The organism is Sphingomonas sp. Leaf62 (assembly GCF_001421915.1).
Classification (GTDB): domain Bacteria; phylum Pseudomonadota; class Alphaproteobacteria; order Sphingomonadales; family Sphingomonadaceae; genus Sphingomonas.
In genome coordinates this window covers 188,234-245,904 of record NZ_LMLN01000030.1, presented here as the reverse complement: position 1 = coordinate 245,904, position 57,671 = coordinate 188,234, and the positions used below count along the sequence as shown (strand labels likewise).

The following is a 57,671-nucleotide window of genomic DNA, read 5'->3' as shown; positions in this document are numbered from 1 at the left end:
CACAGCATCTGGAACGCGTCGAGCGCATCGACATCGGTCGCGCTGTCATATTCGACCCGCCCGATATCGCGCAGCCACGCATGTTCCGGCCCGATGCCCGGATAGTCGAGGCCCGCCGAGATCGAATGCCCCTCGGCGATCTGCCCGTCCTCGTCCTGCAACAGATAGGTTTTGTTGCCATGCAGGATGCCGGGGAAGCCGCCCGCCAGCGACGCGGCATGGTCCTTGTCCAGACCGTGCCCCGCCGCCTCGACGCCCAGCATCCGAACGTCCGCATCGTCGAGGAACGGGTGGAACAGCCCGATCGCATTCGATCCGCCCCCGATCGCCGCGACCAGCAGGTCGGGCAGGCGTCCGGTCCGCTCCAGCATCTGCGCGCGCGCCTCGCGGCCGATGATGCTCTGGAAATCGCGGACCAGTTCCGGATACGGATGCGGGCCGGCGGCGGTACCGATGATGTAGAAGGTATCGTGGACGTTGGCGACCCAGTCGCGCAGCCCTTCGTTCATCGCGTCGGACAGCGTCGCCGCGCCGCTGGTCACCGGACGAACCTCGGCCCCCAGCAGCTTCATGCGGAACACGTTCGGCTGCTGCCGTTCGATATCGCGCGCGCCCATATAGATGACGCAGGGCAGGCCGAAGCGCGCACACACCGCCGCCGTCGCCACGCCATGCTGGCCGGCACCCGTCTCGGCGATGATCCGGGTCTTGCCCATGCGGATCGCCAGCAGGATCTGCCCGATGCAGTTGTTGATCTTGTGCGCGCCGGTATGGTTCAGTTCGTCGCGCTTGAACCACACCTGCGCGCCCATGCCCGGCTCGGCCGACGCGCGCAGCGTCTCCGACAGCCGTTCCGCATGATAGAGCGGGCTGGGCCGGCCGACATAATGCGTCATCAGGTCGTCGAACTGCGCGGCAAAGGCGGGATCGGCCTTTGCCGCCTTATATTCGCGGTCGAGGTCGAGGATCAGCGGCATCAGCGTCTCGGCGACATAGCGGCCGCCAAAGGCGCCGAAATGACCACGATCGTCGGGCTGGGCACGATAGCTGTTGGGTGCGTTCATAGGCCGCTCGTTACGCCCGGCGGCGGGCGCTGTCGAGTATCAGCGGCCCGTCACGCTACGCACGAACGCCGCGATCTGCCCGGCGTCCTTCACCCCCGGCACCGTCTCGACTCCCGACGACACATCGACCAGCGGCGCGCGCGTCGCCCGGATCGCCTCGGCGACGTTCCCGGCATCCAGCCCGCCCGACAACGCCCATGGCAGCGGGTGGACGAAGCCGTCGAGCAGGCCCCAGTCGAACCGCAATCCCATGCCACCCGGCAGCGCCGCCCCCGACGGCGTCTTCGCGTCATACAGCACCCGGTCGGCGGCACCGACCAGCGTCCTCGCCTCGTTCAGGTCGGCCTGCGTTTTGACCGCGACCGCGCCCCAAACTTCCTTGCCGGTTCGCGCGCGGATCGCCGCGATACGATCCGGCGCGGTCTTGTGCAGCTGGATCACGTCCAGCTGTCCCGCCGCCATCGCCGCGTCGATCAACGCATTGTCGGGATCGACGAACACGCCGACCTTCGCGACCTGTCCCGGCACCTGCCGCGCCAGCCCCGCCGCCGCATCGAACGCCAGATTGCGGGGGGAGGGGGCAAAGAACACGAACCCGACATGGCTCGCCCCGGCGGTCAGCGCGGCGGCCAGCGTTTCAGGCGTCGACAGGCCGCAGATCTTGATGAGCGTCATGCCGTGCGGCTTAGCGGGCGATCGGCCATGACGATAGGGCATGTGATCCGCCCAATGTCCATCTGGAGCGTCAGCCGACTTTCCCCTACAGCGCGGCCATGCATTTCGATCTGATCCAGTCGCTCGGCCTGTGCGGGGACACCCATGTTCCGAACGACGATCGTGCCGGGGTGCGGGCGCGTCATGCATGGGTGATCGACGGTGCGACCGACCTGTCCCCGCCGGGCCTGCTGGGGGCGCAGGGCGGGGCGGCATGGCTCGCCGCGACCGCCGATGCCGCCTTCGCCACGATCGAGGGTGCCGACCTTCGCGACACCTGCCATCAGGTATTCGCCACGGTCGAGGCCGCCTATGACCGACAGCGGCAACGGGACCCGCAGGGGCCATGGGAATTGCCCCGCGCCTCCTTCGCCGCCGTCCAACTGGTCGATGCCAGTCTGGACGTGGCATGGGCCAGCGACTGTTCGATCCTTCATGCTTCGGGCGATAGGGTGGCGTGGCGCACCCCGGCCCCCAGCCGAACCCGCGAAAGCGCACAGGCCGCCGCCCTCGGTCCCGGCATCGGCGCGGTAAAGCTGCGCAGTGCGGTCGTGCTGGAAGACCGTCGCGCCGCGCGCTCGCGCGCCGGCCAGCGGGTGCTAGGGGTCGATGCCGCCACCAGCGCGTCGGCGATGACGACTGCCCGGTTCGAAATCGCGATCGCCGACGAATTGCTGCTGATGACCGACGGCTTTGTTGCGCTGGTCGATTCCTACGGCGTCCATGACGCGGACAGCCTGTTCGCCGCAGTGCGAACCCGTGGCCTCGCGGCACTCGGCGTCGACCTGCGCCGGATCGAACAGGAGGACGCCGCCTGCCTGCGCTTCGCCCGGTTCAAGATCAGCGACGACGCGACCGCGCTGTGGGTGCGCGTCGGCAGCTGATCGGTTTCCTACGCGGCGCGGCAGTGTCAAGGTTCGCGCCGGGCCGATCGGCGGCCCCTGCTCCTTGAATCGTCCGAACCCTTTGAAACGTTCGTGCGCTTGTCGGCCCCGCATGTGGCAATCCCGACAAACTTTCACCGCCGAAGTTTACACCGAGACTGACGCAAGTATCTGTAAATGATAGGCTATTTTTAAACGCCGCCCCGCCTCGACGACTGGATACGTGTCAACTTCGCAAACTTCGGGCGTGCCGCGGACGGAGCCCGCGCTGTCGGCTTCACCGGCTGGACAGGCCTCGTGCGGGCGGTCGTGCTGCGCTCGACCTTGCCCGGCGCGTCTACAGTGTCGCTTCGATCGCTCTTGCTGCCTGATCGGGATCTTCCGCCTGCGTGATCGGCCGTCCGATCACCAGCACCGATGCCCCGGCATCCAGCGCGGCACGCGGCGTCACCACGCGTTTCTGGTCGCCCACCGGGCCATCGACCGGCCGCACCCCCGGCACGACGAAGAACCCTTGCGGCCACGCCTTCTTCGCGGCCGCCACCTCGGCCCCCGAACAGACGACACCGTCGACCCCGGCGCTTTTCGCCAGTTCGGTCAGCCGCACCACCTGCTCATGCGGATCGGGGGCGAGGCCGATCGACGACAGGTCGTGCGCGTCGAGGCTGGTCAGCATCGTCACCGCCACCACCTTGGTACCCAGCGGCGCGGCGGCTTTCGCATCCTCCAGCATCGCCCGCCCCCCCGCGGCATGGACGGTCAGGATCGCAGGGTCGAGCGGCCCCAGCGCCTGGATCGCCTTGGCCACCGTGTTCGGAATGTCGTGGAATTTCAGGTCGAGAAAGATCGGCAGGCCCAGATCGGCCATCGTCCGAACGCCCGCCCGGCCATTCGCCATGAAGAATTCGAGACCCAGCTTCAGCCCGCCGACATGGCCGCGCACCGCCTGCGCCAGCGCCTTGGCCCGGTCCAGATCGGGCGTGTCGATCGCGACATAGATCGGCGAACGGCTCATACGATACCTCCCGGCGTGATGGTCGGCACGGGATCGACGACATGTGTCGGTGTCGCCTCGACGCGGTGCAGGTCGGCCAGCGTCCGGTCGGTCGCGGCGATCCGCTGCCGCAACCGCCAGCGCGTCAGGTGGAGCGCGACGAAGGTCGGCAGGAACCCGGCCAGAAACGTGACGATCAGCAGCAGCGGCAGGTTCACATCGGCGTACAGCGTGCCCCACAGCTTCAGCGGGACCATCGTCATGTTGTTGAGCGCAAAGGCGACGATCACCCCCACCAGCAATGCCCAGAACAGGGTTTTCAGGAACTGCATCGCTCAGGGAGCCTTCGTCGTTGTCGTCGCTCCTTCCTTACGCCCGTCGCGCCGGCTTTTCCAATAGGCGACAGGGTCAGCCGATTTCGGCGCGCAATTCGTCGAACAGCGGCTGGATCGCCTGCAACCGTGGCTCTTCTTCGTCCAGAATGGCGAGGAACGCGGCGCGCTTGTGCCGGGTGAGCCACCCCGGCGGCAGATGAACCTCGGGCGGCAGGGTCGACAGCGCGATGTCGATCATCCGCTCGGCCCCGTGCAGCCGCCCCCATAGATAGTCGTTCTCGCGGTAGGACCGGCTGAAGAACGCGCCGAAATTGTTGAAGCGAATCCCCTTCAGTGTCGCTTCCGCACCGCCCGCGCGGATCGACGGCGCGTCGTCGGGCGCGATGCGATCGACCCGCACCGGATCGAATTCGTCCAGCCCCTCGCCGCCGAGCAACGGCAGCGTCGCGATGTCGAAGAACGGAAAGCCGAGATAGGCGAGCAGGATCGGCCGCCGGATGTCGCGCGGGGCGGCGGCCAGCGCCTCCGACAGGCGCGCATCGGTCCGCGCGTCGAGCGTGGTCAGGTCCATCGCCTCCGCCATCGCCGCCAGCAATGCCTCGGGATCGGTGCGCTTGTCCCCGACCAGCGTCCGGACTTCGGCGAAATGGTCGGCATTCTCGCACGCCAGATACGGCGTCAGGCTGGCGAAGATCGCCTCGCGCACCGGGGCCAGCGCCGCCGCATCCTGCTCGGGCTCCATCGCGGAGAGGGTCCGCACCAGCAACCGCAACCGCCGGATGCGAAAGGCGAGGTCGTGCGATCGCAGAAAGGCGATGGCGGCTTCCGATGCGCCGTCGCCGTCGAACCGGCCGGCATCGCTGTCAGCGACGACCTGCGCGAATCCTTCGCGCAGCCGCCGGACCCGGTCGGGCGACGCATCCTCGACCAATGTCGCGACCCGGTCGGCCAGCCGGTCTAGCACCTGATCGACTTTCAGCAGCCCATAGGCGGCATGGCCGTATCCGGCACGCTTCGCCGCCTGCACCTGCGCGCGCTGCCGCCAGCCGACCAGCCTCGCCGGGGTCGGCCAGTCGAGGAACAGCGTATAGCCGAACAGTTGCTCGACCTCCGCCTCGACCCCGACGCGCAGCTTGTCCACGATCGCCAGCATCCGTTCGATCCGTTCGGACCGCCGTTGGATCGCGTCCAGATTGTCGCGGATCGGCTGTTTGCGCGGCAGTTCGGACAGCGCGCCGAGGATTGTCTGGAAAAAACCGGGTGGTCCTTCGGCGGCGGTACCGATGCCGAATTTATGGTTGGGTGCCGGATCGAGATAGACAAAGCGCCGGTCGATCTGCCGCCGCGCCGGCCGTTCGCGCAGCGCATCGATGGCGGGCGCGAACGGCGCGTTGGCCAGCACCGACCCGTCGATCAGCGTCGCCTGATCCGCCATTCCCACCGCCGACTGGCGCGGCAGCACCCGGCGCAGAAACGCATCGCGTCCCGGCCAGTCGACCGCGCGATCGGCCAGTGCCGCATCCAGTTCCCCCACGCGGAATGGCGGGAACGCGCCGGGAAAGCTCGACGTCGCGCGCGCCGCGAACACCAGTTCGGCGGCGTCGGCCAGCCGGTCGCCGCCATGGTCGTGGAAACCGATGACCAGCCGATGTTCGGTCTCGACCACTTCCTTCGGCGAATTGAGCCGCAACACCTCGGGGTGACCGGCGAAGTCGGTGACGGTCACGAACAGGTCGAGCGGCTGGCCCGGCGGCAACAGCCTCGGCCCGGTGGGTGCTGCCGCCATCGCGGCAAAGGCGTCGAGCAGCATGTCGACGATCGCCCGCCCGCCAAAGGGCGGCTGGAACCAGCGCGCCCGGACGAACCGATCGAGCTTCTGGCGCAACTCGTCGCGCGCCGCGATATCGACGCTCGACGCATCCTCGCCCTCGCGGCCCAGCGCCATCCACGCGATCGGCCGTGCCCATGGTCGCGACAATGCGCTGGCCGGGCTCTGCGCCGGATCGATCAGTGCCTCGATATCCGCACCGTTCAGCCACAGGTCGGTCAGCGGATCGAGCGACTGACCGGTCGACACCGCCTGCGCCAGAAACACACCATTGATTCCCCCCGCGCTGGCCCCCGCGACGATATCGACCAGCACGCGCAGCCGGATGCCGGTCAACGCTGCCAGATCGGTCAGCATCGCCTGATACACGCCCGCGCTGCCCGTTAGCGGCTCGCCATCATCCTGCACCGCCCGGCTGGCGCGGGCGATGTGCCAGATTTCCTTGACCAGCCCATGCATATAGACGGCAAGGCTGATCCCCCCATAGCAGACCAGCGCGAGGCGCAGTTCGCGTTCGTGCAGCGGGGCATCGCTCATGCCGGCGCGAGCGTCGCCCAGATCGGCAGATGGTCGGACGCCTTGCGCGCGGCCGCACTGTGATGGACGCCGGCGTCGAGAATCTTCAACCCGCCCGAAACCATGATCCGGTCGAGGCGCCCGACCGGATGGCGCGCGTGAAAGCTGGGGCCGGTCTCTGCAAAGCAATGCGTCCGTCCGAAGTCGCGCAGACACCCCGAACGCGGCGTCCATTCGTTCAGGTCGCCCATCAGCACGCTAGGCAGTTTCGGCGTACAGTCCTCGACCTCGCTCAGGATCGCATGGGCCTGCTTGCGCCGCCACAGGCCCGACAGGTCGAGATGCATGCCGACCACCCGCAGCGTTACGCCATGGGTGGTCACATCGGCGCGCACCGCCCCGCGCGGTTCGAGTGCGGGGATATCGATCCGTCGCGGGCCGCTGACCGTCGCGTCCTTGCGGACCAGCAGGGCGTTGCCATGCCATCCCATCGACTGGGCCCGGATCGCCAGCGGCACCGCGACCCATGGGCTGTGTTCGTCCAGCAGATGGGCCGAAATCACGCCGGCGCGCTCGCCCAGCCGGCGGTCGCACTCCTGCAACGCGATGATGTCGGCATCGATCTCGCGCAGCACCTCCAGCGTCCGTTCGGGCATCCGGCGACGATCGGTGCCGATCGCCTTGCGCATGTTGTAGCTGGCTACTTTGATCATCGTTCAGCGCACAACGTCGCGGTACCGTATTTCGTTTCTCGGGCGGTCAGCGCGGCAACCGGATCGTCGCGTTCAATCCGCCGCCGTCGCGGTTGGCAAGTGCGATCTCGCCACCGGCATCCCGAACGATCGCCCGCGCCAACGCCAGCCCCAGACCGATCCCGCCGGTATCGCGGTTGCGCGACGTTTCCAGCCGGATGAACGGATCGAACACGGCGTCCAGCCGGTCGACCGGGATGCCCGGCCCCCGATCGGCGACGACGATCGTCACGGCTTGCGCGCCCGTTTCGACCCGCACTTCCGCCGCCCCGGCATATTTGATGGCATTCTCGATCAGGTTGCGCACCGCCCGCCGCATCAGATTGGGGCGCAGATGCAGCGGCACGCGCGCCGCTTCGACAAAATCGACGTCATGGCCGAGGTCACGGAAATCGTCGACCACCGCATCGACCAGCGCCGCCACGTCGACATCGGTCGCGGCCTCGCTCGGTCGGCCCAGCCGTGCCAGCGACAGGATATCGTCGAGCGTCGCGTTCATCTCGTCGATCGTTTCCGCCATGCGCGTGCGGTCGGTATCGTCCTCTACCGACTCGATCCGGACGCGAAGCGCGGCGAGCGGCGTGCGCAGATCATGGCCGATCGCGCCCAGCATCCGGTCCTTCTCATCGACCATCGCATTCACCCGCTGCCCCAGGTCGATAAAGGCGGAGATCAGCAGCCGCACGTCCTGCGGCCCCGACGGCGCGATCGCGGGCAGGGGGCGGCCGGGATGAAACGCCCGCGCCGCCACCGCCAGTTGTCGTAGCGGCTTGGCGATCCGGCGTCCGATCCACAACACCGGCAGCAGGACGATGACGTAGAGGATGAAGGTCTGCGCGAGCAGCTGCCACAACAGCCCGCGCTCGGCCATCGGCCACGGCGTATGCGACACCAGCCAGCCGCGCCCGGGCAGTTCGACCGCCGCGTCGAGCACCGCGCCCATCCGCCGCAACCGCTCGGCCCGCCGTCCGGCAATACCGCGCTCGCGAATCTCGGCCTCGTCGATCGGGCGGATGCGCGCCGCAATGCGTCCGACGCGGATACCGGCATCGGCAAAGCCGCCCCGGATCGCCTGCTCGACATCGGTTTCGGCTTCACCGCGTAGCGGCGGCACCCGGTTGGTCACCAGCCGGACGCCGCGCATCCGGTCCTCGCCGGCCATCCGGCGCGGCGCGGTCGTCCGCTCGGCCGCGTCGATCAAACGGGTGACCGCAGGCAAGGTGATCTCGGCAAAGCGAAATGCACGCCGCTCGCGCAGCAGCAGCGCAAAATTGAGTGCCTGCGCAACGAACAGCGCGACCGCGACCAGCAGCGCGATCTGGCCGGGCAGGCTCGTCGGCCATAGCCGCCTCACAGGCGCGTCACCTCGGCTGACAGCGTGTAACCACCGCCCCACACGGTCTTGATGATCTCCGGGTTGCGGACGTCGGTCTCGATCTTCTTGCGCAGGCGGCTGACCTGATTGTCGATCGCCCGGTCGAAGGCGGCGGCCTCCCGCCCCTGGGTCAGGTCGAGCAACTGGTCGCGGGTCAGCACCTGCCTCGGGCGCGTCACCAGCGCATGAAGCAGGTTATACTCCCCGGTCGACAGCGGCACCGACACGCCCTCGCGATCGACCAGCGCCCGTTCGCCGGTCTTCAGCACCCAACCGGCAAAGGCGAACGATCCCGCCTCCGGGGCATGTTGCCGGACCGTACCGCCGGCGGTCCGCCGCAACACCACCTTGACCCGCGCCGCCAGTTCGCGCGGGGAAAAGGGCTTCACGACATAATCGTCGGCTCCCATTTCCAGCCCGACGATCCGGTCGGTCTCCTCCGTGCGCGCGGTCAGCAGGATGACCGGCGTCTCGCTGGTCTCGCGGATATGGCGGCACAGCGACAGCCCGTCCTCGCCCGGCATCATGATGTCGAGGATGGCGAGGTCGATGGCATAGGCATTGAGCCGCGCCCGCGCGCCCTCGGCATCACCCGCCTGGGTCACGCGGAACCCCTGTTTCGTCAGATATTGGGCAAGCGGTTCGCGGATCGATCGTTCGTCGTCGACCAGCAGGAGGTGCGGGATATCGGCCATGTCGGACATGCTAGGCGCGGAGGCTCCTGAAAGGAACGCCGGACGGCGGGCGACACCCGCCGTCCGGCGTGGGATCAGCCGGCGATATGCGGCGCGCGGCGCTGCATCCGCTTTTCACGCGCCATGAAGCGTTCGGCGGGATCGATTTGCCCGTCCTTGTTCACGTCCATGCGTTCGAACCGGGCGAGCGCGCGCGCCTGAAACGCGGCGCGGGTGATGGTGCCGCCCTGCTGTCCCTGCCGGCTCATCCGCTGTTCGCGCCCCTGACGGCGTTCGGTCGCATCGACCTTGCCGTCGCGGTTGACGTCCTGCCGGTCGAAGCCCGCAGCGGCCATCGCGCGGAACTCGCCGCGGGTGACGACGCCGTCGCGGTTCGCATCGGCCCGTTCGAGCATCCGGCCGCCGCCACGACGGCGTGCCCCGTCCTCGCCGGCTGGACCTGCCGCGACGGCACGTTCGGTCGCGCTGATCTTGCCGTCGCGGTCGGTGTCCAGCGCGTCGAAGCGCTGGTCGGCGCGGGCCATTGCATCGGCGCGGGTGACGACGCGGTCGGGACCGGGCGGTGGGGTCTGTGCGGCGAACGCCATGCCGGGCAGGGCGATGGCGGCCAAAGAAGCGGCAATGATGAACGATCGCATGACGAACCTTTCGAAAACGGGAGCAACCCCGGTAAATGATGCCCCCGTATCGCCGCGACTTGTCGTCAGCCTATGTCGCCGCCGCACCTTTTTGTCGCAGTTTGTCGCAACGCTCGCTCAGCTTGCGGCCGGCGTACCGAACAGCACGCGACGCTGCTCGTCGGTCATCGGCTGCTCGCGGTAGCCGACCGCCTTGCCCTTCTCATAGGCGGCAACGGTCGCCGGACGCGCGGCGATCGTATCGAACCAGCGCTTCAGATGGGGAAAGTCGTCCAGCTTTTGCCCCTGCGCTTCGTGCGGCACGATCCATGGATAGGCGGCCATGTCGGCGATCGAATAGTCGCCCGCGACGAACGGTCGGTCGGCCAGCCGCTTGTCGAGCACCCCGTACAGCCGCGCCGTCTCACGGATATAGCGATCCTGCGCGTAGGGAATCTTTTCGGGCGCGTAGACGTTGAAATGCAGGTTCTGCCCGGCCATCGGCCCCAGCCCGCCCATCTGCCACATCAGCCACTGGATCGCGTCATACCGCCCCGGCAGGTCGGCGGGCAGGAACCGGCCGGTCTTTTCCGCCAGATACAGCAGAATCGCACCCGATTCGAAGATCGCCAATGGGCCGCCGCCGCCCGCCGGTTCGTGATCGACGATCGCCGGCATCCGGTTATTGGGTGCGATGGCCAGGAACTCCGGGCGGAACTGCTCGCCATTGGCGATGTCGACCGGGTGAATGGTGTAGGGCAGCCCCGCTTCCTCAAGGAACAGCGTGATCTTGTGGCCATTGGGCGTCGGCCAGTAATGCAGGTCGATCATGAAGCAGGCTCCGATTGGTTCGCGCCGCACATGGGGCGCGCTCCCGCTTGCGCCAAGGGTCAGACGCCCAGCCACGCCAATCCGCCGGGAAGCGGCTGCGCGGCGAAATCGACCTGCAACACCCGCCGTCGGGCCGGACGCATGGCGGCGTCGGACGCATGCAGGATCGGCGTCGCATAGAGCTAGATATCGCCACGTCGTGCCAGACAGGCAAGGATCCTGCTGGCACCGACGACCCCCTCCACCGCGCTCTCGGCGATGCGCCCGAGCTTGTGCGACCCGAGCGCGACCAGCAGCGGTGCGTTATCGACCGGAACCGGATCGAGATGAACCCGCAACGTCACCATGGTTTCGAGCAGCGCGAAGGGTGGGGCGACATGTTGCAGCCCCTGTTTGACGGTCCACGGACCGAAACCCGCCACGTCGCGCCGTTCGCGCACCACGATCGTCCGGTCCTGATGCCAGCCGAGCGCCCAGTTGGTCGCCGCCGACTTGTCGAACAGCAGCGCGCGGACGGGCCGGGTTTCAGGCCCGAGCACGTCGCCTGCGACCGCACCGATCGCGCCGCCCGGTGCCAACAGGTCGCGCAGCGCCGCAACGCCGTGCAGTTGCACCCCCGCACGTTCGATCGGCACCGTGTCCAGCGCCGCCTCGATCGCCGGCAGGACGCTCGCCGCCGCGCGCGACGGCAGCATCGCCCCGTCCCGCTCGAGCGTCGGTGTCACCTCGCGAACAATCCCAGCGGGACGGCATCAGCCATCGCCTGATACCCCGCCGTCGACGGATGCAGATGGTCGCCCAGGTCATATGCCGGCAACAGCCGGTCGGGCCGGGTGGGATCGCGAACGATGCGGTCGAAATCGATCACCGCGTCGAAATTGCCCGGCGTACGGATCCACGCATTGATCGCTTGCCGCGAACCCTCGGCCGCCGCATCGGGATGGTAATATTCGTTGCCCATGAACGGCATTACCGTGCCGCCGATGACCTTCAGCCCCTTGGCACGGGCGCGGGCGACGACCTGCGCGTAGCCGGCGATCATCCGGTCGACATGCGCGCGTCGCTCGTCGGCACTGGCCGGCTTTTCGCGCGCCAAGCCGCCCAGATCGTTGATCCCTTCGAGCAGGATCAGGTAGCGCGCGCCGGGCTGGCTCAGCACGTCGCTGTCGAACCGCGACAACGCGTTGGGGCCGAGACATTCGATCAGCAGGCAATTGCCGCCGATCCCATGGTTCAGCACCGCCACCTCACGCGTCGCCCGGTTCGCCGCGAGTCGTCTGGCAAGGCCATCGGTCCAGCGCTGGTTACCACCGTCCTTCACGCCGTACCCGTCGGTGATCGAATCGCCCAGCGCGACGATGGCCCGCGCGGTCGGCGCGGCATCGATTTCGACCGCTGCGATCTGGAACCACCGCTCGATCGGCACCGCACCGGCAAAGGCGACATCGGACAGCCGTTCGCCTTGCGCGATCCAGCTGCGGGTCCGCGCGCCCGGATGGCCGGTCTGTTGTAGCGGCAGGTCGGCGAAGCGAGTGCTGATCGCCAGATCGGCGAGTGCCGTTACCGGCAACGCGACCGGATCGGACCAGAAGTCGGCCCCCGGCGGGATTTCGACCATCGCCCTGCCACCGAACGTCAACGCCCGGTCGCTACCGTCACGGATCGACGCGGCAGCCGGACCGGTCGCCAGCGCAATGCTGGCACCGGCGATGCGCAACGGCGTCGCGCCGAACCGGTTCGAGAATCGCACCCGCACCGCCCGTCCAGCGATCGTCACCCGGACCACCTGCCGCACCGTCGCGCCGCGATATTGCGCGTCGATCAGGCCCTGTTCGGCACTCCGTTTGATCGGCGACGTCGTCCAACCCGCGACCCACGGTGCGGCATGCACCGGCATCGCCACCGTCGCCAGTGCAACGGCCGCGCCCAGTAACTTGCACATCCTCATTTCCAGTTCCCCAACCCAATTCCCGACACTGTTATCACAATCGGCCCGACGGTTTCACGTACCCCTGTTGATTTGGTCCCATATCGAAAAGCATCGAATGGATGGCGAATTGATATTGGATTATCAGTACGTTGCTATCGTTTATTCTGCGGTTCCGGCCCAACCGGGATGTACTGGATATGCCGGACCGGGGCGTTGCGCGATTGGGAAATAGCCGATCGGACGGTTTGCGTAGATCCGACGGCGTCGTCGGTCGACGTCGACCGAACACCCATTAACGGTTGGCCTAGTATAGCGCATGCCGCTTTCCGACCCGCTGCAAACCAGCACTAGCCATGGATTTCGCCGCGCATTCATCGGTTCTTTTCGACCAACGCACTATTCCCCGCCGTCGTCCAGCTAGTCTCTGCGACGATCAATCGCCCGGTCTGCCGGTTGGGTCGCGCTGGGTCGGCTTGCCGGGATTTGCGGGACGGGGTACGCGCATCGCATCACCCGCGCGCTGCGATGCGCGCCTATTTCTTACCTGAACGAGTATCGAACGTGACTGCTGTCTCTCGCGCGACGGATTCCAGACTGTGGTGGCTGGGGGACCGGATGGCGGTCCTCGTCCTTGGTCTGATCGCGGGGTTCGTGGTCGGGCTGTCCTTCGCCGGGCAGGGGCGGATCGAGTTGCCCGACGCGCCCGCACCGACGACCTCACCGACGCCGCCACTGGCCCCCGGCGCATCCTCTACCGGGCGCGATACCGTCGCGCCGGCGGCAATACCGCCTTCGGCAAACGCCCGCACCGTCGACAGCCCGCTCGACCCGCGCGTGATAGACCGGATGCGGCGGGACGGCGTGCTGCGGGTCGGCGTGTTCGGCGACAGTTTCGGCAATGGCATCTGGGATGCGCTGTACCGGCAGTTACCAAAGAGCGACGGGTTCGAGGTTCTGAAGTTCGCCAAGGAAGCCACTGGTTTCACCCGCTATCGCACCCTCGACCTCGAACAGCGTGCCCGTGAACAGTTGCGACAGCAACCGGTCGACGCGGCGGTCATCAGCTTCGGCGCGAACGACAATCAGGCGGTGTTCGCCGACGGGCATCTCCATCCGTTGATGAGCGATGGCTGGAAACAGGTCATCGGCGATCGCGTCGACAAGTTCGTGGCGGCGGTGCGTTCGTCCGGCGCAGTCGTCTACTGGGTGGGGTTGCCGGTGATGCGGGATGCGCAACTGGATGCGGATATGCAAGCGATGGACGCGTTCTATGAGGAGCATATGCGTCGTCTGGGCGTGCCGTTCATCGATTCGCGGCCGCTGACGCTGGATGCGGAGGGCAAGTACAACGCCTATCTGCCCGACCTGAAAACCGGCAAGCCCGCCCTGATGCGGACCGGCGACGGGCTGCACATGATCGGTGTCGGGTATCAGCGGCTGACCAACGGCGTCGCTGCCGACCTGCGGCGCTATGCCGAGCGGGTGCGACAGGCCGCCGGCCGCCCTGCGCTCGCGGCGAAGCCGACCGGGAGCGGCAACTAATGCCCGCGCTGCTCGCTTGGGCCATGGCGCAGGCCATGGCGACATCGACCTGTCATGGCGCGTTGTGCGACGCCGACCGTATCCGCCCCTTTCTCGAAAAGCTGGCGACGGCCCGCAGCAGTTTGGCACCAGTCCGCATCCTCCAGATTGGCGACAGCCATACCGCGGGTGACCAGATCACGGGAAGCTGGCGAACGCTGTTGCAGACCCGTTATGGCCGTGGAGGGCGCGGAACGCTCGCAGCTGGAAGGCCTTACGCCGGTTATCTCACACGCGATGTCACTGCGACCCAATCAGCCGGGTGGAGCGTCAACGGTATTTTCGGATCGGCCTATCAGTCGGCCGGCAGCGTGCGGATGGGCGTCAGCGCGTACAGCCTCTCCAGCGACACGCCGGGTGCAACGATTACCCTTGGTGCCGATGACGGGCGTACGTTCGACCGCTTGACCGTCTGTGCGCTGACCGGGCCGGGGGCAGGGACGGTACAACTCGGCATCGGTGCCGCGGTCGTCGAATGGCCGCTGGCGGCGCTCGAACCCGGCAGCCGCTGCCGTACGCTCGACGCCGGTGCCGATGCTGCGATCGCATCGGCCACCGTCGTCACAGGACCGGTGACGCTGACGTCGTGGAGCACCGAACGCAGCGTGGGCGGCGGGGTGATCCTGTCGAACCTCGGCACCGTCGGTGCGCAATTCACCCATTTCGATCGTACCGACGACCGCGTCGTCGCGACCGAACTCGCCACCTATCGCCCCGACCTGATCGTCGTCGCGTTCGGCACCAACGAGGCGTTTCGGCCCGGATTTTCCGCCGCAGCCTATGAAACGACGCTGCGGTCGGACCTGACCCGGTTGCGGCGACTGGCCCCCGGCGTCCCGATGCTGTTGTTCGGTGCGCCCGATTCCGCGACCCGCATCCCCAGCCTCCAGATTGGCGAAAGCGGTGCCAGCCTGCCCTGCGCATCCTCCGCGTTGTGGCGACCGACGGCGGCACTGGCATCGGTACAGGCGATCCAGCGGCGGCAGGCAAGGGCGTTCGGCATCGCCTATTGGGATTGGGCGCAGGCCATGGGCGGACGCTGTGTCGCCGATAGCTGGACGCAGGGGGCGACACCGCTGATGCGCGGCGACCATGTGCACTTCACCAGCCGTGGCGGGGCCGAGATCGCGCGGCTGCTGCAAGCCGATCTCGACCTTGCCATGACCAGCCTGACGGCACCCACGGTTCCTGCGCTGACGGTTCGCTAAATGCTGTTTCCCACGCTCAGCTTCGGGCTGTTCTTCCTTGTCGTCTACGCCATCACCTGGTCGCTCGGGCGGTCGAACGAGTGGCGCAAGATCGCGCTGCTGCTGGCAAGCTGGTTCTTCTACGGGGCATGGGATGCGCGGTTCGTCGCGCTGCTGTTCGTATCAGCGTTCGTCAACTGGGCGCTGGCGGCAGCGATCGTGCGCAGCGCGGATCGGCGCGGCCGGGCGCTGGTGACGCTCGGCGTCGCCGCCAATCTGGGCGTGCTCGGCTATTTCAAATATGCCGGCTTCTTCCTCGAACAACTGACGGCGCTGTTGCAGCCGCTGGGCTTCGGCCGCGACCTGCCGCTGTTGCAGGTGGTGCTGCCGGTCGGCGTGTCCTTCTTCACCTTTCAGGCGATCTCGTATCTGGTCGACGTCCATCGCCGCCGGGTGCCCGCCGCGAGCCTGCTCGACCTTACGTTGTTGATGTCGTTCTTTCCGCATCTGGTCGCCGGGCCGATCGTGCGCGGTGCCGACCTGTTGCCGCAGTTTCGCCGCGTGCCGACGATCGATCGCGGCACCGCCGCCGCCGCCCTGCTGCTGATCCTGTGGGGCCTGTTCAAGAAGGCGGTGATCGCGTCGCAGCTGGCCGGGGCGCTGGTCGATCCGGCGTTCTTCGATCCCGCAAGCCGGTCGAGCCTCGACCTGCTGATGGGGGCCTATGGCTATGCGGTGCAGATCTATTGCGATTTCTCCGCCTATTCGGACATGGCGATCGGGCTGGCGGCGCTGCTCGGCTATACTTTTCCGCGCAATTTCGATCAGCCCTATCGTGCCGCCTCGCTGCAGGATTTCTGGCGGCGCTGGCATATCAGCCTGTCGAGCTGGCTGCGCGACTATCTCTACATCCCGCTCGGCGGCAGTCGGAAGGGGCCGGTGCGCACCTATCTGAACCTGTTCCTGACCATGTTGCTCGGCGGGCTGTGGCATGGTGCCAGCTGGAGCTTCGTGATCTGGGGCGCGCTGCATGGCGGCTGGCTGGCGATCGAACGGTTCTGGTCGCGGCATCGCCCGGCCGGGCTGCCGATGGCGCCGCGCTGGGCCGGCATCCTGCTGACCTTCCACATCGTCGTGCTTGGTTGGATATTCTTCCGTGCGCAGGGGGAGGGGGAGGCATTCGCCTATCTCCGCCAGCTGTTCGCCGGCGATTGGCGCAACACGCTGGTGACTCCGCTGTCGCTGGGGCTGGTCGCACTGGGGCTTGCAATCCATGCCGTGCCGGTCGGCATCCTGCCGGGCATCGCGACGCGCGTGCGGACGCATGCCGCGCCGGTCATCGGGCTGGCGCTGGCTGCCCTGATCCTGATCGTCGACGCGATGCGGCCCGAAGGGGTCGCGCCGTTCATCTATTACCAGTTCTGACGGAGCGCGAGGATGACCACCGGTGCCGAACAGGGAGAGATCGCCGAGGTCGGATCGCCGGTGCTGGTGCCGGCGGCCCCGATCGACACGGTGCGGCCGTGGCGCTGGATGACCGGCGTCATCGCGACGGCAGCGCTGCTACTGAGCGTCTTCAACGCACACGCGATCGGGTCGTGGTTCGACGAATTGCCGCCGTCGCCGCTCACCGAGCCGCTCCGCGCGCCGATCGCGTCTTGGGTGGCGTTGACGGGGAAGCTGGGGTTCGACGCGCCGCGCGCGGCGGTGCGCAGGCGCTGGGAAGCGGCGCAGGCGGCACGGTTCGGCGACGAGCAGCCGGGCGAGGATGGCAGCGCGCGCTGAGAACGGGCGGGGGGATGTCCGTTTCTTTTCCAGAGTCGCTTTCGATCAAGGCTGATCGCCCTCACCCTTCCGCGGCTGCGCCGCTCCCTCCCTCTCCCGCAGGGAGAGGGAGGGATGCCGAGGCTGCGAACGGTGAAGGCAATGAAAGGCGGTAGAGTCACCGCGCTACCCCACAAACAGCAACGCCCGCGCGAGCCTTGCTCAGCGCGGGCGTTGCGGAAACGCGATCCTGCCGGGGCAGGCGGCGTCGATCAGCGGTAGAAGGTGTGGTCGGCGATCTGGGTAACGCGGGTGCGCCTGGGCATCGACGCGCCGGCCGAATGGAAGAACAGTGCGCCGGGGGCGACGTCTTCGCCCTTGCCGCTCAACGTGCGCTTGGCGATGTCGACCGCGTTTTCCCAGCGGCCATTGTTGCGCGGGGGGTCATAGGCGTCGACGTTGAAGAATTGGCCGCGCTGCTTGACGACGCCACAGGCGCTGTCGGCGAAGCGGCCGCTGTTGACGCGGGCGCGGATGACCTGCGCCACGGCGACCTGTCCACGATGCGGCTGATTGCCGGCTTCGTGCACGACGACCTTGGCGATGCACTCGACTTCACGCTTGTCGAGGCGGGTCGTTTCGGTTTCGGAGAGGGCCGGTTCGGCTTCGGGAAGGGCCTGCACCACCGGGGCGGGTGCGGCAAAAGCGACGGGGGCAGGGACGTCGGCAACTGGTGTCGATTGCAGGGCAACCTCTGGTTCGGAATCCGTGCTCATCGCGACATGGGCACTCGCGACGCCGCTTACTGCGGTCAGGCTCCACAAAACCAATACGGACCAGCGCTTATTCATTCCCACTCACTGCTTGTGCGCAAGGGTGCCCGCCATCGGCCGCAGAAACGCGGACAAAATAGAGCGGCCGTCAGGAACCCCCACGTCTCGCCGTCCGTTACCTGCTTCTCGAAAGCGCAGATCGCCGGACCGGCTAAACTCGGACCGGCTCTTCGCCGTGATGCGGTGAAGTGTCAACGCAACCGCCGTTCATCGGCGATGAACCGTTCGCGGTATCCGATCAATCCATGGCCGAAACGATGAACTCGGCAGGTGTTAATCGGTTTAAACCATGACCGGCGTCGCGCGATTGTCGCGAATCGACTTTAGTCATGCCCGATCAACCTTCCGTTCAGCTTCGGCGGTATCGGGATCGTCGGGCACACGGTAGGGTGCCGATCATGGTCCCGCCCGTTTTTCCTGAACCGATGAAGCGCCGGATACGGCTGGTGCGGTTCGGCTGGATCGTGCTTGGTTGGTGCTTCGTCCTGTTGGGGGTGGTCGGTGCGCTGTTGCCGGTGATGCCGACGACGATCTTCCTGATCCTGGCCGCCGCCTGTTTCGCGCGCGGGTCGCCACGGCTGGAGCGGTGGCTGCTCGATCATCCGCGCTTCGGCCCGACGCTGACCGCATGGCGGCAGGACGGGGCGATCGGCCGCCGAGCAAAGGCGATGGCGTGTGGCGGCATCGCGGTCGGATATGGGTTGTTCGTGTGGAGCGCAGGGCCGGGTCTGCTGCTCGGCGGCGGCGTGGCGGTGCTGATGGCGGGCTGTGCCGCCTACATCCTCTCGCGCCCGACACGATAGCCTTCACCGGCCGCAGGGTCATGGTCGTCCTTCGCCGAACCGTCCCCTTGCGAACCGGCACTGGGTTGCGCGCTGGATCAGGTTAGTTCGAGGACCTCGATCACGTCCTCGCTTGCCGCGGCGGTGGCGGCCAGCGCCGTCAGGCTGGTCTGCAATTCGTCGTTGCGGAACGGTTTGGTAAGGCGCGGGATATCCGAATCGATGCCGGCTTCCTCGGCGTAGCCCGATACGATCAATACCGGCAGCAACGGATGGCTGGCCTTCAGCATCCGGGCCAGTTGCGCGCCGCTGATACCCGGCATCAGATGGTCGGTAACGACGATATCGGGGCGCAGCCCGTCGTCCATCATCCGCAGCGCGTCCTCGGCGCTGGCGGCCTCGACCACGTGGTATTCGAGATCGGCCAGCATGTGCGCCGTGCTCATGCGGACCAGTTCCTCGTCGTCGATCAGCAGGGCGGTGCCGCGCCGTGCCGATAGCGGCTGAACGTCGACGACCGGTTCGTCGGCGCAGATCGCCGTCTCGCTGACCGGCAGCCACAGGCTGACCACCGTGCCATGGCCGGGCGTGCTGTCGATCGTCAGCCCGCCACCCAGCTGCGCGGTCAGGCCATGGACCATCGACAGTCCCAGTCCGGTGCCCTTGCCGACGCCCTTGGTCGAAAAGAACGGCTCGATCGCGCGGCGACGGGTTGCATCGTCCATGCCGATGCCGCTGTCGCCGACGCTCAGCCGGACATATCGTCCCGGCGCAAAGTCGCCTCTGTTCGCGGATAGGACGGTTTCGTGTCGCGCGCTGATCGTCAGCGTGCCGCCTTCGGACATCGCATCGCGCGCGTTCACGGCCAGGTTCAGCAACGCCATTTCGAGCTGGTTCAGGTCGGCGCGCGCCGGGGGCAGGTCGGTCAGGTCGACGCGCATCGCGATCGTCGGTCCCAGCGTCGATCCGATCAGCCCGGCCATGCTGTCGATCACCCGCGCGACATCGACGGCGGTCGGTTGCAGCGGTTGGCGGCGGGCAAAGGCCAGCAGGCGCTGGACCAGCGTCTTGGCACGCTCGGCCGATTGCAGGGCACCGCCGATCAGCCGCCGCTCGCGATCGCTGCCCACCCCCTTGCGGACCAGCATGTCGAGCGAGCCGATGATCGGAGTCAGCAGATTGTTGAAATCATGCGCCACGCCGCCGGTCAGGCTGCCCATCGCCTCCATCTTCTGACTCTGGCGCAGGGCGTCGCGCGCCACTTCCAGATCGGCCTCGCGTGCCTTGGCATTGCTCAGGTCGCGGCCGACCGCGACGAAATTCATGCCGTCGGCCTCGGGGGCGACGGTCCATTCGATATGCTTCCAGTCGCCCTCGCGGGTCTGGATCCGGTTTTCGAACCGGGTCGGCTGCCGCCGCTGGGCCATGCCCGCGATCGCCGCCAACGTGTGGGCGGTATCCTCGGGATGCATGAAGCTGGCGTACCCACGCGACAGCAGTTCGGCTTCGCTCCAGCCCAGTATCTGCGTCCATGCCGGGCTGACCGCCGACATCATGCCGGCGAAATCGGCACGCGCCAGCATGTCCTGCGACAGGTTCCACAGCCGGTCGCGTTCGGCGGAGCGGATCGCGACCTGTTCCTCCAGCGTCTCGTTCAGCCGGCGCAGGCCCTCTTCGGCACGGGCGCGTTCGACCGCATTCTTGACGCGTTCGCCGACCTCCTGGACCAGATGTTCCTCCGCCGCCGTCCATGCGCGGGGATGGGCGGACTGGACCGCCAGCACGCCGACGCGATCGGTCTTGTCGAACAGCATCATGTCGACGAATGCCCCGACATGCCGTTCGGCCAGACCGGCGCGGGCTGCGTCGTTCAGGTGCATGTCGCCCGCCACGTCGGCGACGACCAGCGGCACGCCGCTGCGATAGGCGTCGAGCAGGCCGGGGCCGAACGCTTCGAGCGAATGGACCCCGGCAAGCGACGGCACCCCCCGACAATAGTCGCGTTCGACGACCATCCGCCCGTCGGTGCCGATCTCGGCATAGAATACCCGCGATGCATCGAGCCAATCGGCGATGCGTTCGCAGGCGACGGTCGTGATCTCCCGGCGCGTCGCGAGCGGCCGGAGCGCATCGGACAGCGACAGCAGGAACCGGCTGTGGCGGACGCTGGCAAACCGTTCGGTCGTGTCGGCGAGGATGCAGATGACGCCCGCCGGCACCCCCCCTTCGTCGAGCACCGGTGAATAATCGAGGTCCATCCATACCCGTTCGGGCCAGCCGCTGCGCGCGAGCGTCATTTCCTGATCGCGGTAGCGCAGCGTTCCGCCGGCCAGTACGACCTGCATGACATGGTCGTTGAAAGCGGCGACTTCCGGCCAGCCCTCACGGACGTTCGACCCCAGCAGCCACGGATGCCGCGCATCGGCGAAGACCGAATAGGCGTCGTTGTACAACATCACCCCGTCCGCGCCCCACAACAGCACGATCGGCACCGGCGAGCGGAGCGTCATGGCGAGCGTCGTGCGCAAACACTGCGGCCAGCCATCGATCGGTCCGAGCGGCGTCAGCGCCCAGTCATGCGCTGCAATCATCGCGGCGCAGTCCCCGCCACCGGCAAGGAAACCCGGCAGGGCTCGCGAGGCTTTTGCAAGAGCGGCAGGAATGTCCAACATGCGGGTAAATAGTCCTGATCTGGGCATGGCCCGCCGAATAGGTCGGAAGTACCGCAGTGATCTACAGTGTTCCTGCCGGAAATACGATCCGGATTGCATTATCGTTCAAGGGGGTGGCTGCAATGGCATGTCGATCGGCGTCGCCGTTCGTTCCCCGTCCGCAACCGGGTTGTTATCTTCCCGGATTTGCGGGTAATCCGGAATTGAAGAGGAGTGCGCGTGCAACAGGAACTGCCAAGGTCGCTCGTCGACTATCTACGACAGTCGCGCGTCGCCCTGGCCGTCGCTTCCGCGCATGACGACAATCATCTGTTGATGGTGAACGACCCCTTCTCCGCGCTGACCGGTTATACCGCCGACGATGTGGTGGGTCGCAACTGCCGCATGCTTCAACGCGACGCTCCGAACGTTCAGCCGCGTGCGAAGCTGCGCGATTTCCTGGTGCAGTCCGACCAGACCAACGTGCGGACGCCGATCGTTAATTTCCGCAAGGACGGGAGGCCGTTCGTCAACCTGCTGTATATGTCGCGGCTGCGCGGGATCGACGGGCGATGCGATTTCGTCTTCGCGTCGCAGTTCGACGTCAGCCGGTCGCAGCCCGAATTGCTGGCCGAATATGACGAGCAACTGCGCGCGACGCTGGGCAAGCTGGTCCCGATCGCGGGCGATGCCGGGATCGTGGTCGAGGGTACGTTGCTGACCATCGCCAACAGCGCCGCGATCGTGGCACAGGCGAAGATGATGCTCGCCGATCTGGAGTCCGCCCCCGGTGCATGATGGAACGACGTCGCGGCCCGATGCCGCGCCGCAGACGACGGCGGTGCCGATCGTCGGCATCGGTGCGTCGGCCGGCGGGCTGGAGGCCCTGCGCGAGATGCTGGCCCCGGCGACGCTGCCGACCGGGCTGGCGTTCGTCATCGTCCAGCATCTCGACCCCAATCACGAAAGCATGCTGGCGCAACTGCTCGACCGCACCACCGCACTGCCGGTGCTGCAAAGTGCGGGCGGCGAGCGGGTCGAGGCCGACACCGTCTACATCATCCCGCCCGGCCGGGGCCTTGCCGTACGCGACGGCGTGCTGGAGCTGACCGAATTCCAGCAGCCGCGCGGGCTTCGCCGTCCGATCGACGATTTCTTCCTGTCGCTGGCCAGTGACCAGCAGTCGAACGCCGCCTGCGTGATCCTGTCGGGTACCGGCGCCGATGGCACCACCGGGCTGCGCGCGATCAAGGAAAATGGCGGCGTCTGCGTCGTGCAACAGCCCGAAAGCGCGCGGTACGACGGAATGCCGCTGTCGGCGGTCGGCACCGGCATGACCGATTTCGTCCGGCCGCCGGGCGAAATCCTCGAATGCCTGCAACGTTTTTTCGCGCGGCGGCGCAGCGATCCGGCCGAGCGCGAGGCCGATGTCGTCGCCGATCACGTCGACGAACTGTGCCGGGTGTTGCGATCGGCGATCGGCCATGATTTTTCGGGCTATAAGCGATCGACCTTCGTCCGCCGGGTCGAACGGCGGATGCATGTGCTGGGCATCGATACCGGCCGGGCGTATCTGTCGCGGGTACGCGGCGATGCCGGCGAATGCGAGGCGCTGTTCCGCGATCTGCTGATCAACGTCACGCGCTTTTTTCGCGATCCCGAAGCGTTCGAGCAATTGCGGGTGCGCGTCATCGAACCGTTGATGGCGCTGCGTCCGGGTGACGAGGATCTGCGCGTCTGGGTGCCCGGCTGTTCGAGCGGCGAGGAAGCCTATACCATCGCGATGCTGTTCGCCGAGGCCGCGCGCGCGAGCGGCCAGCCGCTGGCGGTGCAGATCTTCGCGACCGATATCGACGAGCAGATGCTGGGCATCGCCCGTGCTGGCAGTTATCCGATCTCGGCGCTGGTCGACCTGCCCCCGGCGCTCCGCGAACGCTATACGGTGCCACATACCGACCGGTTTTCGATCACGCCGGAGATCCGCGACATGATCCGGTTTTCCAGCCACAGCCTGGTCAAGGATCCGCCCTTTTCCCGGATCGACTTGGTGTCGTGTCGCAACCTGCTGATCTATTTCGACGATCGGTTGCAGCAATCGGTCGTGCCGCTGTTCCACTTCGCGCTGCGCGAGGGGGGCTATCTGTTCCTCGGGCCGTCGGAAAGCGTCGGCCGGTTCGAACACCTGTTCCAGCCGGTCGATCCATCGGCGCGGGTGTTCGTCCGTACGGCCGGTGCGACCAGCTATCCCGTCGACCTGCCGGCCAACACCTATCCGCCGGTCGTCCGGCGCGAGCGCGGCGACCGGACCGACAGCCGGTCGCTGGGCAGCGAGGCGACGGCGATCCGGCGCGTGGTCGAACGCTATGCACCGCCCAGCCTGATCGTCGATCAGGACGGAGGCATCGTGTCGGCCTATGGCAAGCTCAGCCGCTATTTCGAATTTCCGGTGACGCGGACCGGGGGCAGCAGCGCCGTCAATCTGGCGCGTCCGGGATTACGCACCGTCATCGGCCCGCTGTTGCGGCAGGCACGCGACGAAAAGCGGCGCACGGTCGCGCGCGACGTGACCGTCGAGACCGATTACGGGACGCAACCGATCGAGGTGATCTGCGACCCGTTGGGCGACGGCACGCTGCTGTTCGTGTTCCGCGAAACGGGTCCGTTCCAGCCCGTCGATGGCGACGACATGCGCGATCTGGAAGCGGGGCAGGACCATATGGAGGCGTTGGAGGACGATCTGCGCCTCACCCGTCACCGCCTGCGCTCGGCGATCGAGGAGCTGGAGACTGCGAACGAGGAGCTGAAAAGCTCCAACGAAGAAATGATGTCGATGAACGAGGAGCTTCAATCGACGAACGAGGAATTGACGACCGTCAACGACGAATTGAAAAGCAAGGTCGACCAGCTGACCGTCGCCAATTCCGACCTGCGCAACTTCTATGCATCGACCGAACTCGCGGTGGTCGTCCTCGACGCCGAGATGAAGGTGCGCAGCTATACCGACGCGGCGACGACGATCTTCCCGCTCAAGCCCGCCGATCGCGGCCGGCCGTTGACCGATGTCGCCAGCCGGTTGCAGGGGTCCGACCATCTCGACGATGCCCGTGCGGTCGTGAGCGGTGCCGCGCCCCGCCAGCGTCGGGTCCATACCCATGACGGCCAGCGCATCTTTTCGATGCGCGCCTTGCCCTATCGCAAGCAGAGCGGCGCCGTCGATGGCGCGACGCTGGTGCTGACCGACATTACCGAGGCGCTGGCGCTGGAACGGCAGCTGGCGGCCGAGCGTGAGCGGCTCGACATCGCGATCAAGGCCGCGGGCATCGGCGTGTGGGAATATGCGCCCGAGTCCGGTGAACTGGTCCTTGATCCGGTCGAGCGCGCATTGTTCTCGCTCGAAACCGACGATGCCGACAATATCACGACGTTGCTCGACCGGATCCATGCGGAAGACCGGATCAGTGTCGAGGCGGCGCTGCGTCGCGCCATCGAACGCAGCGGCGATTACGAGGCCACCTTCCGCGTCGATCGGCCCGATGGGGAAACGCGCTGGGTAAAGGGATTCGGGCGGATCGTCGCGGGCAGCGCGCCGAAGCGGCTGGTCGGGGTGTCGATCGACGTGACGCCCGAATATGCCGTCGCCGAAACCCGCGAGCTGATGTTGCGCGAGATGAACCACCGGGTGAAGAACCTGTTCGCGGTGATCGCGGGCATGATTACGATCGCGTCGCGCAGCTACGACGACGTTTCGGGGTTTGCTGACGATATCCGCCGCCGAATCGCCGCGCTGGGCTCGGCGCATTCACTGGCATCGCCGGCGGGTCAGCCACAGGCGGTCGGGCTGGACGACATCGTCGAAACGACGCTCGCGCCCTATCGCGACCATGCACGGATCGAAATCGATGGTCCGGTCGTTGCACTCAACCGAAACTGCCTGTCACCGCTGTCGCTCATTCTACACGAATGGGCAACCAATTCGGTGAAATATGGGGCGTTGGGCAGTGACGGCCAACGCGACTTGCAAGTCCGGTGGCAGGTCGGGGACGGGGGAATAGAACTGACATGGACCGAGGAAACGGACGACACCCAGCAACCGGCATCGGGCCAGCGCGGCTTCGGATCGGTGCTGGTCGAAACCAGCGTGCGACAGCTGCGCGGCACGACGCGCCATGTGGTCGAGGACGGGGTGTTCCGTCTGGAAATCCGGTTGCCTGCCGCCGTGCTGCGGCATGACTGATCCGGTTCTGCTCGTCGAGGACGAGCTGTTCATCGCACTGGACGTACAGGCGACCATCGAAGCGGCGGGCTTCGCGGTCGAAGGGCCATGCATGACGCTGGTCGAGGCGCAGGAGGCTGTCGATCGCTTCAACGCCGCATTTGCCGCAGCGGTGCTCGATGTCCGTCTGGCCGATGGCACGGTGTTCGAGGCGGCCGACCGGCTCCACGCCGCCGGGGTGCCGCTGATCTTCCATTCGGGCCATGCCGACGATGCCGACTTACGGCGACGCTATCCGAAGGCGATGGTCTGTCCCAAGCCGAGCGCACCCGACACGCTGGCAGCTGCGATCCGCAGCGCGGCGATGCGGGATGGGGAAACGTCGCACCGCTCTGCAACCGGCTGATCGTTCCGGACCAGCCGGACGGAGGCGGGCACGTGCTGCGTCCCGCTTTGCCGACAGCGCGCTATTTCGCCCAGAGCGAGCGGATCAGCCGACCATTTTCGGTGTCCCAGCTCTTCGTGCGGTCGCCGATGCTCTCGCCCCGGAACAGATAGGTTTTCGACCAGCGCGGACCCCAGCCCCATGCCGCGCCGCCGACCACTTCCGGCGTGGTGCGGAAGAAGGCGACGATGTCGTCGACCATCGCCTGACACGTCTTCGGCACCGTCTTGGCCCGGCCGAACGCGAATTCGCCGACATAGAGCCGCATGCCGAGCTTGCGCGCCGCCTTCACCGAATTGCCGAGCGGCCCGGTCGCCGGATAGGGGCGGCATTCCGGCGTCGCGCCGGAGCCGCCACGATTGAAGTAGCGGTGCGGCGACAGCCAGGTACGCTTCAGCGGGTCGAGATCGGCCAGCGTGGAGATACCGCCGCGGTTCAGGCTGCACAGTGCGCTTTCGCAGGCCCGTTTCGGCGGCTCGCCGCGATCGGCCCGACCGAACCCCGACCATCCGCGCCATTCGAGGATCAGCTGGTTGTCGACCCCGGCCTTGCGCAGCGCATGGATCAGGTCGCGGGCGTCGGGCCCCCAGCTTACCCACGTCCCGCCCTTCGGCTCGTTCTGCAGGTCGAACGCGACCAGCGGCTGGCCGCGATACCGGCGTCCCATCCGCAGCCAGAAGTCGCGGATGTCCGGGTCGCCGATATTGCCATAGCTGTGTTCGTCGATGACCATCAGCATGCCGCGCGCCGTCCCGCGCTGGATCAGCGCATCGAGCGCCGCCAGCTTCTCCGGCGTGTCGAGCCGGGTGCGCTTGATGGGCAGGCGGATGCTTTTCGCACCGGCATCGGCGTAGAAATCAATGTCCTGCGGTCGGATCGGCAGCGCTTCCTTGAACTCCAGACCGCTGACGTTCACGCCCCACCATCGGTCCTGTTCCAGAAACGCATGGCTGTCGCGGCGCGGTGCCGCGGCGGCCGGCATGGCCGATACCGACAGGGCGAGGAGGAGCGGGGCGATCTTCATGGTCCGGGTCCTTGGGGTTCGGTGGGCGGTTACTTCACCGCGAACCGTCGCAGGCCGGTGAGGGTCACGATCTTGCCCAGCCCGATCGCGTCGAACAGATCGATCAGCGCGACGCGCGTCGGCCGGACGATCAGACCGAATGCCAGCGTGCAGACGCCGCCGACCGCAAAGCCGACGATCGACGTGACCGCATCGGACCACATGAACTGATAGGACAGCAGCAGGCCGAGCCCCGCGCCGGTCGCGGCGACGATGCCGAGCAACAGGCCCGGCAGGCCGGAGCGAAGCTGATCTCGTCCGCCGACCGGCCCGGTACGGCCCGATGCGAAGACGCGGACGAACGCCATGAAGATCGATGCCGCGCTAAACCCGACCGCCGCGCCGGCGATGCCGAACTGCACGCCGATCAGGATGGCGACGATCCGCACGATCATGTCGACGACGCCCAGCGTCCGAAGCTCGCTCGACCGGTTCTGGGACACGAACAGGTCGCCGGCGGCATAGCCGAACCCGACCGCCGCCAGCGACGGGGCGAGCAGCGCCAGCACCAGCCCGGCATCATGCCACCGGTCGCCGAGCAGCGTGCGGACCAGCGGCACCGCGACGATGCACAATGCCGCCGATGCCGGGATCAGGAAGGTGCACAGCCGCCGGACGAGCCCCAGATAGGCGCTGCGATATTCGTCGGGATGCGGGCGCATCCGGGCGAGGAAGGGCAGGGTGGCCTGTGCGATCGGCTGCACGATGTTGAGCGTGGGAATCTGGAACAGCGCCTGCGCCCGGTTGAACTGGCCGAGCGGTGCCGCCCCCAGAAACCGGCCGATGATGATCGGCGCGGCGTTGCCGGCGGCGAACAGCGCCAGCGAATAGATCGAGGTGTTGGCACCGAATGCCAGCAATTCGCGCAGGTTTTCGGGCCTCGCCGGACGGTCGGGCTTCCACCGGTTGCTGCCGACATACATGATCGCGCCGCTGACCAGCTGGGCGACGTTGCCCAGCACGATGGCCCAGACGTTGCGGTAGAGATAGGCGAGCACCAGCGTCGACAGGAACCCGATGAACAGCGACGCGGAATCGATCAGCGCGAGGCGTTTGAATTGCAGGTTGCGCGACAGCATCGCCTTGTACTGCGAGGCGATGCCGCTGAACAGGAACCCGACGAGCGACGCCAGGATGGTCCAGACGATGATCGGCTGACCGTAGAAGTCGGCGATCCACGGCGACGCGATCCCGATCGCGACGGTCAGCAGCACCGTCGTCGTCGAATTGAACCAGAAGACGAAGCTCATTTCCGCCTGGCTGATGCTGCCCTTGCGCATCAACGCGTTGGTCATGCCGAAATCGCGCAGCGTCACCGCAAAGGCGAGCATGATCAGCGACATGTTCGCCAGACCATAATCGGTCGGCGACACCAGCCGGGCGATGGTGAAGGTCGATACCAGCGAGATCGTCAGTGTGAAGGCACGCCGCGCCAGCAGGGCTTTCGGCCCGACCTGCGCCCGCCGTTTGGCTTCAGCGATATCCACCAGTCTGTCTCACTTTCATCGTAATCCTGGCCGGCGAACCGATCGTCGGTCGTCCGGCACCATGCGTCAGCGGTGCAGGATGCGCTTCAGATAGCGCACCGGCCCGTGCGCGCGCACCAGCTGCGCGCTGAGTATCAATTTTTCGAACCTGCTCTTCGTATGGATGCGACGGATGCCGAGCATCGTCGTTTCCAGATCGCGCCACACCTGTTTCGACATGCGCTTGCCATGCCGGTCGAGGAAGAAGCCGATGCCCGCCGCCCGGCGCAGCGACGGCGTGGCGATGCGATCGCCCGGATGGAAGCGCCATTCGGCAAGCGGCTCGGGATCAACCGCATAGGTGACGCCCGCGTCGAGAACGCGGACGAAAAAATCCCAGTCGTTGAACACGGTCACCGCCGGATCGAACCCGCCGACCCGGTGATAGGCGGCCCGATCGATCACGAAATTGCTGCCCGTCATCGACCCGTTCTGCAGCAGGGCGGTGTCGGCGGTCAGGCCGGTCAGCTGCGCGCGCGGCTTGACGCTATGTTCGTCCTCGTGGTGCAACAGGCCGCTGATCACGAGGCCGACCCGCTTCTGCCCGGCCAGTCCGACCAGCCGTTCGAGGAATGGCGGATGCCACAGATCGTCATCGTCGAGAAAGCCGACCCACTGGCCCGTAGCCGCCTGCGCGCCCTTGTTACGCGAATGACAGACGCCGCCCGCGTCGTTCGCGATATACCGCACTGCAAAAGGGAGCCGTGCGTCGGCTTCGGCAACCACCGCCTGCGTCGCCGGATCGTTCGCATCGTCCACGATCAGCAGTTCGGCCGGCTGCAACGTCTGGGCCGCAACACTGGCGATCGATTCGCGCAACAGATGGGAACGCAAGTGCGTAGGTATCACGACGGAAACAGCTTGCATGGCCGTTCGCCTAGCCTACCACGCACCGCAGCGAAAGGGTTTTACGGCGCGCGCCCCGATAGTTTCCCGATCCGCCGGTGCCTTGGCTGCATTTCGCTATATTCCTGCGCGCGTCTTGCCTGTACCAGCAGGGGGCTGGAAACGGCTTGGCATCGGTTTGCGGTTGCTCCATTGGTTCGCACTTGCAGCATGACATTCGGTTCGATCCGTACCGTGCCGGGGGCTGGTTTCGATCGGATCTAAACAGGGAGGTGTTCGACCATGAGTGTGGCTGGATCGAACGAGCGGCTTGCCATTTTGATGATCGCGATCGGCGCACGGCCATGGTCGCGCGTCACGTCCGAGCTGTTCCGCGACTATGCGAAGCGGTGCGGGGCAACCTTCATCCTCCAGACCGAAGAACCGTCGGACGAGGACTTTCCGCTGCCGGCACTGCCCGACAGTCCCGGGCGCGCCCATAAGCGCGTGTATGCGCTGAAGGCGTTCCTGCCATGGCGCCTGTTGGCGATGGAGGGGTATGACCGGGTTCTGGTCGTCGACGATTCCTGCTGCGTGAAGCACGACGCGCCCAACGTGTTCGACTTCATCGAACCGGGCGCGGTCGGCCTGACCGAAACCAGCCATGCCCATGCCGAGCTCAGCTTCAAGGAAATCCGCAAATATCTGAAGGCACGCGGCGAGCCGGAAATTCCCTATAACCCCGAGCATTACATGAACTCGGGCGTCATGCTCTACACGCGGGGGATGGCCGACGCGATCTCGCCCGAACGCATCCTTGCGGCACGGGAGATGCTGTTCGCGGCATATCCGCACCAGACGCTGACCTATTATTTGCTCAACAGTGCCAAAGTGCCGCTGACGATCCTGCCCAAGGCGTTCAACCGGCTGCCGGCGTCGACGCTGCCGGCTGGCGAATGGGCCGACATGACCGATGCGACGCCGTATCTGAGCGACGACGACGATACCTATATCTATCACGTCACCGGCGCGTTCAAACGGCGCGACGTGCTGATCCCGTCGCTGGCATTGCATCTGCTGGCGAAGACCGATCCGGAGCGCGCGCGGGCATTGGCCGCAACCATGCCGATGCCGACGACCTCCGCGCCGGCACCGGTCGAACGGCCGGGTATCGGACGGCGGATCGCCCGCAAGCTGCGGTCGCTGGTCGGCTGACCATGGCCCAGCCGATGCGTATCGCTTTCTTCCTCGCCGCCTATCCGGTGCTGTCCGAAACCTTCGTGATCCGCCAGATCCGCGGCATGATCGACCTCGGCCACGAAGTGACCGTCGTGACCGGAAAATATCATCCCGACGTGGCCGATCCGCTGGCGGGGAAGGTGCAGTTGCGCGCCATCCGCACCGCGCGCGATCCGCATCGCTCGATAATGGGACGGATCGGGCGCGGCGCGACGGCGATCCTCGGCAGCCGTTTCCGCAACACGCTGATCCGCGCGATCAAGGCGGCGAAGGGCGGCTATCATGCGCCGCTCGCCGATCTGGCGGGGACGATCGGGCGGCATCTGGGCAGCTATGACGCGATCATCGCACATTTCGGCCCGCCGGGCGTTCGCGCCGAGTTCCTGCGGTCGGCAGGCGTCATCGACGGGCCGATCGCCACGATCTTCCACGGGCTGGACATTACCGAGATCGCGCTCATCCAGCAGATGAAGCCGTTCTACCAGCAATTGTTCGCGCGGACCGAACGGCTGCTGCCGATCAGCAATTTGTGGCGTGAGCGGCTGATGGGCTGGGGTGCCGACGATGCGCGGATCACCGTGCTGCGAATGGGGGTCGATATCGACGAGGCGGCGGTGCCGTCGTTCGACGCGCCGATCCAGTCGCCGTTGCGGGTGCTGAGCGTCGCGCGGCTGGTCGAGAAGAAGGGCATCGCCTATGCGATCGACGGCGTCGCCAGGGCGAAGGCCGACATTCGCTATCAGGTGATCGGCACCGGTCCGCTGGAACAGGAACTGCAGGCGGCGGCACGACCGTCGGGCGATGCGATCGCGTTCCTCGGACCGCAGCCACACGGGCGGGTGTTCGCCGAACTGGAACGGTCGGACGTGTTCCTGCTGCCGTCGGTCACCGCCGCCAATGGCGATATGGAGGGCATTCCGGTGTCGCTGATGGAGGCGATGGCCAAGGGCGTCCTCGTCCTCGCCACGCGGCATAGCGGCATTCCCGAACTGATCGAGGATGGTGTCTGCGGGCTGCTGGTCGACGAGCGCGACGGCGATGGCATCGCCGCGACGCTCGACCGGATCGCGCGAGGGGAGGTCGATGTGGTGGCGCTGCGTCGTGCCGCGTTCGCCAAGGTTGTGAACGACTATAACAACCGCAAGCTCGACCGGCAGCTCGAAGCCGTCGTCGCGGCGATGAAGGCGGGGCGCTGAGTCAGACCGGGGCGAAGTTCAGGCTGCACCCTTCGAGAAACGCGCCGATCTTTCGGGCGGCGTAGAAGTCCATATCGTCGCGTCGCGCCTCGCTGACCGATGGGAACGCGCCATAGCCGGCGAGCAGGCAATGCCATGACAGGGTGCCGAAATGGCTGCGCTGTCCCTGACGTGCCAGTTCCTCGGCGATGTCGCCACGCCGGAACCAGCGGTCGAGGATGTGGAGCAGCGGATCGGACAGCGCCTCGTTCGCGGCATTGGCACGCCAATAGTCGGTGCCAGTGCGGGTGTTCAGCTTGTAATGCGCGACGATATAGTCGCGCACGCCGTCCATCCGCTCGGCCGCTACCGTATTGAACGCGGCGCGATGCCGGTCGGTACAGCCGCCGTCGCGATAATGGCGGATGAACTGTTCGACGGTGCCGAGCACCAGATGCAGCGCGGTTGCCTCCAGCGGTTCGATGAACCCCTGCGACAGGCCGACCGCGACGCAATTGCGTTCCCAATGGCGCGCGACCTGTCCGACGCGGAAGGTCAGATGGCGGGCCTCTACCGCGTCACTGACCCCGAGCGTCCGGCGCAGTTCGCTCTCGGCGGCGTCGGGCGACTGGAAATCGCGGGCATAGACATAGCCGTTGCCGACGCGATGCCGCAGCGGGATCGACCAGCACCAGCCGTTCGACAGGGCGGTGGCAACGGTTTCGACCGGCGGCCGGCCGGTCATCTCGGTTGGCACGACCACGGCGGCGTCGTTGAACAGATGGTCCTTGAAGCTGTGGAACGGCACGCCGAGCGTGCGTTCGATCAACAGGCCGTTGAAGCCGCTGCAATCGAGAAAGATGTCGCCGGCGATCGTTTCTTCCCGGTCGGTCACCAGCGCGGCGATGTCGCCATTTCCGGCGCGTCGGACCTCGGTCACCGTGGCAGGGCGATGGACGACACCGCGCGCGATCGCCAGTTCGCGCAGGTACTGGCCGAGCAGGCCGGCATCGAAATGATAGCCATATTCGATGCGGAACGGGAAGTTCGGTGGGGCGACGGGGGCCAGCCCCTTTGCCGACAGCACCCCGTTCAGCAGGAAGTCGTCGGGCCGGACCGGTACGTCATGGCCGAGGCGTCGGTTGCGGCAATTCAGGATGAACGCGTCCTCGGTATGGACGTCGATCTGGGTCGTGAACGGGTGACGATAGTCGCGCCACGGTGCGGCGGGGCTCCAGTCGACGAAGCGGATGCCGGCCTTGTAGGTCGCGCCACAGCGCGGCATCCAGTCGGCCTCCGCCGCGCCGATGATCTCGAAGAAGCGCTTGAGCGACGGCGTCGACCCTTCGCCGACGCCGATCGTGCCGATCTCGGGCGATTCGACGACGGTGATCGTCGCGTCGGGCCACGCGCGTTCGAGCAGATGCGCGGTGATCCATCCCGCCGTGCCGCCGCCCAGGATGACGAAGCTTGGGCTCACCCGGCCGTCCCGCCGAACCCGCGCAGCCAGCGATCATGGGCGGGCATATTGGGCACCGGCTCGCGCTTCATCGCCGCCAGTTGCCGCAGCTGCTCGGCCAGCTCCGCATCGGTCGGTCCGTCGGCCAGCGGGTGATAGTCGGCCGGCTCGATACCTTGCCCCATCAGCACCTGTACCCAGGACGCCTCCATGAAGATGTCGAGCGGGTCCTGCGTCAACGTGCCGGTCGCGCGGAACAGCGCGATCTTGTCGGCCAGCCGGTCGGGCAAGGCCATCGTGCGGACATGCCGCCAGAAGTCGGAATCGTCGCGGCGGGTCGCGTGGTAGTGGAGGATGATGAAGTCGCGCACCGTTTCGAACTCGGTGCGCGATTGCCGGTTATATTCGGCGATCTGGCGGTCGTCGAACCCGGCATGGGGGAATAGGTGCAGCAGCCGGACGATCGCCGACTGGATCAGATAGATGCTGGTCGACTCCAGCGGTTCAAGGAACCCGCTCGACAGCCCGATTGCGACGACATTATGGTGCCATTGCCGCCGGGCGCGGCCGGTGCGGAACGGGATGATGCGCGGGTCGGCCAGCACGTCGCCATCGAGATTGCCGAGCAGCAGGTCCGCCGCCTGATCGTCGGTCAGGTGGCGGCTGCTATACACCAGCCCGTTGCCGACCCGGTGCTGCAACGGAATCCGCCATTGCCAACCGGCGCTGCGAGCGGTCGACCGGGTATAGGGCGGCGTGTCGTCGTGACGCGTGGTCGGCACCGCCATGGCGCGGTCGCAGGGCAGCCAGTGGCCCCAATCCTCATAACCGACGTTCAACTGCCGCTGGATCAGCAGCCCGCGCCCGCCCGAACAGTCGATGAAGAGATCGCCGTTCACCCCGCGCCCGTCTCGCAGCGTGAGTGCAGTGACGTGGCCGGTCTTGCCATCCCGCGCGACCTGTTCGACCAGCCCCTCGACCCGCTCGACGCCGCGCGCTTCGCTGTAGCGGCGCAGATACTGCCCATAGAGCGCGGAATCGAAATGATAGGCATAGGGCAGGTGCCAAAGCGGATCGTCGACCTGAATCTTCGCGAACTTGCCCTCGCGCGCGCACAGATAGTTGAGGTCGTAGTCCCAGTAATCGGCGGCGATGCCGGCACGCTTCGCCCGGTTCCAGTAATGGTGGAACGAGCAGAAGGCGGTGTTGCGGCCCGCCGCGCCGAAGCTGTGGTAATAGGATTGGCCGATCGCGCCCCAATCGTCGAAGCGGATGGCGAGTTTGATCGTCGCGCGGGTCTCGCGGAGGAATTCGGCTTCGTCGATGCCCAGCACCGCGTTGACGTGCTGGATCGGCGGAATCGTCGCCTCACCCACGCCGATGATGCCGATCTCGTCCGATTCGATCAGCGTGATGCGGACCTGCGGGCCGATGACCTTGGCGATCAGCGCCGCCGTCATCCAGCCCGCCGTCCCGCCGCCGACGATGACGACCCGCTTGATCGCAGCGGCCATGCGCGTCTCTCCTTCGTGCCGGTACGACCTATCCCCGCCGGACGCTGCCGGCGAGGATATTGTCGTGAACCGTGCTTAAAAGATGGCGTAGGTCAGGTTCGCCATGAAGTTGCGCCCGAACTGTTCGTTGCGCAGGAACAGACCGGTCCCCGAGTCCCGATAGGTGTCGCGTTCGTTGGTCAGGTTCATCGCCTGCAGCGAAATCCGCAGCCCTTCGAGATAGCGGACGCCCGACCCGGCAAAGTCGTAGCCGATCTGTGCATCGACCAGCGTCTGCCCGGCGCGGTTGAGTGGCCCCAGCGTGTTGCTGCCGCCGCGATCCTCCGACAGCCAGCTCGACCGGTTGTTCGCCGATACCCGCGCCGAGAAGCCGTATTTCTCGAAATAGGCCGTGCCCTGGAACACCCGCGCCGACAGGCCCGGAATGTCGCTGCCATTGTCGAGCTGACCGTCGGTCAGCGCCGCCGACCCGGTCAGGCCGAACCCGTCGAGCGCGCCGGTCAGCAACCGCAGCGGGACCGATCCCTGGACCTCGACGCCCTTCACATCGCCCTTCAGCCCGCCGGTATAGGTCGTATCCACGCCGAGGAAGGTGGCGGGGGTGAAAACCGTCTGACCGTCGCTGCTGACCGCGCGGTGGTACCCGGGAATGTAGAATTCGGTATAGTCGCGGATCGTGCTGTTCTGGACGTTCCAGTTCGTCAACTTCTTGTAGAAGGTCGATACCGACACGAAGCCGTCGCTGGCGAAATAATATTCGTAGGACAGATCGGCCTGATTGGCCTCGTATGGGCGCAGCCGGGCATTGCCGCCGGTCGACAGCCATGGCCCGCGTTCGGGATCGGTGCTGGTCACTTCGGCGACGTTGTTGCGGAATTTGACCGATGAGCCGGGGTTGAGAAAGTCGATGCGCGGCCGGCTGACGACCTTCGACGCGGCGAAGCGGAGGGTGTGGCCGCTGCCCAGATCGAAGTTCACGTTCATGCTGGGCAGGATGCGGGTATATTTCGCACCGTCGGAGATCGGCGTCGCCTGCACCCGCAGGTTCGATGCGATCAGCGAGGTGAAGCCGGTGCCGCGCTGGTCGGTGATCAGGCCCTGCACGCCGATATTGCCGAACACGCGCGCAAAGTCGGTCTGGACCTCGAAATCGGCCTTGATCGAGGGCTGCCACACTTTTTCGCGGATCGAATAGGTGTCGCCCAGACGATCGGGTTCGAGCGAACCGGCATCCCAACGGCGATAGAAGTCGCTGTTGATGAGGCCGAGCGCATCATAGGCCACGACGTTGCCGAGCCCCGCCCAGCCGAGGTCGGCGACGCCGCGACGGGCGTCCTCGGGGATCGGGCCGTCGGACGGATAGGTTTCGGCCGTCAGGAAGAAGCCCTGATTGGTCTTCGACTTTTCATGATCCGAATAGCGCAGCGCGATGTTGATCGACTTCAGGAAGCTGTCGTCGAAGCGATAGGTCGCATCGATCCGCGCCGAGTTCAGATATTCGTCGAACAGCGCCGAGTTGACGAAGCCGTCCTGCGCCTGGGCAAAGCCGATCCCGGCGGCGCGGGCGGCGGGGGTATCGAGTTCGGTGATCGGCGCAAGGCTGCCGCCCCATGACTGCGGCCCGGCCAGCTTCACCGCGGCATAATTGTCGAACGACTGGCTGTTGTTCGCGAACATCAGCCCGCGATCGGTATAGGTCCATTCACGGATCGTGCTCGGCCCCTGCGAACGCAGGCCGGCACGACCGAGGCTCGAATAGCTTTCGCCACGCGTATCGTTCTTGCTGCTGGTCGAGCGCGACACATCGAACTTCAGGTCGAGATTGTCGGTCGCGGCATAGTCGAAATTACCGCCGATGACGAACAGATTGCCCTGCTTGTCGAGCGGATCGCTGCGCAGCACCGAATTATAGCCGGTGGTCCGGGCCGAGGTGACCAGATCGCCATCGGCGCTCAACACACCGCTGCCGTCGGCGGCGACCGGCAGCTGTTCGATGAAGCCGCGCGAGATGCCGGTGTCGGCGAAATCGATGTACAGCGCGTCGACCGTGGCGGTGAACTTTTCGTCGGGGCGCCACTGCACGACGCCGGCCACGGTGTTGCGCTTCAGGACGCGCGAGCGCGCCGCCGCTTCGTACCCCGACACGACCTGCTTGCCGGCATTCGGACCGGACGTGATCGCGCCATCGTCATAGCCCCAGACGCTGGAGAATTCATTCTGCACCGGCGACGAGGTGGTCGCGGCGGTCAGCGCGACGCCGATCGTGTCGTTAGCGAACTTGTCGCTGTACGAAAGGGCGAAGCGATAGCCACGGTTGCTGAAATCGGGGTTGCGCGATGGCTGACCATTCTGTTCGAAGCTGCCGTTCGCGATCAGCGCGCGCTTGCGCTCCAGCGGACGGACGGTGCGGATGTCGACGGTGCCGCCGACCCCCATCGCGGTCAGCGCGGCGTCGGGCGTCTTGTAGACGACGGCGGCGCTGACGATTTCGGCGGGGTACAGGTCGTATTCGACGCCGCGATTGTCGCCGATGCCGATCAGCTCGCGGCCGTTCAGCGTGGTGCCGACAAAGTCTTCGCGGAAGCCACGGACCGAAATGCCGCTGATGCGACCCGACCGGCGTTCACCCGCCAGACCGGCGAGGCGGCCGAGCGAGTCGGCGACGCTCGACTGCGGCAGCTTGCCGATATCCTCGGCCGAGATCGCTTCGACGACCGAACTGTTGTTGCGCTTGAGCGACTGCGCGCGTTCGAGGCTGGCACGCAGGCCGGTGACGACGATGTCTTCGGACGGGGCTTCCCCGGCGGCGGGTGCGGTGTCGCTCTGGTCTCCGACCGGAGGCTGCGTCGCCGGTGCGGCGGGATCGACCGGCGGTACCACCGTGGTGCCGGCGGTCTGCGCCAGCGCGGGCGTCGCCGCCAGCAGCGCCAACGCGGCGGTCGAGCACGCGAGCATATGCCGTGAATGCATGTGTATTCCCCTCCTGAAGCTTCTTTTTACGCGGTCTTGTGCCGTAGCGACTTCCCGCTTTCCGGATTGGATATGCAATACCACAATCGTTTGCAACTGCCGACTTATGCATACGTATTCGTAACGTTGTCAGGCTGTTGCAAATACGACACGCCAAAACCAAAGTTGCGACAATCGATTGCACATTGTACCCGTCGAGTAACGAGGAGAGGAATCGATATGCGCAACAGCATATGCATCGCGGCGTTGCTTGGAGCGGCCATTTTGCCGTCGACCGGAGCGTCGGCACAGGACCAGCCGGCCGTATCCGGTCCGGCCAAGGCGACCTCGCCGACCGCGGAGCCGTGGTGGCGGCACGCGACGATCTACGAAATCTATCCGCGCAGTTTGCAGGACAGCAACGGCGACGGCATCGGCGATCTGCGCGGGATCACGTCGCGGCTCGATTATCTGCAGTCGCTGGGACTCGATGCGATCTGGATCACACCGTTCTTCAAATCGCCGAACGCCGATTTCGGCTATGACGTGTCCGATTACACCGCGATTGATCCGCAATATGGGACGATGGCCGACTGGGACACGTTGGTCGCCGAAGCCCGCAAGCGTGGCATCCGCGTGCTGGTCGATCTGGTCGTCAACCACAGTTCGGCCGAACATACGTGGTTCAAGGAATCGCGCAGTTCGCGCACCAATGCGAAGGCCGACTGGTATGTCTGGCGCGACGGCACGCCGGACAAGCCACCGACCAACTGGAAATCGATCTTCGGCGGTCCCAGCTGGACCTGGGATCCGACGCGCAAGCAATGGTATTACCATATCTTCCTGTCGCAGCAGCCCGATCTGAACTGGGCCAATCCGCAGCTGAAACAGGCGATGTTCGACGTCGTGCGCTTCTGGCTGGACCATGGTGCGTCGGGCTTCCGCCTCGATGCGACGCCCTATCTGTTTGAAGACAGCAACTGGCCTCAGGACCCGAACCCCGCCGCCGATCCGGTCTGGCTGAAGCCGTATAATTCGCAATTGCCTGGCACCAATCAGGTGCTGCGCGAGATGCGCAAGGTCGTCGATTCCTATCCGGGCAATCCGATCCTGCTGGGGGAATCCTCGACCCGGTCGATCGAACAGCTGCGCGCCGTGTATGGCAAGGACAAGGACGAGATCCATCTGCCGATGAACTTTCTGGTCGGCAACATCACCAGGCTGGACGCCGGCGAATTGAAACGCCGCTATGACGAGGCCGCGACCAAGCTCGACGGGCTGACCCCGGTCGAATTCTTCAGCAACCACGACCAGTCGCGCCAATGGAGCGAGTTCGGCGACGGGGTGAACAACGACCGGATCGCCAAGCTGTCGGCAGCGCTGACCCTGCTCAATCCGGGCGTCGCCCTGCTCTACTACGGTGAGGAAATCGGCATGGGCGACGCCGACAAGGCGACATTGGCGCAGGCACCGATCGGGCCGAAACGCCCGCGCACCGACGAACGCGACCGGGCGCGGACGCCGATGCAGTGGAGTGCCGCGCCGGCGGCCGGCTTCACCACCGGCACGCCATGGCTGCCGGTCGCGCAAGGCTATCGGACGCGCAACGTCGCGGCCGAGGAGCGTGATCCGCAGTCGCTGCTCCACTGGTATCGCAGCCTGACCAGACTGCGCCGTACCGATCCGACCTTCCGCACCGGCCGCCATGTTCCGCTCGAAAGCGGCGATCCGGCCGTCTTCGCCTTTGCCCGCGTCAATCCCGACGGCACCGGCGCGCTGGTGATGGCCAATATCAGCGCGACGGCGCGGACGGCGGCTCCGAGCGGCTGGACGGGTCCCGCGCCGACCTATGGCGAACGCACCTGTGCTGCGGGCACGGGGCAGGGCGGTATGGTACTGGCCCCGTGGGACAGCTGTATCGTTCGCTTCCGCTCGGCCCGGTAACGACGCAACGCAGGGCGATCGTACCGGACCGTCTGCCGGTGTGGATCGTTGGGGGGCGATGGCTGTCGTCCCCCTCCCGCCGTCGCCGGCGCCGCTGGCATGGCGACCGCGCCGCTTGCTGGTCACCCGGTCGTCGATGACGTTCGCCCATGGGCGCGCCATCGCCGAGCGGGCAGCGGCCCAGGGGGTGGAGGTCGTGATGTTGCCCGGCGACCGGCTCGCGCTCGACCTGCCCGACGATCCGCGTCGCGCCTATGCCGCAGCGAAAGCGACGCTGGCGGTGGTGGTCGCGCCGCCGTCCAAGCGTCGGCTGCAACCGATCGCGCCCAGCGCCGACTGGCGGGTCGATCTGGCGGAGGGGTGCCCGGCGCATTGCGGCTATTGCTATCTGGCCGGGTCGCTGAAGGGGCCGCCGATCACACGGGTCTATGCCAATCTCGACGAGATACTGGACGGACTGCCTGCCTATCTGGGGCAGGGCAGCGTGACCTCGCGCAATCGCGATCGCGCCGGGGAGGGCACGACGTTCGAGGCGTCCTGCTATACCGACCCGCTCGCGCTGGAACCGATCACCGGTGCCCTGTCGGCGACGATCGCGTGGTTCGGCCGGTGGGATGCGCCGGTGCAACTGCGCTTCACGACCAAGTTCGCCGGCGTCGATCCGCTGATTGGCTTGAACCATCGCGGTCGAACGCGGATGCGCGCGTCGATCAACCCGCGTGCCTTCGCCCGGTTCGAAGGGGGCACCGATCCGGTTGCCGCGCGTCTGGCGGGGTTGGCGCGGATGGCGATGGCCGGATATCCGGTCGGGCTGACGGTCGCACCGATCATCGCGGCCGACGGGTGGCGCGAAGCCTATGGTGCGTTGCTGGCCGATGCGGCGGCCGCGCTGGGGGCGGTGCCCGATCTCGACCTGACGATCGAACTCATCACCCACCGCTTCACTGCCGGTTCGAAAGCGGTGCTGGACCGCTGGTATCCCGGATCGTCGCTCGACATGGGGCCGGCGAACCGGACGACCAAGCGGACGAAGTTCGGCACCGAGAAGCAGGTGTACGACGCCGAAACCATGCGGGCGCTGCGGGAATTTTTTGCCGAAGCGATCGCCACGACCCTCCCGGCGGCGCGCGTATTGTACTGGACGTGACGGCCGTATTCACCGTGGACAGCGTGTCAAGGCGGGCGACGCCGCGCATCGTCAAGTGGCTGGCGGTGCCGTCGACTGGCGTTCGACCAACACATGCTCCAGCACCCGCAACCGTTCCTCGGCGGGCAGCGGCTTGCCGGCGCGCATCTCGCGGATCAGCAGTTGCAACGCCTCGGCGGCAAGCTGCTGTACCGGTTGCCGGATCGTCGTCAGCGGCGGCCACAGCGTGACCGCTGCCGTGCTGTCGTCGAAACCGGTGACGGTCAGGTCGGCGGGGATGTCGAGGTGGCGGCGGTGCGCGACCGAAACCACCGCCGCCGCCATGTCGTCGTTGCTGGCGAAGATGGCTGTCGGGCGATCGTCCGACCCCAATAGTCGCTCGCCCGCGATCAGGCCCGATGCATAGCTGAAATCGCCATGGACGATCGTCGCCGTGACGTCGCCCGCATCGGCGACGGCGGCGCGGAACCCGTCGAGCCGGGCGATGCTCGCCTGCTGTCCGCGATTGCCGACAACGAAGCCGATCCGGCGGTGCCCCATCGCGATCAGGTGGCGGGTCATGTCACGTGCTGCGCGGTGATCGTCTATCCCGACCGAGATCGCGTCGCTGGCGACGGCACCGACCACCGCCATCGGCAATGCGGCATCGTGCAGCATTCTGCGCAGGCCCTCCGCCTCGCCCAGCGGTGGAGCGAGGATTACACCGCCGATCCCGGAACCCAGCAACCGCCTGACCGCATCGGCGGTCGGCGCGCCGCCGGCTTGCCCTTTCAGCAGGATCAACTGCGCCGCGCGGTTCGATGCCTCCTCGAACACGCCGGCCAGAAAATCGCTCATGAACGCGGCGCTGGGGTTGGAATAGATCACGCCGATGCGGATCTCCTGCAACGTCACCAGACTGCGTGCCATCAGATTCGGCTTGTAGTTCAGTTCGCGGATCGCATCGTTGACGATCGCGCGGGTCTCGTTGCGCACGCCGCTGTCGCCGTTGATGACCCGCGACACCGACATCGGCGATACCCCGGCGTGTTTCGCGACATCGATGATCGTAACGCTGCGACGTCGGCGAGGGGGTTGGGTCAAGCGTCTCTCTGCGATGGATTGCGGATCGCGATGGCCGATCGACGCCGCGCGCTGCGCGACACGCGGTCGTCCATCGGCGCACCGTATCGGTGCCGGACCACGCCCGGCAAGTGCCGATATCGGGCTTGCGCCACCCGACCGAAAGCGCCTACCCAATAATGGTAACGTTACCGGGAGGGGTAAGTTGGCGCGATTCAAATCGGTGCGCTGGACCATCATCGCGCTGTTTGTCGGCGCGATGGTCATCAATTACCTGACCCGCAGCATCCTCGGCGTCGCCGCACCCGCGATCATGACCGAACAGGGGATATCGTCCGCGCAATATTCGTGGATCACCGGCGCCTTTCAGTTCGGAATCATGTTCCAGCCGGTCGCGGGCTATCTGCTTGACCTGATCGGGTTGAAGATCGGCTTCACCCTGTTCGTCGCGGTCTGGTCGTTCATCACCATGGGCCATGGGCTGGCGGCGGGCTGGTTCGGCTTCGCCGCGCTGCGCGGTGCGCTGGGGCTGGTCGAGGGATCGGCGCAGCCGGCGGGGATGAAGGTCGTCGCCGAATGGTTTCCCGCGCGCGAACGCGGCGTGGCGGGCGGCATCTATCAGATCGGCGCGTCGTTCGGCGCGGTGCTGGCGCCGGTCCTCGTCGCATGGGCGGTGTTCAACTATAACTGGCGGGCGGCGTTCTTCGTCGCCGGTGGGCTGGGGCTGCTCTGGGTCTGCGCATGGCTGGCCTGGTATGCCCCGCCGCGCCGGCATCGCGCATTGTCGGCGGAGGAACGCGACCTGATCCTCGGCGGGCAGGAGCCGGCACTGGCGCAACAGCGTCGCCGTCCGCCGCTGCGTGAACTGCTGCGCCGGCGCAACCTGTGGACGATCGCCGCCGCGCGCTTCCTCGCGGACCCGGTATGGGGAATGCTGTCGCTGTGGATGCCGCTGTACCTGGTACAGGTGCGGCAGTTCGACCTGACGCAGATCGCGATGTTCGCATGGCTGCCGTTCCTCGCCGCCGATCTCGGCTGTCTGGCCGGTCCGGCAGTCGTCGCATGGTTGCAGCGGCGCGGGGTCGACCTGATCGATGCCCGCCGCTGGGCATTCACGCTGGGCGCGGTGCTGATGACCGGCATGATGTTCGTCGGCACGGTCGGCAGCCCGCTGGCGGCGGTCGCGCTGCTCTGCCTCGGCGGGTTCGCGCACCAGACGTTGTCGGTGACCGTCATCACCATGACGTCGGACCTGTTCCCGCAGGATCAGGTGGCGACCGCAACCGGCGTATCGGGCACCGCCGCCAATCTCGGCGTGCTGATCTTCACGCTGGTGCTCGGCTCGATGGTCGACAGCGTCGGCTATCAACCCTTCTTCATCCTGCTCGGGCTGCTCGACCTCGTCGGTGCCGCGCTGCTGTGGACCCTGATACGAAAGTCCGTATGACCATCGGCAATCCCATCCTGCGCGGGTTCAATCCCGACCCGTCGATCGTCCGCGTCGGCGAGGAGTATTACATCGCCACCTCGACCTTCGAATGGTTTCCGGGCGTGCAGATCCATCATTCGCGCGACCTCGCCTACTGGCGGCTCGTCGCCCGGCCGCTGCGCCGCCCCGGCCAGCTCGACATGCGCGGCAACCCCGATTCCTGTGGGGTCTGGGCACCCGACCTCAGCTATGCCGACGGTCGCTTCCACCTGATCTTCACCGACGTGAAGCGTTACGGTCGCACCACCGTCGACGGGGCCAAGGGCGCGTCGCTGCGCGATTTCCACAATTACTGGGTGTGGAGCGACCGGATCGATGGCGACTGGTCCGATCCGGTGCATCTCAACAGCAGCGGCTTCGACCCCGCCCTGTTCCATGACGAGGACGGGCGCAGCTGGCTGCTCAACATGCTGTGGGATCACCGCTCCGACCGCAAACGCTTCGCCGGGATCGTGGTGCAGCAGATGGACCTCGCCACCGGGCGGTTGACCGGCGAACGCCGCACCATCTTTGAAGGGACATCGCTCGGCTTCACCGAAGGGCCGCACCTGTACAAGCGGGACGGCTGGTATCACCTGCTCGTCGCCGAGGGGGGTACCGAACGTAACCATGCGGTGGTCATGGCCCGTTCACGCGACCTGTTCGGCCCTTATGACGTCCATCCCGATGGCCCGGTCCTGACCGCGCGCGGCCGGCCCGACCTGCCGCTGCAACGCACCGGCCATGGCGATCTGGTCGAAACACCCACCGGGGAGACATGGCTCGCCTATCTATGCGGCCGTCCGCTGCCCGATAGCGATCGCTGCGTGCTGGGGCGCGAAACGGCGATCCAGCCGATGATGTGGGGCGCGGACGGCTGGCTGCGACCCGCGCTGCCACAGGCGGCGGTGCCGGGCGTCGCGACCGAAGCGCCCATCGTCGACCGGTGCGATACGTTCGACGGCCCGGACCTGCCCGAACCGTTTCAGTGGCTGCGTACCCCCTATCCCGACCGCCTGTTCAGCCTGTTCGCACGGCCCGGCCATCTCCGCCTCCACGGCCGCGAAACGATCGGCAGCCATTTCGAACAGGCGCTGGTCGCCCGCCGGCAACAGGCATTCTGCTACACCGCCGAGACCGAGGTCGATTTCACCCCGACCAATTTCCAGCAGGCCGCCGGACTGGTCTGCTATTACAATTCGACCAAATTCCATTTCCTGCACCTGACCGCCGACGATGCCGGACAACGCCGGTTGCAGGTCCTGTCGGTCGAACCGATCGGCGAGGGGCGCAGCCGGGCATCGATGCCGATCGCCGTACCCGCCGGCCCGATCGAACTGCGCGCCGAGGTCGATCACGAACGGCTGCGCTTCGCCTTTCGCGCGACGGGATCAGCAGACTGGCAATGGCTGGACGAGGTGTTCGACGCCAGCCTCCTGTCCGACGAAGCGACGATCACCGGCCTGCCGAACTTTACCGGCGCGTTCGTCGGCATGGCGTGTCAGGACATGTCGGGGCAGGGCACGCCCGCCGATTTCCGATATTTCGCCTATCGCGAGGACGCGCCGCGCTAAACCGGCATCTGTAACACCCGCGTCACGACGACGTCGCGGGAGCTTCATCAACCGTCGCCAATGGCTTGCCCCTGTAGAAAGGGAGCTTCCATGGTTTCGGTTTCGCATGGCCCTCTCTTCGCGGGCCTGCTGGTATCCGGTTCACTGACGGGCGCAGGCGCCGTCTCCGCGCCGGATATCGAACTTCGACGCCCGCAGTACCGGCGGCGGCTTCGGCATTCCCTCCCTCATCGCCGTTCAGCCGCGTGTTCTAGTCGCGCAGCGGACGGTGTGATTCTGACCCCTTTACGAACAGGACCCTTCCTATGACGACGATCGGACGGCGCGGGGCGCTGGCACTGCTGGGCAGCGGCGCGGGACTGGCCCTGCCGGGGTTCGCCACGGCGGCGACCGCGCGCACGGCGCGGTTCGACCACGGCATCGCCAGCGGCGATCCGGCGGCGGACGGGGCGGTGTTATGGACCCGCGCCACGGTCGTGGACGGGGGAGGCGACGTGGCGCTGGAATGGCATGTCGCTGATGGCCCCGATGCGAAGCCCCTCCGGTCGGGCAAGATCACCGCGCGGGCGGCGGCGGACCATACGGCGAAGGTCGAGGTGTCAGGGCTGGCAGCGGGGCGCGACTATTGGTTCTGGTTCGCGGGTCCGGACGGGGCGCGTTCACCGGTCGGGCGGTTCAGGACACTGCCCAGGGGGCGCGTCGACCGGCTGACGATCGCGGTGGCGTCGTGCCAGTTGTATCCGGGCGGGCTGTTCAACGCCTATGCCGACATGGCGGCGTTGCCGCGGCTCGATGCGGTCGTGCATCTCGGCGACTATATCTATGAATATGGCGCGGACGGATATGGCGCGGACATCGGGCGCAAGCTCGACCGGTTGCCCGATCCGTCGCACGAGATCGTCAGTCTCGACGATTATCGTCGCCGCCATGCACAGGTGAAGCACGATCCCGATATGCAGGCGGCCCATGCCCGTGCCGCCTTCATCTGCGTGTGGGACGATCACGAAGTCGCCAATGACGACTGGGTCGGCGGTGCCGAGAACCACGATCCCGCGACCGAGGGCGACTGGGGCGCGCGCAAAGCGGTGGCGATGCAGGCCTATTTCGAATGGATGCCGATCCGCGAATCGCGCCGCGGACTGGGGCGCGAGGCGATCTATCGCAGCTTCGAATTCGGCGCTCTCGCCACGCTGGCCATGGTCGAAACGCGACTGCTCGCCCGATCGCAGCAGGTGGCGTTCAAGGGCGACACTCGCGAACCCGACGAGGTCGCGGCGGTCCTTGCTGCCCGCGCCCGGCCCGACCGCGAATTGCTGGGCGCGACCCAGCAACGCTGGCTGGAGGAGACGCTGGCCCGGTCGGTTCAGGCCGGCAAGCCGTGGCAGTTGTTGGGCAATCAGGTGGTGATGGCGCGGATCGACGGACCGGACCTGCCGAAGCTGATGGGGGCGGAGCGGTTCGCGGCGACCATGGCGAAGCTGTCCGATGCCTGGCGGGCGCGGATGACCGCCGCGATTGCGGGCTATCGTGCGGGCGCGCCGTTCAACCTTGATTCGTGGGATGGCTATCCGCCGGCGCGCGAACGGCTGTACCAGTCGTTCCGGCGGGCGGGCAGCCGGCCGATCGTGCTGGCGGGCGACAGCCATGCCGCATGGTCGAACGATTTGTACGACGATGGTGGGCGGCTGGTCGCGGCCGAATTCGGCTGCACCGCGATCTCCAGCCCGTCGTTCGGCGCGGTGCTGCCGGGCATCGGCGAGTATATCGCCGAGGCGAACCGCGAGGTCGTGTTCTGCGATCAGGATCACAAGGGCTATACGCTGCTGACGCTCACCCCCGATGCCGCGGTCGCGGAGCATGTCGCGGTGTCGACGGTGATGGCCAAACCGTTCGATCGGCAGGTCGTCGCCCGCCACCGCGTCACCCTCGACCGGGCGCGGGGGATCGAAACGGCCTGACGATCGGCGACGCCCCGCCCCGGGGCGCCGCTGACGGTCGATGGCGGATCGTCGATCGCCGGCAGCTTGTCCGCGCCCGTCGATCGGGACTCCCCTTGCGCCACGGCCCGAATAGAATATGTACCGTTCGTTATGGAAAAGACGTTGACGATTGCCGCCAAGGGCCGGCCCCGCGAGTTCTGCGTCGACAAGGCGCTGGCGGCCGCGCTCGGCGTCTTCTGGTCGAAGGGGTATGAAGGCGCTTCGATGAGCGACCTGACCGAGGCGATGGGGATCACCAAACCCAGCCTGTACGCGGCGTTCGGCAACAAGGAAGCGTTGTTCCACAAGGCGCTCGAACTCTACGAATCCGAAAAGCTGGAATATATGCGCGAGGCGCTGCGCCAGCCGACCGCGCGTGCCGTCGCCGAACGGCTGATGCGCGGTGCGATCGATGCGCAGATGAGCAGTTGCGATCCGAAAGGGTGCCTCGGCGTCATCAGCGCGACCGCGTGCGGTGCCGAAGCGGAGTCGATCAAGGCCGATGTAATGCAGCGCCGTGCCTCGTCGCAGGCGGCGTTGGTCGAGCGTTTCGAACAGGCCAAGCGCGACGGCGACCTGCCGGGTCACGTCGATATCGATGGGCTGACCAGCTATCTCTACGCGATCGTGCAAGGAATGGCGGTACAGGCCGGATCGGGCGCGACCCGCGCCGACCTTGAACGCATCGTCGATACCAGCCTGCTGATGTGGCCGGCTTTGTAGAATTATTCTACCGATCGGTACAAAAGGCGTTGACGGACCGATCGCCGCTTAATATACCGGTCAGTATAGAAGAGGGCATCGCACTGGTGTCCCGGCGCTCGCAAGGATGCTGCTGTGCCCGAACCTGACGTCGCGTCGTGACCGCCCCGTAATTCGGCGGTACGTGTAACCTTCATCAACTTTACGACCCGCAGACTGCTTCCGCTCGACCTCCGCGTCGCCGGCGTCGGCGATCTGCGTCCCCGCACCAGCGTCTCGGCTCCGAAAGGGGGGCTTTGGCGGTCGCCCTCGTGCGCCCGCTGCTGGATGCCTTTGAACCCAAGGGAGGATTTCTCATGGCCTATGTCGATTTCTCCGGCGACACGCTGTTCGCCACCCCCGCCGCCGCACCTGCCATTGTCGCGCCCGTTATCGTCGAACCGACCCCGACCGGCCTGACCGCGCTGGAATGGTCGGTCGTCGCCCTGGCGCAACGCGACCGGATGGCGTCGCTGCGCGAACCGTCGCCGCTGTCGATCGCGCTTGGCCGCGTCTTCGGTACCCGCCGCCGCGATCCCAATCTGGCCGATCCGAAGCTGGAGGCGCTGCGCCGCATGGCGGTGCTCAGCTGGCACCGCGGCTATGCCGTTCCGGTCCACGAACTCGCGGCATTCTTCGACGCCGGCTTCAACACCGATCAATATGAAACGATGCTCGCCAGCATCAGCACGGCACAGGCGTCGCGAACCACCCGCGGCTGAACGGCTCTCCACCGTTGCGTGAGCGTCTGGCGTCACCCCGCCCTTGGCGAGGTCAGCCGGAGCAGACGCCCGTCGCTTCCATCCTCCAGCAGCCATAGCGCACCGTCCGGCCCCGCCATGACCGCCCGGATGCGTGCGCCCATGTCCCAGCGTTCCGCCTCGCGCGCGGTCGTGCCTTCGAACGCGATCCGGACCAGCGCGGTCGCGGCCAGCCCACCGACAAAGGCGGAGCCGCGCCACTGCGGGAACATGCGGCCGTCATAAAAGGCGAGCCCTGCCGGTGCGATCACTGGCGTCCAGTAGAGTGCGGGCTGATGGAACTTCCCGTTGCCGGCGGGCGAGGCGATCGGCGTATCGTCGTAATTCTTGCCATAGGACACCACCGGCCAGCCGTAATTGCCGCCGGCGTCGATCAGGTTCAGCTCGTCGCCGCCCTTCGGTCCCATCTCGGTCTCCCACAACCGCCCCTGCGCGTCGAAGGCGAGACCATAGGGATTGCGATGGCCGGTCGACCATGTTTCGGCGGGCGTCAGATTGGGGGGCGGCATCTGCGCCTTGCGCACCGCGGCCTTTCCCGCCGCACCGGTATTTTCAGGCGGATCGATGATGCCGATCGTCGTCGCGCCGGCCTTGCCAGCCAGCGGGTTGCCCGGGGCCGGCTTGCCGTCGAGCGTCAGGCGCAGGATTTTGCCCAGCGCCTGATCGGGGTCCTGCGCCGGGGTGAAACGCTGCCGCTCGCCCGAGGTCAGGAACAGATACTGCCCGTCCGGCGAGAAGGCGATATAGCCACCAAACTGCCCGCCGGCTCCGCGTGGCAACTGTCGCCACAGGACCTGTACGTCACGCAACGCCGGCTGCCCACCGGTCGCGTCCAGCGTCGCTCGCGCCAGCGCCAGTCCGTCGCCGCCTTCGCCCGGTTCGGAATAAGTCAGATAGATTTGCCGGCTCTGCTCAAAGGTCGGCGAGGTCGCGACGAACAACAGTCCGCCCTGTCCTTCGAAATGGACCGTTGGCACGCCCGCGACCGCAGTCTTGGTACCCGCCGCCGTTACCAGCCAGAGCCGACCTGGTTTTTCGGTCACCAGCATCCGCTGATCGGGCAGGAATGCCAGCGCCCATGGATTGTCGAACGTCGCGACGGTGCTGGTCTTGAACGGCTTGGTCGTGGCCGGCGTCGACTCACCATAATTGAGCGGCGCGGCCGCAGGGGGTACCGATGCGGTCGCATTCTGAACGGCGTCCGTCGCGCCGCAGCCGGTCAGCAGCGCGGTGCCAAAGCAAAGCAGGGAAAATCGCAGCACAAATCGCCTTTCGGGCAAGGGAGCGGGCACGACCGCGTCGGGGCTGAAAGGGCGACGTCGCCCGTTCAAAGTCAACAGCCTGCGTCGCGATCCCGGTAAGCGCGCTTCGCACTTTAAGCTTGCAGCTGCACGGAAAATTGCAGGAGTAGAGGCAAGCTCAGGCAAAACCCGCGAGAAGGCTCGAGCAAGATCGTACAAGGGAGAGGGCCATGATCCGATTTGCCGCACTCACGGCTCTGGCCGCAGCATCGCTGTCCGGCACGGTCGTAATGGCGCAGACGCCACCGGCGGAGGCTATTGCGCCTGTGCCGGTCCGCGACGTTTCGGTCATCGTCGACGCCCGCAAGTCTTTGGGGCCGCTGCCGCCTGCGTGGCGTTTCTTCGGTGCGGACGAGCCCAATTACGCGACGATGAAGGACGGGCGCAAATTGCTGGTCGAACTGGGCGACCTGAAGCGTGGCGAGGTGTTCTTCCGCGCGCACAACCTGCTCAGCACCGGTGACGGCACGGCGGCGTTCAAATGGGGCAGCACCAACGCCTATACCGAGGGGCCGGACGGCAAGCCGATCTATGACTGGACGATCGTCGACAACATCATCGACACCTATCTGGCGCGCGGCGTCCGCCCCTATCTCCAGATCGGGTTCATGCCCGAAGCATTGTCGACCGCGCCCAAGGGCACGCCCTACCAGCATAGCTGGCGACCGGGGTTCGATTATCGGCTGATCGCGACCGGATGGACCTATCCGCCGGACAGCTACGAAAAATGGGCCGAACTGGTCTATCAATGGACCCGGCATAACGTCGAACGCTATGGCGCGGACGAGGTGAACCGCTGGTATTTCGAAGTCTGGAACGAACCGGATTCGAAATTCTACTGGCAGGCATCGCCGGAGGAATTCAACAAGCTGCACGACTTCGCGATCTACGCCGTCCGCCGCGCGCTGCCGACCGCGAAAGTCGGCGGTCCCGATGTCGCGGCGGCGGGCGAATTCATGGACGGCTTCTTGCGCCACGTAGCTTCCGGGCAGAATTACGTCACCGGCCGGACCGGCACGCCGACCGATTTCCTGTCCTTCCATGCCAAGGGCGCGCCGAGCTTCGTCGACGGCCATGTCCGCATGGGGCTGTCGACCCATTTGCGCAATGTCGACCGAGGATTTGCCAAGGTTGCCGGTTTCCCGGCACTGGCCACCAAACCGATCGTGATCGGCGAAAGCGATCCGGAGGGATGTGCGGCCTGTCCGGGACAGCAAAACGCCTATCGCAATGGCACGATGTATTCGAGCTACACCGCCGCCAGTTTCGCGCGCATCTGGGACCTTGCCGCCAGGCGGAAGGTGACGATCGACGGCATCCTGTCATGGTCGTTCGAATTCGAGGATCAGCCGTGGTTCGCCGGGTATCGACAGCTGTCGACCAACGGGGTCGACCTGCCGGTGCTCAACATTTTCCGCATGTTCGCAAAGATGGGCCCGGAACGCATCGCCGCGACCAGCAGCGCGCAGGTGCCGCTGGATGCCGTCGTCAAGGACGGGGTGCGCGGGCAAGCCGATATCGGGGCGCTGGCGACGCGGACGCCCGACGGGCAGATCGCGGTGCTGCTCTGGCATTATCACGACGACGACGTCGCAGGTCCGGTCGCGCAGGTGAAGCTCGACATCGCCGGCGCGAAGGCGGGACCGGCACGGCTGTGGCGGGTCGATGGCAGCCACGCCAACGCCTTCACCGCGTGGCAGCGCATGGGCTCGCCGCAGTCGCCCGACGAAAAGCAATATGCCCGGTTGGAAGCAGCTTCGAAGATGCAGGAAGAGGCGGTGTCGTCGACCGCCAACGGCCGGGGCGGGCGGTCGGTCACCGTCCTGCTACCGCGGCAGGGCGTCGCGTTGCTGACGCTGGACGGGCGCTGAGCGCAACGACAACGTGTCTGTTCGACCGGGATCGCCCGTGCGACGTTATGCCGCATCGCACGTTGCATCGTTGCGGTTCGAGCGGGCGGGAGAACGGAAGGAATGACGGCAACGACGACAGACGGTCGGGGCAGGGCACGCCGCTGGTGGTCGATGTGGGTGGTCGGTGGCGTGGATCACGACGCGGTGCTGCGCCAGATCGCCGAGGATTCGGGCTGGACGGGACGGTATGCGTTTCTGATCGTGATATCGGCGGCGATCTCGCTGCTGGGCCTGCTGATGCCGTCGGTCGCGGTATTGATCGGCGCGATGCTGTTGTCGCCGCTGATGATGCCGATCATCGGCCTGGGGTTCGGGATCGCCACGCTCGACACGCGCGAAATCCGGCGGGCGGCGATCGCGCTGGCGGCCGGCGCGGCGATCGCGGTGGCGCTGTCGGTGGTGTTGGTCAGCCTGTCCCCGATCCAGACGATCACCAGCGAGATCGCCGGGCGGACCCGGCCAACCCTGTTCGATCTGCTCGTCGCGCTGCTGTCGGCCGTCGCGGGCGCCTATGCGTTGATCCGTGGCCGGGGCGGCGCGGTGGTCGGGGTCGCCATCGCCATTGCGCTGATGCCGCCACTCGCGGTGGTCGGTTTCGGCATCGCGACGTGGAACTGGACGGTGTTCTCCGGGGCGTTGTTGCTGTTCCTGACCAACGCCATCACCATCGCCCTGACCGCGGCGCTGGTCGCGCGCGTCTATGGGTTCGGCAGCCATTTGTCGCCGCAGCATACCGGTTGGCAGTTGCTGCTGTTCATCGTCGCGCTGGGCGTCCTGTCGGTTCCGCTTGGTGCCGGCCTGCGCCAGATCGCGTTCGAAGCGGTCGCCCAGCGACAGGTCCGCGATACGATCCGCGAACGCTTTCCCGACGCATCGCGGCTGGGACAACTCGATATCGATTATGCCGCGACACCGATCCGGGTCCGTGCGGTCGTGCTGACCCCCAGGCTCGACCCACAGGCGGATCGCGTCCTCGCCGCCGATCTGCAAAAGCGCTTGGGGCGGCGGATCGACCTGCACGTCGACCAGTTGCGCGTCGACCCGGATGCGGGCGGTGTCGAGGCAGCGCAGATCGCGCGTGCCGGAACGACGACGTCTGATCCTGACCGGGAACAGCAGCGCGCGCTCGCTGACCTTGCGCTGATCGCGGGTAGCGACGCCGCGTCGGCGCGGGTCGATTCGGCGAGCCGTACGATCGAGGCCGCTGCCGCAGCGCTGCCGGGTCTCGGCATGGCCGGGTACCGGGCGCTGGAGGCACGCGCCGGGGGGACGCTCGCATCATGGCAGGTACGGCTCGCCCCGCCGCCCGATACCCCGTTACCGACCGTGGCGATCGATGCGGGCGTGATCGACAGTGATGCACTTGATGCGGCGGCATGGGGATCGAGCCGGTTGGCGCGGCAGATATCGGTCGATGGCGGCAGCGCCAGCCAGCGGCGCGCGGTTGCACGGGGGATCGTCAGTCGTGGGGGTGCTGCGGTGGAGGGCAATGCCGGGGGTGCGCTCCGCCTCGGTTGGGTGACGACGACCTGACCGGTCGTCGTCAGTAACGCCGTGGCAGGAACGTCCGTCCGCCGGTGATCGGGATGCCTGCGCCGCTGATACACCGCGCCCTATCGCTGACGATCGCCACAATGGACGGGGCGCAGTCGATCGATTGCACGGCTTGGGCGAAGGGCGTGTTTTAGTCAGAACGCCGGAGCGCAACGTCATCAACTTCCGGTCGAACCAACGTTGTGACGAGAGAACTGCAGCCCATGGTCCGGTCGTTGTAAGCCGGTCGACAACGCGTAGCCTGCTGTACGCCACGCTCATGCCCGGCCGCGAACTGTGCGACCAGTGACATCAACGGGTGGATTGGATTACCGTACCACCCATGCCGGATGGTGACCCCTACGGGAATCGAACCCGTGTTTCAGCCGTGAAAGGGCCGCGTCCTAACCGCTAGACGAAGGGGCCGTGAAGGCGTGGACGGGCTGTTAGGGGAGGGTTCGCAATCGGTCAACACACTTTCGCATTTTTCTATCAATCCGCCCACGCCATGTCGTCGATGTGCAGTTCGGCCGCCGGGCGGCTGCCCCAGTCGTCGAGCTTGGCGCGGCCCGCCAGCCACAGCTTGCGATGCGGCGGTGCCCCGAGCAGCGCCACGCCGAGATCGGTTTCGGCCTGGCGGAATGCCACCCCCTTGAACCTGCGGCCGTCGTCGCCGGTCAGGATCGCGCGGACATGGCCGTTGCCGACGATGTCCGCCTTCACGATCCGCACCGGCCCGGCCGCGACGCGGGGGGAGGGCCAGCCCATGCCGTACGGGCCGCCGGCCTCCAGCGCTTCGATCAGCGACGGACTGACCCCGCCGGGGGCCAGCACCGCGTCGACCAGCAGCGCGCGGTCCTCGCGAGCGCGCTCGACCGGCTCGGCCATGCGCGCGTGCAGGAAATCGGCGAGTGCAGGGATCGACGCCTCCGCCACCGTCACCCCCGCCGCCGCCGCATGGCCGCCGCCCGCGTCGATCAGCCCCAGCTCCTTCGCGGCAAGGATCGTCGCGCCCATGTCGACGCCGGGGATCGAGCGGCCCGATCCCTTGCCGACGCCATGTTCGTCGATCGCGACGACCAGTACCGGCCGCCCGAGCTTTTCCTTCAACCGTCCGGCGACGATGCCGATGACGCCCGGATGCCAGCCGCGGCCGGACACGACCACGCAGCCACGCGAGTCCTGCGCCCGCGCCGCCTGATCGGCCTCCGCCTGGACATCGCCCTCGATCAGCCGGCGTTCCTCGTTCAGCCGGTCGAGTTCGACCGCAAGTGCCCGCGCTTCCTCCGGGTCCTGCGTGGTGAGCAGGCGGACGCCGAGGTCCGATTTTCCGACCCGACCGCCGGCATTGATGCGCGGCCCCAGCGCAAAGCCGAGATCGGTACAGGTCGGTGCGCGGGTCAGGCGCGACGCCTCGATCAGCGCGGCGAGGCCGATATTGCGCCGCCCTGCCATGACCTTCAGCCCCTGCGCGACGAATGCCCGGTTCAAGCCCCGCAATTGCGCGACGTCGGCAACCGTGCCAAGCGCCACGAGGTCGAGCAGGTCGAGCAAACGCGGTTCGGCCCGGCCCACGAAAAAGCCCCGCGCCCGCAACGTCCGCAGCAATGCCGCGCCCAGCAGGAACGCAACGCCCACTGCCGCCAGATGGCCGTGCGCCGCGCCTTCGCCTTCGTCGAGGCGGTTGGGGTTCACCACCGCCAGTGCCGGCGGCAGTTGCGTCGTGCATTGATGGTGATCGACCACCAGCACATCGACCCCGGCATCGCGCGCGGCGGCGAGCGCGTCGAACGCCTGCGCCCCGCAATCGACGGTGACGATCAGCGTCGCACCTTCGCCTGCCAGTCGCAGCATCGCCGGGGCATTGGGGCCATAGCCCTCCAGCTGCCGGTCGGGGATATAGGGGCGGGCGGCGAGGCCCAGATCGCGCAACAGCCGCACCAGCAACGCGGCCGACGTTGCCCCGTCGACATCGTAATCGCCAAAGATCGCGACCGGTTCGCCCGCGACCACCGCATCGGCGAGCCGGTCGGCGGCACGGTCCATGTCGCGGAAGATCGACGGGTCGGGCATGAACGCCCGGATGCTCGGCGTCTTGTGCGCGTCCAGCCCGTCGCGCGGGCAACCGCGTGCCAGCAGGATACGGGTTACCAGGTCTTCGGCGACGAAACCTTCGTCGCAGACATCGCCCGCCAGCCCCCGCCAGCGCCAGGGTTGGCCGAGGATCGAACGATGCACATTGAGAACGGAACGCATCGTCGCCTGATACGGTCGCGAGCGTACCGGGTCCAGCATCGCTCGCGACCCGCATCTCCTCTGGAAATTTCGGCGACGAGCGCGCAAAGACCCCCGCATGAAGCGCAAGACCGGACAAGACCGCAGCATCACCGCCAACTGGCGTCCCGCAACGCAGGCCGTGCGCGGTGGCACCGCGCGCAGCGAATATGGCGAAACGTCGGAGGCGTTGTTCCTGACCTCGGGCTATGCCTATGAGTGCGCGGGCGATGCCGCCGCGCGCTTTGCCGGTGAGCAGGTCGGTATGACCTATTCGCGGTTGCAGAACCCGACCGTCGAGATGCTGGAAGAACGGATCGCTCTGCTGGAAGGTGCCGAGGCTTGCCGGACGATGGCGACCGGCATGGCGGCGATGACGGCGTCGCTGTTGTGTCAATTGTCGGCGGGCGACCATCTGGTCGGGGGCCGTGCGGCCTTCGGATCGTGCCGTTGGCTGACCGACACGCTCCTGCCGAAATTCGGGATCGAGACCGACGTTGTCGATGCGCGCGACACACAGGCGTTCATCGAGGCCAGCCGCCCCAATACGAAGGTCTGGTTCTTCGAGACGCCGGCCAATCCCACGATGGACGTCGCCGATTTGGCCGCGATCTGTGCGGCGGCGCGCGAGCGAGGGATCGTCACCGTCGTCGACAACGCCTTTGCCAGCCCGGCGCTGCAACGGCCGATGGAGTTCGGTGCGGACGTCGTCGCCTATAGCGCGACCAAGCTGATGGAAGGGCAGGGCCGCGTCTTGGCCGGGGCGGTGTGCGGGACGAAGGCGTTCATCGACGACGTGCTGCTGCCGTTTACGCGCAATACCGGGCCGACGCTCAGCGCGTTCAACGCGTGGGTGGTGTTGAAGGGGCTGGAAACGCTCGACCTGCGCGTGATGCGCCAGTCGGAGAACGCGCTGAAGGTTGCGAGCTTCCTCGAACAGCGCGTGCCGAAGATCAACGCACCCGGCCTGCCCAGCCATCCGCAGCACGCGCTGTGCATGCGCCAGATGAAGATGGCCGGGCCGATCTTCTCGTTCGAACTCGATGGCGGTCGGCAGCAGGCGCACGGCCTGCTCGATGCGCTGCACCTCATCGATATCTCGAACAATATCGGCGATTCGCGCTCGCTGATGACGCATCCGGCCTCGACCACCCATTCGGGCGTGGCCGAGGAAAAACGGATCGAGATGGGAATTTCCGAAGGGATGATCCGCATCAATGTCGGGCTGGAAGATCCCGAAGACCTGATCGCCGATCTGGATCAGGCGTTGCACGCGGTCGCCTTATGAAGGCGCTGTTCCCGCACGAGGCGACGACCGCCGGCATCGCGGTGCGGGTATCGGCGACCTTTCTGCCCGAACAGTCGCAGCCTGCACAGGGCCGCTGGTTCTGGGCCTATCACATCCGCATCGAAAACGGGTCGGAGCGTACTGTCCAGCTGTTGACCCGCCACTGGATCATCACCGACGGACGCGGCGAACGGCACAGCGTGGAGGGTGAGGGCGTGATCGGCGAACTCCCGGTGATCGAACCGGGCGGCAGCTTCGATTATGTGTCGGGTTGTCCGCTCTCGACGTCGAGCGGCATGATGCAGGGCAGCTACCAGATGCTCGCCGATGACGGGGACACGTTCGACGTGGCGATTCCGCGTTTTGCGCTGCTGGCACCGGCGGTCGGAGCATGAAGCGGACGCACCTCCCGCTGAACGGTCTGCGCGTGCTGGATGCCGCCGCGCGGCACCTGTCGTTCACCCGCGCCGCCGACGAACTGGCGGTGACGCCGGCGGCGGTCGGGCAGCAGGTCCGTGCGCTGGAGGATACGCTGGGCGTGGTCCTGTTCCGGCGCACCACCCGTGGTCTGGAGCTGACGCCCGAGGGGGAGGCCGGACTGGTCGCGCTGCGCGGCGGCTTCCTGCAATTCGAGGAGGCGGTCCGCGCGATGCAGGCGGGCCAGTCGTCGAAGTCGCTGACCATCGCAGCGCCGCGTGACCTTACCCAGAAATGGTTGTTGCCGCGCCTGTCGCGGATCGCGACGACCGACCCGGAACTCCGCTTCGCCCTCGTCGCGTCCGACGATGCGATCGACTTTACCGAAGCCAATCTCGACCTCGCCATCCGCTGGGGCGACGGGCCGGGCGCGCATGAGGGCGAGGCGCTCGAATCGGACGGCATGGTCACCATCGAACGCGCCGGCGGCGGCGCCGATACGCGGATCGGCTGGGCTGGTTGCGAGCC

At 66.7% G+C, this 57,671-nt stretch carries 46 protein-coding genes and 1 tRNA gene (2 of these 47 running past the window's edge); 23 read left to right on the top strand and 24 right to left on the bottom strand.

Annotated features, from left to right (window positions below):
- Positions 1-1,064 carry the 5' portion of a tryptophan synthase subunit beta gene (gene trpB, locus ASE91_RS16455; protein ID WP_055999793.1) on the bottom strand. Its footprint begins 166 nt before the window's first position, so only the first 1,064 of its 1,230 coding nucleotides appear in the window; its start codon is at positions 1,062-1,064; the stop codon falls past the left edge of the window.
- A gap of 39 nt (positions 1,065-1,103) precedes the next feature.
- Positions 1,104-1,739 (bottom strand): phosphoribosylanthranilate isomerase, encoded by a 636-nt coding sequence (locus ASE91_RS16450; protein ID WP_056628141.1) that lies wholly within the window; start codon positions 1,737-1,739, stop codon positions 1,104-1,106.
- Between the two features lie 98 nt (positions 1,740-1,837).
- Between ASE91_RS16450 and ASE91_RS16445 the strand changes: the two genes are divergently transcribed.
- Positions 1,838-2,662, top strand: coding sequence for a hypothetical protein (locus tag ASE91_RS16445; protein WP_056628138.1), 825 nt, complete (start codon positions 1,838-1,840; stop codon positions 2,660-2,662).
- A 337-nt stretch (positions 2,663-2,999) separates the two neighbouring features.
- Here ASE91_RS16445 and pyrF read toward each other — a convergent pair whose 3' ends face one another.
- From pyrF to ASE91_RS16395, 10 genes are all read right to left on the bottom strand, one after another.
- On the bottom strand, positions 3,000-3,677 hold the full coding sequence (gene pyrF / locus ASE91_RS16440) for an orotidine-5'-phosphate decarboxylase (protein WP_056628135.1): 678 nt from the start codon (positions 3,675-3,677) through the stop codon (positions 3,000-3,002).
- Positions 3,674-3,988: a LapA family protein gene (locus tag ASE91_RS16435; RefSeq protein WP_056628132.1), complete on the bottom strand. Its 315-nt coding sequence runs from the start codon at positions 3,986-3,988 to the stop codon at positions 3,674-3,676. Before ASE91_RS16435 ends, pyrF begins: the two co-directional genes overlap by 4 nt.
- A gap of 76 nt (positions 3,989-4,064) precedes the next feature.
- A complete protein-coding gene (locus ASE91_RS16430) occupies positions 4,065-6,356 on the bottom strand; it encodes a patatin-like protein (protein ID WP_056628129.1) in 2,292 nt (763 codons plus the stop codon).
- Positions 6,353-7,048 (bottom strand): endonuclease/exonuclease/phosphatase family protein, encoded by a 696-nt coding sequence (locus ASE91_RS16425; protein ID WP_056628126.1) that lies wholly within the window; start codon positions 7,046-7,048, stop codon positions 6,353-6,355. Before ASE91_RS16425 ends, ASE91_RS16430 begins: the two co-directional genes overlap by 4 nt.
- Positions 7,049-7,094: 46 nt before the next feature.
- A complete protein-coding gene (locus ASE91_RS16420) occupies positions 7,095-8,441 on the bottom strand; it encodes a sensor histidine kinase (RefSeq protein WP_056628123.1) in 1,347 nt (448 codons plus the stop codon).
- Positions 8,438-9,157: a response regulator gene (locus tag ASE91_RS16415; RefSeq protein WP_055999772.1), complete on the bottom strand. Its 720-nt coding sequence runs from the start codon at positions 9,155-9,157 to the stop codon at positions 8,438-8,440. Before ASE91_RS16415 ends, ASE91_RS16420 begins: the two co-directional genes overlap by 4 nt.
- A 74-nt stretch (positions 9,158-9,231) precedes the next feature.
- On the bottom strand, positions 9,232-9,768 hold the full coding sequence (locus ASE91_RS16410; RefSeq protein WP_235530537.1) for a hypothetical protein: 537 nt from the start codon (positions 9,766-9,768) through the stop codon (positions 9,232-9,234).
- A 144-nt stretch (positions 9,769-9,912) separates the two neighbouring features.
- Entirely contained in the window at positions 9,913-10,605 is a 693-nt protein-coding gene (locus tag ASE91_RS16405; protein ID WP_056628120.1) for a glutathione binding-like protein, read from the bottom strand.
- A gap of 182 nt (positions 10,606-10,787) precedes the next feature.
- Entirely contained in the window at positions 10,788-11,330 is a 543-nt protein-coding gene (locus ASE91_RS16400) for a phytanoyl-CoA dioxygenase family protein (RefSeq protein ID WP_327196798.1), read from the bottom strand.
- Positions 11,327-12,553 carry an SGNH/GDSL hydrolase family protein gene (locus tag ASE91_RS16395; RefSeq protein ID WP_235530536.1) on the bottom strand — a complete coding sequence of 409 codons (1,227 nt, stop codon included), beginning with the start codon at positions 12,551-12,553 and terminating at the stop codon, positions 11,327-11,329. The genes ASE91_RS16400 and ASE91_RS16395 overlap by 4 nt, the downstream gene beginning before the upstream one ends.
- 543 nt (positions 12,554-13,096) lie before the next feature.
- Between ASE91_RS16395 and ASE91_RS16390 the strand changes: the two genes are divergently transcribed.
- Genes ASE91_RS16390 through ASE91_RS16375 form a run of 4 tightly spaced genes read left to right on the top strand, consistent with a single transcriptional unit; the run spans position 13,097 to position 17,088 of the window.
- On the top strand, positions 13,097-14,077 hold the full coding sequence (locus ASE91_RS16390; protein WP_162233674.1) for an SGNH/GDSL hydrolase family protein: 981 nt from the start codon (positions 13,097-13,099) through the stop codon (positions 14,075-14,077).
- 35 nt (positions 14,078-14,112) lie between these two features.
- Positions 14,113-15,324 (top strand): GDSL-type esterase/lipase family protein, encoded by a 1,212-nt coding sequence (locus tag ASE91_RS16385; RefSeq protein WP_235530535.1) that lies wholly within the window; start codon positions 14,113-14,115, stop codon positions 15,322-15,324.
- On the top strand, positions 15,325-16,728 hold the full coding sequence (locus ASE91_RS16380; RefSeq protein WP_056628110.1) for an MBOAT family O-acyltransferase: 1,404 nt from the start codon (positions 15,325-15,327) through the stop codon (positions 16,726-16,728).
- 12 nt (positions 16,729-16,740) lie between these two features.
- Entirely contained in the window at positions 16,741-17,088 is a 348-nt protein-coding gene (locus ASE91_RS16375) for a hypothetical protein (protein WP_055999750.1), read from the top strand.
- Positions 17,089-17,339: 251 nt separating this feature from the next.
- Here the strand turns inward: ASE91_RS16375 and ASE91_RS16370 are convergent, their stop codons facing one another.
- A complete protein-coding gene (locus ASE91_RS16370; protein ID WP_082454082.1) occupies positions 17,340-17,918 on the bottom strand; it encodes a cell wall hydrolase in 579 nt (192 codons plus the stop codon).
- Between the two features lie 407 nt (positions 17,919-18,325).
- Between ASE91_RS16370 and ASE91_RS16365 the strand changes: the two genes are divergently transcribed.
- A complete protein-coding gene (locus ASE91_RS16365; protein WP_055999745.1) occupies positions 18,326-18,703 on the top strand; it encodes a YbaN family protein in 378 nt (125 codons plus the stop codon).
- Between the two features lie 77 nt (positions 18,704-18,780).
- On the opposite strand, the gene ASE91_RS16360 is transcribed toward ASE91_RS16365, so the two are convergent.
- Positions 18,781-21,273 carry an ATP-binding protein gene (locus ASE91_RS16360; RefSeq protein WP_235530534.1) on the bottom strand — a complete coding sequence of 831 codons (2,493 nt, stop codon included), beginning with the start codon at positions 21,271-21,273 and terminating at the stop codon, positions 18,781-18,783.
- A 300-nt stretch (positions 21,274-21,573) separates the two neighbouring features.
- On the opposite strand from ASE91_RS16360, the gene ASE91_RS16355 reads away from it, so the two are divergent.
- The 3 genes from ASE91_RS16355 to ASE91_RS16345 are packed head-to-tail and all read left to right on the top strand — an operon-like array spanning position 21,574 to position 25,952.
- Positions 21,574-22,131 carry a PAS domain-containing protein gene (locus tag ASE91_RS16355; protein ID WP_056628812.1) on the top strand — a complete coding sequence of 186 codons (558 nt, stop codon included), beginning with the start codon at positions 21,574-21,576 and terminating at the stop codon, positions 22,129-22,131.
- Positions 22,124-25,567: a chemotaxis protein CheB gene (locus ASE91_RS16350; protein ID WP_268795970.1), complete on the top strand. Its 3,444-nt coding sequence runs from the start codon at positions 22,124-22,126 to the stop codon at positions 25,565-25,567. The genes ASE91_RS16355 and ASE91_RS16350 overlap by 8 nt, the downstream gene beginning before the upstream one ends.
- Positions 25,560-25,952 (top strand): response regulator, encoded by a 393-nt coding sequence (locus ASE91_RS16345; RefSeq protein WP_055999740.1) that lies wholly within the window; start codon positions 25,560-25,562, stop codon positions 25,950-25,952. The genes ASE91_RS16350 and ASE91_RS16345 overlap by 8 nt, the downstream gene beginning before the upstream one ends.
- Positions 25,953-26,013: 61 nt before the next feature.
- Here the strand turns inward: ASE91_RS16345 and ASE91_RS16340 are convergent, their stop codons facing one another.
- The 3 genes from ASE91_RS16340 to ASE91_RS16330 form a co-directional block, all read right to left on the bottom strand.
- Entirely contained in the window at positions 26,014-27,015 is a 1,002-nt protein-coding gene (locus ASE91_RS16340) for a glycoside hydrolase family 5 protein (RefSeq protein ID WP_056628101.1), read from the bottom strand.
- 29 nt (positions 27,016-27,044) lie between these two features.
- Positions 27,045-28,541 carry a lipopolysaccharide biosynthesis protein gene (locus ASE91_RS16335; protein ID WP_056628098.1) on the bottom strand — a complete coding sequence of 499 codons (1,497 nt, stop codon included), beginning with the start codon at positions 28,539-28,541 and terminating at the stop codon, positions 27,045-27,047.
- Positions 28,542-28,607: 66 nt separating this feature from the next.
- Positions 28,608-29,447, bottom strand: coding sequence for a glycosyltransferase family 2 protein (locus tag ASE91_RS16330; RefSeq protein WP_082454081.1), 840 nt, complete (start codon positions 29,445-29,447; stop codon positions 28,608-28,610).
- 300 nt (positions 29,448-29,747) lie between these two features.
- On the opposite strand from ASE91_RS16330, the gene ASE91_RS20015 reads away from it, so the two are divergent.
- Entirely contained in the window at positions 29,748-30,620 is an 873-nt protein-coding gene (locus tag ASE91_RS20015) for a hypothetical protein (protein WP_235530533.1), read from the top strand.
- Positions 30,621-30,634: 14 nt separating this feature from the next.
- Positions 30,635-31,840 carry a glycosyltransferase gene (locus tag ASE91_RS16320; protein ID WP_162233672.1) on the top strand — a complete coding sequence of 402 codons (1,206 nt, stop codon included), beginning with the start codon at positions 30,635-30,637 and terminating at the stop codon, positions 31,838-31,840.
- 1 nt (position 31,841) lies between these two features.
- On the opposite strand, the gene ASE91_RS16315 is transcribed toward ASE91_RS16320, so the two are convergent.
- The 3 genes from ASE91_RS16315 to ASE91_RS16305 all read right to left on the bottom strand — a co-directional run bounded on the left by ASE91_RS16315 (position 31,842) and on the right by ASE91_RS16305 (position 37,762).
- Positions 31,842-33,299 (bottom strand): tryptophan halogenase family protein, encoded by a 1,458-nt coding sequence (locus ASE91_RS16315; protein ID WP_056628084.1) that lies wholly within the window; start codon positions 33,297-33,299, stop codon positions 31,842-31,844.
- The gene (locus tag ASE91_RS16310; RefSeq protein WP_056628067.1) at positions 33,296-34,792 is read right to left on the bottom strand and encodes a tryptophan halogenase family protein; all 1,497 of its coding nucleotides are present in this window, start codon (positions 34,790-34,792) and stop codon (positions 33,296-33,298) included. The genes ASE91_RS16315 and ASE91_RS16310 overlap by 4 nt, the downstream gene beginning before the upstream one ends.
- A gap of 75 nt (positions 34,793-34,867) precedes the next feature.
- On the bottom strand, positions 34,868-37,762 hold the full coding sequence (locus ASE91_RS16305; RefSeq protein WP_082454079.1) for a TonB-dependent receptor: 2,895 nt from the start codon (positions 37,760-37,762) through the stop codon (positions 34,868-34,870).
- Between the two features lie 219 nt (positions 37,763-37,981).
- Between ASE91_RS16305 and ASE91_RS16300 the strand changes: the two genes are divergently transcribed.
- The gene (locus ASE91_RS16300) at positions 37,982-39,685 is read left to right on the top strand and encodes a glycoside hydrolase family 13 protein (protein ID WP_056628062.1); all 1,704 of its coding nucleotides are present in this window, start codon (positions 37,982-37,984) and stop codon (positions 39,683-39,685) included.
- Positions 39,686-39,743: 58 nt separating this feature from the next.
- On the top strand, positions 39,744-40,832 hold the full coding sequence (locus ASE91_RS16295; RefSeq protein WP_056628060.1) for an SPL family radical SAM protein: 1,089 nt from the start codon (positions 39,744-39,746) through the stop codon (positions 40,830-40,832).
- 51 nt (positions 40,833-40,883) lie between these two features.
- Here the strand turns inward: ASE91_RS16295 and ASE91_RS16290 are convergent, their stop codons facing one another.
- Positions 40,884-41,915, bottom strand: coding sequence for a LacI family DNA-binding transcriptional regulator (locus ASE91_RS16290; protein ID WP_327196797.1), 1,032 nt, complete (start codon positions 41,913-41,915; stop codon positions 40,884-40,886).
- Between the two features lie 184 nt (positions 41,916-42,099).
- On the opposite strand from ASE91_RS16290, the gene ASE91_RS16285 reads away from it, so the two are divergent.
- From ASE91_RS16285 to ASE91_RS16265, 5 genes are all read left to right on the top strand, one after another.
- Positions 42,100-43,341: an MFS transporter gene (locus tag ASE91_RS16285; RefSeq protein ID WP_056628056.1), complete on the top strand. Its 1,242-nt coding sequence runs from the start codon at positions 42,100-42,102 to the stop codon at positions 43,339-43,341.
- Positions 43,338-44,936: a glycoside hydrolase family 43 protein gene (locus tag ASE91_RS16280; RefSeq protein WP_056628054.1), complete on the top strand. Its 1,599-nt coding sequence runs from the start codon at positions 43,338-43,340 to the stop codon at positions 44,934-44,936. The genes ASE91_RS16285 and ASE91_RS16280 overlap by 4 nt, the downstream gene beginning before the upstream one ends.
- 305 nt (positions 44,937-45,241) lie before the next feature.
- Positions 45,242-46,894: an alkaline phosphatase D family protein gene (locus tag ASE91_RS16275; protein WP_056628052.1), complete on the top strand. Its 1,653-nt coding sequence runs from the start codon at positions 45,242-45,244 to the stop codon at positions 46,892-46,894.
- A gap of 132 nt (positions 46,895-47,026) precedes the next feature.
- Positions 47,027-47,638: a TetR/AcrR family transcriptional regulator gene (locus ASE91_RS16270; RefSeq protein WP_056628049.1), complete on the top strand. Its 612-nt coding sequence runs from the start codon at positions 47,027-47,029 to the stop codon at positions 47,636-47,638.
- A gap of 275 nt (positions 47,639-47,913) precedes the next feature.
- Entirely contained in the window at positions 47,914-48,378 is a 465-nt protein-coding gene (locus ASE91_RS16265; protein WP_235530532.1) for a hypothetical protein, read from the top strand.
- Between the two features lie 32 nt (positions 48,379-48,410).
- Here the strand turns inward: ASE91_RS16265 and ASE91_RS16260 are convergent, their stop codons facing one another.
- Positions 48,411-49,679 carry a PQQ-dependent sugar dehydrogenase gene (locus ASE91_RS16260; RefSeq protein WP_235530531.1) on the bottom strand — a complete coding sequence of 423 codons (1,269 nt, stop codon included), beginning with the start codon at positions 49,677-49,679 and terminating at the stop codon, positions 48,411-48,413.
- Between the two features lie 209 nt (positions 49,680-49,888).
- Here ASE91_RS16260 and ASE91_RS16255 point away from each other — a divergent pair, with 209 nt between their 5' ends.
- Positions 49,889-51,589: a GH39 family glycosyl hydrolase gene (locus ASE91_RS16255; RefSeq protein WP_056628042.1), complete on the top strand. Its 1,701-nt coding sequence runs from the start codon at positions 49,889-49,891 to the stop codon at positions 51,587-51,589.
- A gap of 102 nt (positions 51,590-51,691) precedes the next feature.
- Complete coding sequence (locus tag ASE91_RS16250; RefSeq protein ID WP_235530530.1) at positions 51,692-53,164, top strand: DUF389 domain-containing protein; 1,473 nt, start codon at positions 51,692-51,694, stop codon at positions 53,162-53,164.
- 351 nt (positions 53,165-53,515) lie between these two features.
- Here ASE91_RS16250 and ASE91_RS16245 read toward each other — a convergent pair.
- Positions 53,516-53,590, bottom strand: a tRNA-Glu gene (locus tag ASE91_RS16245).
- A gap of 66 nt (positions 53,591-53,656) precedes the next feature.
- Positions 53,657-55,420, bottom strand: coding sequence for a single-stranded-DNA-specific exonuclease RecJ (recJ, locus tag ASE91_RS16240; RefSeq protein WP_056628799.1), 1,764 nt, complete (start codon positions 55,418-55,420; stop codon positions 53,657-53,659).
- A gap of 97 nt (positions 55,421-55,517) precedes the next feature.
- Between recJ and ASE91_RS16235 the strand changes: the two genes are divergently transcribed.
- The 3 genes in view from ASE91_RS16235 to ASE91_RS16225 are tightly spaced (each overlapping or abutting the next) and all read left to right on the top strand, a layout consistent with a single transcriptional unit that may run on beyond the window.
- Positions 55,518-56,726, top strand: coding sequence for a trans-sulfuration enzyme family protein (locus tag ASE91_RS16235; protein WP_056628039.1), 1,209 nt, complete (start codon positions 55,518-55,520; stop codon positions 56,724-56,726).
- A complete protein-coding gene (gene apaG / locus ASE91_RS16230; RefSeq protein WP_056628037.1) occupies positions 56,723-57,121 on the top strand; it encodes a Co2+/Mg2+ efflux protein ApaG in 399 nt (132 codons plus the stop codon). Before ASE91_RS16235 ends, apaG begins: the two co-directional genes overlap by 4 nt.
- Positions 57,118-57,671, top strand: the 5' portion of a protein-coding gene (locus ASE91_RS16225) for a LysR family transcriptional regulator (protein WP_056628034.1). The gene runs 238 nt beyond the window's last position; 554 of the gene's 792 nt are visible here — the first part of the coding sequence; it begins with the start codon at positions 57,118-57,120; its stop codon lies beyond the right edge, outside the window. Before apaG ends, ASE91_RS16225 begins: the two co-directional genes overlap by 4 nt.

Coding starts and splice junctions, on each gene's coding strand:
- ASE91_RS16450 (WP_056628141.1), bottom strand. CDS start 1,739: ATGACGCTCATCAAGATCTGCGGCCTGTCGACGCCTGAAACGCTGGCC.
- ASE91_RS16445 (WP_056628138.1), top strand. CDS start 1,838: ATGCATTTCGATCTGATCCAGTCGCTCGGCCTGTGCGGGGACACCCAT.
- pyrF (WP_056628135.1), bottom strand. CDS start 3,677: ATGAGCCGTTCGCCGATCTATGTCGCGATCGACACGCCCGATCTGGAC.
- ASE91_RS16435 (WP_056628132.1), bottom strand. CDS start 3,988: ATGCAGTTCCTGAAAACCCTGTTCTGGGCATTGCTGGTGGGGGTGATC.
- ASE91_RS16430 (WP_056628129.1), bottom strand. CDS start 6,356: ATGAGCGATGCCCCGCTGCACGAACGCGAACTGCGCCTCGCGCTGGTC.
- ASE91_RS16425 (WP_056628126.1), bottom strand. CDS start 7,048: ATGATCAAAGTAGCCAGCTACAACATGCGCAAGGCGATCGGCACCGAT.
- ASE91_RS16415 (WP_055999772.1), bottom strand. CDS start 9,157: ATGGCCGATATCCCGCACCTCCTGCTGGTCGACGACGAACGATCGATC.
- ASE91_RS16405 (WP_056628120.1), bottom strand. CDS start 10,605: ATGATCGACCTGCATTACTGGCCGACGCCCAATGGCCACAAGATCACG.
- ASE91_RS16395 (WP_235530536.1), bottom strand. CDS start 12,553: ATGAGGATGTGCAAGTTACTGGGCGCGGCCGTTGCACTGGCGACGGTG.
- ASE91_RS16385 (WP_235530535.1), top strand. CDS start 14,113: ATGGCGACATCGACCTGTCATGGCGCGTTGTGCGACGCCGACCGTATC.
- ASE91_RS16380 (WP_056628110.1), top strand. CDS start 15,325: ATGCTGTTTCCCACGCTCAGCTTCGGGCTGTTCTTCCTTGTCGTCTAC.
- ASE91_RS16375 (WP_055999750.1), top strand. CDS start 16,741: ATGACCACCGGTGCCGAACAGGGAGAGATCGCCGAGGTCGGATCGCCG.
- ASE91_RS16370 (WP_082454082.1), bottom strand. CDS start 17,918: ATGAATAAGCGCTGGTCCGTATTGGTTTTGTGGAGCCTGACCGCAGTA.
- ASE91_RS16365 (WP_055999745.1), top strand. CDS start 18,326: ATGAAGCGCCGGATACGGCTGGTGCGGTTCGGCTGGATCGTGCTTGGT.
- ASE91_RS16360 (WP_235530534.1), bottom strand. CDS start 21,273: ATGATTGCAGCGCATGACTGGGCGCTGACGCCGCTCGGACCGATCGAT.
- ASE91_RS16345 (WP_055999740.1), top strand. CDS start 25,560: ATGACTGATCCGGTTCTGCTCGTCGAGGACGAGCTGTTCATCGCACTG.
- ASE91_RS16340 (WP_056628101.1), bottom strand. CDS start 27,015: ATGAAGATCGCCCCGCTCCTCCTCGCCCTGTCGGTATCGGCCATGCCG.
- ASE91_RS16330 (WP_082454081.1), bottom strand. CDS start 29,447: ATGCAAGCTGTTTCCGTCGTGATACCTACGCACTTGCGTTCCCATCTG.
- ASE91_RS20015 (WP_235530533.1), top strand. CDS start 29,748: ATGATCGCGATCGGCGCACGGCCATGGTCGCGCGTCACGTCCGAGCTG.
- ASE91_RS16320 (WP_162233672.1), top strand. CDS start 30,635: ATGCGTATCGCTTTCTTCCTCGCCGCCTATCCGGTGCTGTCCGAAACC.
- ASE91_RS16310 (WP_056628067.1), bottom strand. CDS start 34,792: ATGGCCGCTGCGATCAAGCGGGTCGTCATCGTCGGCGGCGGGACGGCG.
- ASE91_RS16305 (WP_082454079.1), bottom strand. CDS start 37,762: ATGCATTCACGGCATATGCTCGCGTGCTCGACCGCCGCGTTGGCGCTG.
- ASE91_RS16300 (WP_056628062.1), top strand. CDS start 37,982: ATGCGCAACAGCATATGCATCGCGGCGTTGCTTGGAGCGGCCATTTTG.
- ASE91_RS16295 (WP_056628060.1), top strand. CDS start 39,744: ATGGCTGTCGTCCCCCTCCCGCCGTCGCCGGCGCCGCTGGCATGGCGA.
- ASE91_RS16280 (WP_056628054.1), top strand. CDS start 43,338: ATGACCATCGGCAATCCCATCCTGCGCGGGTTCAATCCCGACCCGTCG.
- ASE91_RS16275 (WP_056628052.1), top strand. CDS start 45,242: ATGACGACGATCGGACGGCGCGGGGCGCTGGCACTGCTGGGCAGCGGC.
- ASE91_RS16270 (WP_056628049.1), top strand. CDS start 47,027: ATGGAAAAGACGTTGACGATTGCCGCCAAGGGCCGGCCCCGCGAGTTC.
- ASE91_RS16255 (WP_056628042.1), top strand. CDS start 49,889: ATGATCCGATTTGCCGCACTCACGGCTCTGGCCGCAGCATCGCTGTCC.
- ASE91_RS16250 (WP_235530530.1), top strand. CDS start 51,692: ATGACGGCAACGACGACAGACGGTCGGGGCAGGGCACGCCGCTGGTGG.
- recJ (WP_056628799.1), bottom strand. CDS start 55,420: ATGCGTTCCGTTCTCAATGTGCATCGTTCGATCCTCGGCCAACCCTGG.
- ASE91_RS16235 (WP_056628039.1), top strand. CDS start 55,518: ATGAAGCGCAAGACCGGACAAGACCGCAGCATCACCGCCAACTGGCGT.
- apaG (WP_056628037.1), top strand. CDS start 56,723: ATGAAGGCGCTGTTCCCGCACGAGGCGACGACCGCCGGCATCGCGGTG.